The sequence below is a fragment of the Ruegeria sp. CDSA236 genome (assembly GCF_059611285.1).
Genome location: NZ_JBXWPG010000001.1, coordinates 729,022 through 778,843, shown reverse-complemented (window position 1 = coordinate 778,843; position 49,822 = coordinate 729,022). Strand labels below are relative to the sequence as shown.

Here is a 49,822-nt window from a genome sequence, read left to right as displayed (position 1 = left end):
GCCATATTTTCAGCGATATCAACAAATTGACACCCGCCATAGTAACGCCTGCCGGGGTATCCTTCGGCGTATTTGTTAGTCATCACCGAGCCCTGCGCTTCCATCACGGCAGCAGAGACGATGTTCTCGGACGCGATCAATTCGATCTCGTCGCGCTGACGGCCCAGCTCGGACGTGATCGAGCCGAACAGCTCTGGGTCGCGCGCTGAGAGAGACTGGGTGAAAAAACCGGTATCACGTAGATTGGCGTTCATGGGGGCTCCACAATGCTGGGATTTCTTGCGGATTTCCTATCGGAAACGGGACATCGGCAAAAGGCTTAAAGCGACGATTTGGCCAGCGGTGGCGTCAAGTCTGGTCTATAGGGGAAAGGTATGATTGTTTCGGAACCAAATGTGCAGCACTGGAAACCACAATAGATGATTCAAAGAATCGCTTTTCTTGCCAGCGACGCCAAGGTGGCTCAAACCGCACGCGACAAACTGGTCAGGCGCTATGGCAATGCGGCGCCGCGTGATGCCGGTGTAATTGTCGCACTGGGTGGGGACGGCTTTATGCTGCACACTTTGCACAACATGCAGCACCTCGATACGCCCGTATATGGCATGAATCGTGGAACAATCGGGTTCCTGATGAACGAGTTCCACGAAGAAGACCTGATGGACCGTCTTTCCGCCGCCGAAGAAGAGGTCATTAACCCGCTGGCAATGCGCGCGATGGATCAGTCCGGCAAGATTCATGAGGCTCTAGCCATCAATGAGGTCTCTTTGCTAAGGGCAGGCCCTCAGGCGGCGCGGCTGAGGATCAGTGTGGACGGTCGCGTGCGCATGGATGAATTGGTTTGCGATGGCGCTTTGCTGTCAACGCCAGCAGGATCGACGGCTTATAACTATTCCGCGCATGGGCCAATCCTGCCGATTGGATCGGATGTTCTAGCTCTGACAGCGATTGCAGCCTTTCGTCCGCGACGCTGGCGGGGCGCACTGCTGCCCAAAATCGCCCAGGTGCGGTTCGATGTGTTGGATGCGGACAAGCGGCCGGTCATGGCGGATGCGGATTCAAATTCATTTCCGGATATTGATTGGGTCGAAATTCGATCTGAACCGGCGATTCGGCACCGTATCCTGTTCGACCCGGGCCACGGCCTGGAAGAGCGTCTGATTTCGGAACAGTTCACCTAAATGAAAGGCCAGGTACGAATTAATCGCGCTTGTGTGAACCAGTTCACACGAATCCGATTAACATTAAGGTAGTGTGAACTTGCCTGGAGAACACGCCATGGTGGAAGTGAGTGGCCATCAACGGCGGTTTCGAAATGAACGTGCAGTTTATGTGCGGGCGAGGGTAGGTGGTGCTACGCTCGTTATCGGATTTCTAGGCATATTTTAGAAAGCGGACCCCGGGTACAAAACCCCGGGGTCAATTTTTTTTGGACAACGTCTATTTAGAAGGACGTCCCCATTTTCTTCCACAATGGCAGGCACATTTGCCCTACCCGGTCTTCTATCGCCGCGGCGGCGTCTACGGCCATATCCTCGCGCCATCTGCGGGCTGCGATCTGGATGTTGATCGGCTGCGGCCCATGCGGCAGCTCGGCCAGCCGCGCCGGAACACATGCCGCGGGCAGGCCGATGAAGTTCATCGCATAGGAATAGACCGCACAGCCCAGAACTTCATGCACGCCCTCGGCGCCCTCGGTATCTCGGTCCGGTTTGAAGAACGGCTGTGGCAGGAATGGTGACAGGACCAGAGGATAGTTATGCATGAACAGAGACCACTCGCGCGCATAGTGGCTGCGCTTGGCCAGCATTTCGATAAGGTCTGTGCCAACTATGGGTGGGAATTCCTGAAAGTAGACCTCGAATATGTCGCGGATTGTTTTTGATCCCGCAGCCTCGATATCGGCTTTCAACAAGGTCAAAACTTCGCCCATCAGGGCGCGGTACCCGCCACGACCAGCTTCAAAGATATCGGGTGGTGCGACCTCTTCCACTACATAGCCTGCTTCGATCAATGCATCGCGTGCCGTATCCAGAGCCTTGTCGACTTCGGGATGCAAATCGTATCCAAAGGTCTGCTTGGTGAAGGCGACCTTGATCGGGCCGGTTTGGTCCTCACCCCGCCACGGCATCGGCACGTGAAACGGATCGCGCGGATCGGGCGCGATCAAGCTGGGCATGGACAGGTGCAGGTCCGCTGCGGAGCGCGTGATCAGTCCCTGCACCGACATCGATTGTGCCAGTATGCCCCGTTCTGCCGATTGGCTGGGATTCCACGCCGGAACACGACCCAAACCCGGTTTGACGGTGACCGCCCCATTGGCGGCGGCAGGAAATCGCAGACTGCCCCCTATATCGTTGCCATGGGCCAGCGCACCGATCCCAGCCATCACAGCCGCGCCCGCGCCACCAGAAGATCCCCCGGGCGAGATATGACGCCCCCAGGGGTTATACGTGCGGCCGTGCAGTTCGTTGTCTGTGTCAGCACGGAACGAAAACTCGGGCGTGTTGGTGCGACCGATGACGATGGCGCCCGCCTTTTGCAGGTTGGAAACAACCGGCGCATCATCCGGGGCGATCACGTCTTTCAGGGCAACGACCCCATTCGAGGTCGCATGTCCTTTTTGATCGACGTTGATTTTGATGGTGACCGGCACACCATGCAGGGGGCCGGGCTGCTCTCCGCCACCGACCGCCTTGTCCAGATATCGCGCACGGTCCAGCGCCTGCAGGCTCAGATCTTCGACAACCGCATTCAGCGCAGGATTGACCCGTTGCATCCGGTCGATGGAGGCTTTGACGGCCTCTTCCGCGCTGATTTCCCTGTTGCGCGTCAACGCGGTCAGATCTGTGGCGTTCAGACGCCAGATGTCGGTTTCTGTCATGGGGCCTCACTGTCTTGGTCAGACAGTAGAGGCCCGGTGTCAGGTTGCAAGAGGCGGCAGGCGCACCGATTTTCTACTGGGCGTAGCCGATGGATTTCAGCGCCTCGGTGATCTCGTCCAGAATCGCCGGGTCGTCGATGGTGGCGGGCATCTTGTAGTCCTTGCCATCCGCAATCGAGACCATGGTCCCGCGCAAGATCTTGCCCGACCGCGTTTTGGGCAGCCGGTCAACAACCACGGCCAGTTTGAAGGCAGCGACCGGTCCGATCTTTTCGCGCACCAGCTTGACGACATCCTGAACGACGTCACCGTGGTCTCGATCACAGCCCGCGTTCAGACACAGGAAACCAACCGGCATCTGGCCTTTCAACTGGTCCGACACGCCGATCACGGCGCATTCGGCAACGTCAGGGTGCGCGGCCAGAACCTCTTCCATGCCGCCGGTGGACAGACGATGGCCCGCGACGTTGATCACGTCATCGGTGCGCGCCATGATGTAGAGGTACCCGTCCTCATCAACCATGCCCGCATCGCCGGTTTCATAATATCCGGGAAAGTGATTCAGGTACGAGCTTTTGAACCGGTCTTCGGCGTTCCACAGCGTTGGCAGAGTGCCAGGGGGCAGGGGCAGCTTTACCGCAATCGCGCCCAGCTCTCCGGGTTTCATCGGGTGGCCGCCTTCGTCCAGAATCTGCACGTCGTAGCCGGGCATCGGCTTGGCAGGTGAGCCCAGCTTGGTTGGCAGCTCTTCAATCCCCAGCGGATTGCCCGCGATGGTCCAACCGGTTTCGGTTTGCCACCAATGGTCGATGACCGGAACGTTCAGCGCGTCTTTGGCCCATTCGATCGTGTCGGGATCCGCCCGCTCTCCGGCCAGAAACAGGGCTCGCAGGCAGGAGAGGTCGTATTCAGGGATTAATTCCCCCTTGGGATCTTCACGTTTGACCGCGCGGATTGCGGTGGGAGCAGTGAAGAAACTGCGAACATTATGCTCGGATATCACCCGCCAGAAGGTGCCCGCGTCTGGGGTTCCAACCGGCTTGCCCTCGAACACTATCGTGGTGTTGCCGTGGATCAGCGGCGCGTAGCAGATATATGAGTGGCCAACGACCCAGCCGACATCCGAGGCCGCCCAGAACACGTCGCCGGGATCCACGTTATAGATGTTCTTCATCGTCCAGTTCAGGGCGACCAGATGGCCGGCCGTCGGCCGTACGACCCCTTTGGGCGCTCCGGTCGTGCCCGATGTATACAGGATATAAGCTGGATCATTGCCATCGACAGGAACACATTCCGCAGGCTCAACACCGTACTGGAACCCGTGCCAGTTGAAATCACGCCCCTCGATCAAATGCGCAACCTCTTGTTCGCGCTGGAATATCACGCAGAAATCGGGCTTGTGGCTGGCAAGTTCGATGGCACCGTCAAGCAGCGGTTTATAATGCACCACACGGCCCGGCTCCATCCCGCAAGAAGCGGCGATGATTGCTTTTGGTTTGGCGTCATCAATACGGACCGCCAATTCGTTGCTTGCAAAGCCACCAAACACAACCGAGTGCACCGCACCCAGCCGGGCACAGGCCAACATCGCCTCAAGCGCTTCGGGGATCATCGGCATATAGATGATAACCCTGTCGCCCTTTTCGACACCTTTTGCCCGCAATGCCCCGGCCAAAGTAGCGACCCGATTGCGCAGTTCGACATATGAGATCTCGCGCTTGGTGTGGGTGATTGGGCTGTCATAGATGATGGCCGTCTGTTCACCGCGACCATTCTCGACATGGCGATCAACCGCATTCCAGCAGGTGTTGACCCTGGCATCACAGAACCATTCATAAAGAGGAGCATTGTCGTCAAACAAAGCCTTGCTGGGTGGCCGAACCCAATCAATTCCTTTTGCAGCTTCCATCCAGAATGACTCCGGATCGGATTTCCAGCTCTGGTAAACGTCCTGATATGCCACTTTGGTCTCCTCCGAAAAATCCCTGCACCGTGTCTAGGGCGGGGTATAGGGGGCAGACAAGCGGTCGAAGTGACGGGGCGTCACTTTATCGCAAAATATTTGCAGATGTATAAGAATTTCCCTGCAAATTTTTGCAAACCTGTCGGCAATTTATGGATTTTGCGCGCCGAATTCACAGTTTTGCAAAACTGCAAATGTATTGGTGCAAATATGAAGGAATCAGTCCGGGCACCTGTTTCGGTGCCCGGAGGGGATCCGTGACCCTTTACCCGTAATGAGCGACAGGCGTTCCTGCGATCGCCGCCATGTTCAGTAACCCGCGTGCGGTGATCGAGGGGGTCACGATATGTGCCTTGTTGCCCATACCCATCAGGATCGGGCCAACTTCCAGCGCGTTGGCCTTCATCTTCAGGATGTTTCGCACACCGCTGGCGGCATCTGCGTGGGCAAATATCAGGACGTTGGCAACACCTTCTAGACGTGAATGCGGGAAAATGCGCGACCGCAGTTCCGGGTCAAGCGCTACGTCCAGATTCATCTCACCCTCATATGTGAAATCGCGCGGCTCCGAGTCCAGAATCTCCAAAGCGGCCCGCAGGCGCTTGCCCGAGCCTTCGGCCTGATTGCCGAATTGAGATTGCGAACAGAACGCGATTTTTGGCTCCAACCCGAAACGCCGGACATGACGGGCCGCGCCCAGGGTGGTTTCGGCAAGCTCTGCAGGCGTTGGTAATTGCCGCACATGTGTATCGGCAATGAACAAGGGGCCGTCCTCAAGAACCATCAGAGATAAAGCGCCATGCGCGCGCAGGTCGCCATTGGCTAACACCTGTTCGACATAGCTTAGGTGCCAGCGGTATTCGCCAAAGGTTCCGCAGATCAGGCTGTCGGCCTCGCCACGTTGGACCATGATCGCCCCAATGGCTGTGCTGTTGGTGCGCATGATGGCCTTGGCCAGATCAGGGGTGACACCGCGGCGCTGCATGATCTGGTGATATGAGGTCCAGTAATCATAGTAGCGATTGTCATGTTCCGGGTTCACGATCTGAAAATCCTCGCCGGGACGCACGGTCAGGCCCAGGCGCTCGCATCGCGCTTCGATGACTTCGGGACGTCCGATCAGGATCGGTGTTTCCGTGGTTTCTTCCAGAATGGCCTGAGCGGCGCGCAACACACGTTCGTCCTCGCCCTCGGCAAATACAATGCGGCGCGACGCAGCTGCTGCGGCCTCGAAAACCGGGCGCATGATCAGGGCGGATTTGAAAACCGTCTGGTTCAGGCGCTCTTTATAGGCCTCCATATCTGGAATCGGACGCCTGGCAACGCCACTGTCCATAGCCGCCCGGGCCACTGACGAGGACACAACAGCGACGAGGCGCGGGTCAAAAGGTTTTGGGATCAGATAGTCAGGTCCGAATGTCAGTTGCTCGCCCTTATAGGCGGCGGCGGCTTCTGCACTGGTCGTTGCCCGGGCCATATCAGCGATACCGTCTACGCAGGCGATCTGCATAGCGTCGTTAATTTCGGTCGCACCAACATCCAGGGCGCCCCGGAAGATGAAAGGAAAGCACAGAACGTTGTTCACCTGATTGGGAAAATCACTGCGACCCGTTGCGATGATCGCATCGGGGGCCACTTCGCGAGCTGCGTCCGGCAGAATCTCGGGCGTCGGGTTGGCCAGCGCGAAGATGATTGGTCTGTTGGCCATTTTCGCGACCATTTCGGGTTTCAGGACATTCGGTCCGCTAAGCCCCAGAAACAGATCGGCATCCCCGATCACGTCATCCAGCGTGCGCAGATCAGTCTTTTGCGCGAATTGGCTCTTGTGCGGGTTCATGTCCTCGGCTCGCCCTTCATAGACAAGCCCGTGAATGTCACACAGCCAGATGTTTTCGCGTTTCACACCCAGCTTCACCAGCATGTTCAGGCAGGCGATCCCAGCCGCGCCTCCGCCGGTCGAGACGATTTTGATATCCTCGAACTTTTTCCCGGCAACGTACAGCGCGTTCTTGGCAGCGGCGCCCACGACGATTGCGGTGCCGTGCTGGTCATCGTGAAAAACGGGGATGTTCATCCGCTCGCGGCACAGTTTTTCGACAATAAAACAATCGGGTGCCTTGATGTCTTCAAGGTTGATCGCACCGAACGTGGGTTCCAGCGCGCAAACGATATCGGCCAGCTTTTCGGGGTCGGATTGGTCAACCTCGATGTCGAAACAGTCGATCCCTGCGAATTTCTTGAACAGAACCGCTTTGCCTTCCATCACCGGCTTTGAAGCCAGAGCGCCTATATTGCCCAGGCCCAGCACTGCTGTTCCGTTCGAGACCACGCCAACAAGATTGCCCCGCGCAGTGTAAAGCTCGGCGTTGGATGGGTCGGCCTTGATTTCCAGGCTGGCCTCGGCGACGCCAGGCGAGTAGGCGCGCGCCAGATCCCGACCGTTGGCCATGGGTTTCGTAGCCCTGATTTCGAGCTTTCCAGGCTTTGGGTGAGCGTGATAATCAAGCGCGGCCTGTCGCAGGTTGGGAGTGTCAGACATAGGCAATTCATCTCCGTTCCGAATTTGGTTGAAGGGTTAAACTATTTCTGGCGCCTTGGCTACGTGACGTCACTTCATAAATGGATTTTTGCCAAACACGGCCGTAGGTTGAATTTTGTTCCAATATGGTTACGGTCTCGCATCTTCATATTCGGCACCGCTTCCACAGGAGATCGAAGGCCCAAGATGACCCCGGAAAAACAATCTCAGTCGATACCCGTCACAACCGATACCAAGCGGTCCTTTGGGCTGGACCAGCCGCTGTTTCGTGCAGCGATTGGTGTTGCGTTGCTGATCTTGGTGGTCCTCTGTATCTGGCCAGTGCAGGCGATGTCCCTCAGCCATGAGGGCGGCCCGTTCGAATCCATTTCGGCCGCGGCGCTTGTTCTGGCCGGGGGCATTGCGCTTTTCCGGTATCGCGGGATTTCCCGTCTCTATATCGGTCTCGTCTGTTTGCTGCTGGCAGAGCGCGAACTAGCTGCGGATATCTATGCCGTAGATAGCCTGCCATATGGGATTCTGAATGGGCTGGACACGCTGCTTGATATGAACGCGGTTCGCGTCATCCTGGCTGTTTTGGTTCTGGGAGGCTTGCTCTGGCACGGGGTGCCAAACGGGTGGCGTGCGTTCAAGCAACGGGTCCCGTTTCTAATGGTGTTCTTTCTGGCCGGTATGTGTGCGGTGGTTGCACAGGGGTTGGAAGAGGTCAGTGGCGCACTGAAAGACGACCTGTCGGACCAGATGATCATGCGTTTGTTTGTGTTGGAAGAAACGCTTGAGATGTTCTTTTCGATTGGCATTTTGGCTTCTGTTCTGATCGGATGGCCCAAAGCCACGACCGAAGAGAACTTGAATGACCAGCAATCAGACCAAAGCTGAGATTCGTCTGCCGACGCAGGAATTACGTGACGACATCCCGTTTTTTACCAAGGTACTGGGGATGCGGATGGATATGATCTATCCGGCTGATGATCCTCGGGTCGCCGTGTTCTCGGGGCATGGATTGCGATTACGGATCGAACAGGATGCACCCGAGGCGCCCGGAATGTTGCGCATTCTGACCGAAAATCCGGATGAGTTTGCGGCTGGCCAGCGCAGTTTGGTCGCGCCGAACGGGACGCGTGTCGAAATTGATGAGCTGAACCCGCCGATGGTGATGCCGGATACCGTGCATTCCTTTGTCGTGCGCAGACTCAAGGATCAGGCCCCGTGGGTCATCGGGCGCGCCGGAATGCATTATCGCGATCTGGTACCCGATCGCTTGGGCGGGTCGATCATTGCCAGCCATATCCGCATTCCTGATGGCGGTCCGGTTCCAGACATGGTGCATTTCCACAAGGTCGGGTTTCAGTTGATTTTCTGCATCCATGGCTGGGTCGATGTGGTTTACGAGGATCAGGGCGACAAGATGCGCCTGACCGCCGGTGATTGCTTTATCCAGCCGCCCGAAATCCGTCATCGTGTGTTGGAAGCATCGGACAATGTGCAGGTGATCGAAATTGGTGTTCCTGCCGAACATGTCACCGAAATCGACCACGAAATGCAGTTGCCGACCCCGCAATACCGCCCGGATCGCGAATGGCAGGGCCAGCGCTTTGTCTACAACCGGGCCGAGGGGGCAGAATGGGGGCCGTTCCGTTTGCCGGGCTACATCTGTCGCGACACCACGATTGCCCAGAACACGATGGGTGTCGCAGGCGTTCAGGTGGTGCGTCGGGGGCAGGGTGACACCGCCTGGGCTACACATGATACCGATATTCATTTCACCTTCGTTATGAACGGTGAGTTGACGCTCGAAGGCGAGGGGCGCGACCCGTATCGGCTGGAACAAGGTGATGCCTTTGTCATTCCACCGGGCATGCGGACACGCCTGTCTGATCCGACCGATGATGTTGAACTGCTTGAGGTCACGCTGCCTGGCGTGTTCAATACGGTTCTGGATTAAGCATTTTGGCTCAGGAATTCTGCGCTCGGGGCTTCAATTCCCCGGGGGCTTTCATTTAGGGTATGACTTTCTGACCAGATGATCAAAAAATGGGGAATCGCCATGAGCTTGAAAGACGCAGCCTTGTCCGTGCGGGAAAACGCCTATGCGCCTTATTCCAATTTCAAGGTCGGCGCGGCGATCCGGTCCCTGTCGGGGCAGATCTACTCCGGTTGCAATGTGGAAAACGTGGCCTATCCCGAAGGCACTTGCGCCGAGGCCGGAGCCATTGCCGCCATGGTCGCTGCTGGCGAGCAGGAACTGACCGAGGTTTACGTGGTCGCGTCGTCTCCTCAGCCAGTACCGCCGTGCGGGGGGTGCCGCCAGAAACTGGCCGAGTTCGGCAAGCGTGACGTCAAGGTGGTATTGGCCAGCTTGGACGGGGCGGAGTTGAAAACCACTATCGGGGATCTGCTGCCAGGCGCATTTGACGCCTCGCATATGGAGGATGTCTGACCCCATGGACGCCCGCTCGATCATCGCAAAGTTGCGCCGCAAGGATATACCCTCCGCCGAGGAACTGCACTGGTTTGCCCAGAGGCTTGCCGATGGTGGGGTCAGTGACGCGCAGGCAGGGGCCTTTGCGATGGCGGTTTGCATGGGTGGGTTGGGTGCGCAGGGCCGTGCCGATCTGACCATTGCGATGCGCGACAGCGGCGATGTCCTGAACTGGGATGTGGAAGGTCCGGTAATCGACAAACACTCGACCGGGGGTGTGGGCGACAGCGTCAGCCTGGTACTGGCCCCCGCACTGGCCGAGCTTGGGGCCTATGTGCCAATGATTTCTGGCCGGGGACTGGGACATACGGGCGGCACGCTGGACAAGCTCGAATCCATCCCCGGTGTGACCACCCAGATCAGCCAGGACCGGCTGGTGCAGGTGCTGAACGAAACGGGAGCAGCCATCGTCGGGGCCACCGGGCAAATAGCGCCGGCGGACAAACGGCTTTACGCCATTCGGGATGTCACGGCGACAGTTGAAAGCCTCGACCTGATCACCGCGTCGATCCTGTCGAAAAAGCTTGCGGCCAGCCCGGATGCGCTGGTGCTGGACGTTAAGGTTGGCAGTGGGGCCTTTATGAAAACCCTTGATGACGGGCGCAATCTGGCACGGGCGCTGACGGAAACCGCCAACGCTGCAGGGTGTCGGACCTCGGCAGTCATAACCGATATGAACCAGCCGCTTGCCTCTGCGCTGGGCAATGCACTTGAGGTGGATGAGGTCATGAAGGTATTGACCCAAGCGCCTGACGCGCCGTTGGCTGTGATCTCTGCCGAACTGGGTGGGGTTCTGTTGGCTGACGCCGGTATGTTTGCCACTTCGGAAGAAGGCCGGGACAAAATCGCCAAGGTCATCCGCGATGGCCGTGCCGCAGAACGGTTTGGCCGCATGATGGCCGCAGTTGGGGCACCCATTCACTTTGTCGACGATTGGTCGCGCTATTTGCCCGAAGCCAGCGTGATCCTCGAAGTGTCCGCTCCCGCTGCGGGCTATGTAACCACGATAGACGGAGAGGCTCTGGGCCTTGCGGTTGTCGAATTGGGTGGCGGACGTCAGGTTGAAAGCGATGTGATCGACCCTGCGGTCGGGCTGTCAGATCTGGTGCGACTGGGCGACCGGGTCGAAAAAGGCGCGCCATTGGCTGTCGTCCATGCCGCCCGCGAGGATGCCGCGCGACGTGCGGCTGATGCTGTTCAAAAGGCGATCACGCTTGGAACGGGTAAACCAGTGGTGCCATCCCTTGTCCACGAGAGGATCACGCCATGAGCCGCGCCTTCCTTGTGGTGATGGATTCTGTGGGTATCGGCGGTGCGCCCGATGCTGATCAGTTCTTTAATGGCGACATGCCGGATACTGGGGCAAACACTCTGGCCCATATCGCGCAGGCTTGTGCACAAGGTCAGGCGGAAGAGGGGCGATCCGGGCCTTTGCATCTACCGCATTTGGATGCGCTGGGGTTGGGTGCTGCGGCACGACTGGCCTCGGGTGCGGAAACGCCGGGTTTGCTGGCCCAGCCGACAGGTCTGTGGGGCTGCGCCTGTGAGGATTCACCGGGCAAGGACACGCCATCGGGGCATTGGGAGCTAGCAGGGCTGCCTGTGCCGTGGGACTGGCATTACTTTCCAAATACAACACCATCATTTCCGGCTGATCTGAGCAAGGCCGCAGCCGAGGCCGCCGGAACCGAAGGGGTTTTGGGGGATTGCCACGCCTCGGGCACCACGATCATCGCCGAATTGGGGGCCGAGCATATGCGAACCGGTTGGCCGATCTGCTATACCTCGGCCGACAGTGTCTTTCAGATCGCCGCGCATGAAGAAAGTTTCGGCCTAGACCGTCTGCTTGACCTCTGCCGCGCGCTGGCCCCACGTTTGCACCAGATGAAAGTGGGGCGTGTGATCGCACGGCCCTTTGTCGGCTCGCCTGAACAAGGGTTCACCCGCACGACCAACCGCAAGGATTTTGCCATCGTGCCGCCCGCTCCGGTGCTGACGAACTGGTGTCAGGATGCGGGCCGCCGTGTTCATGCAGTGGGCAAGATCGGCGATATCTTTTCCATGCAGGGAATCGACACACTGCGCAAAGGGTCGGATGCTGACTTGATGGGTCATCTGTCCGATCTGGTCGATGAGGCCGAAGAGGGCAGCCTGACATTCGCTAATTTTGTCGAGTTCGACAGTCTCTATGGCCATCGGCGCGACATCAGCGGCTATGCCCGCGCGCTAGAATGGTTTGACCAAGAGATAGGTGCAATTCTGACCCGGTTGCGCCCCGATGACCTGATGTTGTTGACCGCTGATCACGGCAACGACCCAAGCTGGATCGGCACCGACCACACGCGTGAGCAAGTACCTGTCCTGATTGCAGGGCAGGGTGCGGGGCAGATCGGTAAGGTCAAATTCGCCGACATTGCCGCCAGTATCGCAAATCACCTGAATATCCCGGCACAAGGGCCGGGGCGGAGCTTTCTATGACTGTCGCTGACCTACCCAAGATCGAACTGCACTTGCATCACGAAGGTGCCGCGCCGCCTGCCTTCATCCGTCAGCTGGCGCATGAAAAGCGCATCGACCTGAGCGGGATTTTCAAACATGACGGGTCTTATGATTTCCGGGATTTCGCCCATTTCCTCAGCGTATATGAGGCCGCCTGTGAGGTGCTGAAATCGCCCGAGGATTTCCGCCGACTGACGTTGGCTATTCTTGAAGAAAGCGCGGCGAACGGGGTGGTGTATTCGGAAAGCTTTCTGAGCCCCGATTTCTGTGGCGGTGGCGATTTGGTGGCCTGGCGCGACTATCTAAGTGCCATTCAGGATGCCGCTGATGAAGCCGAGCGGAAATACGATATCACTCTGCGCGGCGTGGTGACCTGTGTCCGGCATTTCGGACCCCAACAGGCCAAGCTCAGTGCATATTGTGCCGCTGAAACAGCTGGCGACTGGATTACTGGGTTCGGTATGGGGGGCAATGAATCCGTGGGGGTTCAGGGCGACTATAAGTGGGCGTTTGACTGCGCGCGCGAGGCCGGACTGCGCCTGACCACCCATGCCGGAGAGTTCGGCGGGCCGGATAGTGTCCGCGATGCGATCCGTGATCTGGGAGTTGAACGCATCGGCCATGGCGTGCGTGCGATCGAAGAACCCGACCTTGTGCATGAGATCGTTGATCGTGGTGTGACGCTCGAGGTTTGCCCGGGCTCGAACGTGGTTCTGGGCCTGTTTCCTGACTTTGCCAGCCACCCGATTTCCAAGTTGCGCGAGGCAGGTGTCAAGGTCACCGTGTCCACCGACGATCCGCCGTTTTTCCATACCACAATGCGGCGTGAATATGAGATGTTGGCCAAAGCTTTCGGTTGGGAGGCCGAGGATTTTGCCGCCCTGAATGAAACCGCCCTGAATGCGGCTTTTTGCGATGAAGCGACCCGTGCGCGGGTCAAGAAAAGACTGGAGATATCATGAGCGAACACTTGACCGTCGTCGACCACCCGTTGGTGCAGCACAAACTGACGCTCATGCGGGACAAGGGCACTTCGACCGCCGAATTCCGGCAGTTGCTGCGTGAGATCACCTTGCTGCTGGCCTATGAGATCACGCGGGAAATGCCATTGACCACCCGGCATATTGAAACCCCGATGGAAGAGATGGACGCCCCCATCCTGGCAGGTAAGAAACTGGCGCTGGTTTCTATCCTGCGCGCCGGTAACGGAATGCTGGACGGCGTTTTGGAACTGATCCCCTCGGCCCGTGTTGGCTTTGTTGGCCTGTACCGCGATGAAGAGACTTTGAAGCCCGTCCAATATTACTTCAAAGCGCCCGAGGGGCTGAAGGACCGTTTGGTCATTGCTGTCGACCCGATGCTGGCAACCGGCAACAGTTCGGCCGCTGCGATTGATTTGCTGAAAGAGGCTGGCGCGACGGATATCCGGTTCCTGTGCTTGCTGGCCGCCCCCGAAGGTGTTGCCCGCATGAAAGAGGCACATCCGGATGTTCACATCGTCACCGCCGCACTGGACCGTGAGCTGAACTCAAAAGGCTATATCATGCCGGGTCTGGGCGATGCGGGCGACCGGATGTTCGGGACCAAATAAGCGGGCTTATCCGCCGCATATATTCTGCAGCCGGACCCATTCGCGATCTGGCAGTATCTGTTGCTGGGGCTGGCCCGCCATCGGGTCGGCCTCGATCAAGCCCAGCACGGTTTCACCTGTCACGTCCGTCGCATAGGCAAAGGGGACCGAGGGCAAAGCTGCCTCGGCAAAAATTTCCAGCAGGTTCTCGTCGGGTACAGCAGGACGGGGTTCTGATAGAACTTCTTCGGTATAACTGTCGACAATCTGAGGTGTCAGCTCACCGGTTGTCAGCAGGCGGAACGCAGATCTGATGCCGGTCCGGTCCAGCAGATCATCCAGTGGGTCCTGTGCCTGCACACGTGCACGTTCCGCAAGGATGTACCCGGCCACGACCGAGGGGTCCTCGTGATCTTCGACCAGAGATCGGTTCAACAGGACAATTCCACCCGGCAGGGTCAGGCTGGTCTGTACTCCGGCGGGTAGGATAACGATTGCGCGCACGCCCGTTCTTGCCGCCAGATGATCCAGTGCTTCCTGAGTGCCCTCGGACACGCAGGCGCGGCCCGACACGCGTTCTATGCGCCTCAGGATCGTGTCGCCGATGTCGATACGTTTGATTTCGGGAACGACGGATACGACATGGTTTTGTAACGCTGACGGTAACCACAACAGCATGAGCGCGGCCACAGCAGCCACAACCCCGGCCACGCTGAACCACCGCAAACGCCCGGGGTGGGGGCGTGACCAGTCGATGGCACGCTGCAGACGGTCAATGGCTTCGATCATCGTGGTTTCGGATTGGGCCAGTTCCAACGTCTCTTGTGGGTCGCCATCCGGGTGGTAAATTGCAGGGAAAACACCGGGGTTCTGGCGCTCTAGCGCAGCCAGCGACCAATGAGTCAGGGCCCGGTCGTTGAAATCCGATATCGTCAGCGTCGCTTCACCAATCGACACAACAACCTCGCGCCGCTGAACATCGGGCGAGGGGCGCCACAGACCGGTGGCTTCGATCCGCTGGAACTGTTTCAGTGCCGTCATCGGGGTGATGTCTGCTCGTTCTTAATTGGAGCCAGCTTAACACGCTAAATTCAACCGGCGCAAACCTGTTGCGCGACGTTCAGGAAATGTGCTGGATACCTAGACGAGCGGAATATTCTGTTACCGCTCTCCATCATGCCGCGGGGAAAATGATGCAGGCGGACACCCAGACTTCACCGGTTTTGGCCTCGGTGCTGATGGTCAGTGCTATGGCAATCATCGGCGTGATTGATAATGTGGTCATCTTGGTGGCCGAAACGATCGGTCTGTGGCAGTTCCATTTCAGCCGGGCTCTGCTCATGCTACCGCTGATAATGGGCCTGTCACTGCTTGGGCTGGGCCGCTTGCGCCCGATTAGGCTTGGCCCCGTGATCCTGCGTAGTGTTCTCATCACATTGGCCATGTTGTTCTATTTTGCCTCGCTTGCGCTGATGCCGATTGCTCAGGCGTTGGCGGGTTTGTTCACGTCGCCGATCTTTGTGCTGTTGATTACAACCGTCGCCATGAAGCAACGGATAGGCCCATGGCGTATTCTGGCCGTTGCAGTAGGGTTTGCCGGGATTTTGTGCGTGTTGCAGCCGAATCCCGGCGAGTTTGATGCAAAAACGCTGTTGCCGGTCGCCGGAGGGCTGTTCTACGCGTTCAGTTCAGTCATCACCCGAAGCCACTGCGCGCAGGAAAGCACAACGGCATTGCTGGCGGCTATGGTGACAACCTTGGGAGTGGCCGGAGCGGTAGGGCTGATCGTGTTATCCTTGTTTCCGGGGGTTCCGGTCGCTGGGCCGGAGGGCTTCGTTACCCGTGGCTGGGTCTGGCAAATGGGACCGGCAATTCCTTGGATTATAGTTCAGGCAATAGGGTCGACGATTGCGGTATTCATGCTGATCAAATCCTATCAGATCGGTGAGACCTCTTATGTGGCGGTGTTTGAATATTCGGTGATGATATTTGGACCCTTGTTCGCCTGGAGGGTCTTTGGGCAGAATATCGGTGTTCTGCAGATCCTCGGCATATGCCTGATCGCAACGGCCGGAGTTCTGCTGGCCTGGCGGTCCACGCGTCCCGCCGCTACAGAGGCCGCATCGTGATCATTTCGCGCGGTCGCTCTTATATCTTCGTCCACATTCCCAAAACTGGAGGGACATCTTTGTCGCTGGCTTTGGAACAGCGCGCGATGAAGGATGATATTTTGCTGGGAGATACGCCCAAGGCAAAGAAACGCAATAGGCGGATCAAACAGCTATCGGCGCGTGGCCGCCTTTGGAAACATTCAACCCTCGCCGATATCGAAGGTGTTCTTTCACCGGATGACTTTTCGGGGATGACAGTCTTTACTCTGGTCCGAAATCCCTGGGATCGGCTTGTCAGCTATTATCACTGGCTCAAGGTGCAAGGCTTTGATCACCCCGCAATCGCGCTGGCCCGCGCCCATTCGTTTGAAGGATTTGTCTGCCACCCTGCGACGCAACAATCGCTCCGTCAGCATCCGGCGCGGCACTACGTGACGCGAGCCGATGGTATCGAGCAGTGCCAGTATTTCATCAGACTCGAAGCGTTTGATCAGGACGCAGAGCCTCTGTTCGACCATTTGGGGTTCCGGATCACGCTGCCGCATCTGAATCGATCAGAGCGGGTGAAAGATTACCGCAGCTATTATTCAGCCGCATCACAAGAGGCCGTCGCCGAGGCTTGCGCTGAAGATATAGACAGATTCGGATACTCTTTTGATTAGATGACAGAAATATAGTTTCCCTGCCGGACTTAATACCGGGCGATTACAGATCGTTGTTCCGTTTTTAGCGTTATCCAACGGGGTTTGGGACCCAAATCAGGCTCAAATGTGTCAAAATTTGGACGTGTGATCGGTTTGGATGCTAATGAATATCTACTGTTTTTGGTGCCAGCAGGGGGGGAGGCACGTGTTTGAAGTAGTGAGTGACATGGGTATTTCAGATGTTCCGGAAAGCCGGACACAATTCGAAACCAGAGTAGAACTGAACGCACGCCGTGGCGGCTTGATCCACGGGACCAGGGTTGCAACTGTCGACGGCTGGACGCCGATTGAAGACATTCAGCCTGGTGATCTGATCCGGACAGTCGAGAACGGCTTTAAGGTAGTAAGGCGCATTTCTGTCGATACGATTTCGGTTCCTACTGAAGAAAGTCGGATCGAGTATTTGCCAGTCCGCGTACCCCCAAGTGCCGTCGACAGCCCAGGTACGATTTGGATCATGCCTGAACAGGGTATAGCATTGGAGCATGGCACCGCAGATCTGACTGTTGTGGCAGCACGAAAGTTGAGCGGTTTGTTCCGCATCAAGTCGGACGTCCCGGCATCATCATTCGATGTCAGCGCACTGTTCTTTGACGAGGATGAAGTGGTCTATATGGAAGGCGGCATGCGCGCCTTCTGCCCGTCAGGGCGTTTCGGCGGCCACAGCGGCACAAGTGCGGGCTATCAAATTGCCGAAAGCGAAACAGCGGCGGAATTGGTCGAAGATATACGAACCGAGGGCCGCGTGGCAGCCCTTGCCAACCCGTTGGGTGCGCTGCCTGCACCCATCTCGCTGGAACAAGTTGTCCCTTTGAGACCCAACAGGGGCGCGCGTCGCCCGGGTCGTCCGGGCCGGCCTCTTCCAGTGATCTGAACGGCAGACCAACCAAACACGACAAGCAGGGTGCTGGCGTAAGGTCTCTTACGCCAGCACCAACTGTTTAGGCAGCCTTGGCTTCGGGGTTGAACCGCCCGTAGAAGCTTTGGCCTTTATCTGCCATCTCACGCAGCAGCGGCGGGCAGGTAAACCGTTCCCCATATTGTGCGGTCAACTGATCGCAACGCTCGGCCGCATAAGGGGTGCCGATGATGTCCAGCCAGCTCAGTGGGCCACCTGACCAAGGTGCAAAGCCCCAGCCCAAGATTGCGCCGACGTCACCCTCGCGGATGTCTTCCAGAACGCCTTCTTCCAATGCGCGGACGGCCTCCAGAACCTGAGCGAACATCAGGCGTTCCTGCACTTCGATCAGGTCGGGCTGATCCTCTGCCAGCGGATACTTGTCCTGCAGACCCTTCCAATATTCGACGCGCTTACCTTTTTCGTCATAGTCGAAGAAGCCCGCGTTTGCCTTGCGGCCCAGACGGCCCTGTTCTTCCATCCAGAAGATCAGATCATCGGACGGGCTTTCAGGATATTCGTTGCCCATCGCGGCCTTGGTCGCGCGTGCGATCTTGGCACCCAGATCAATCGAGGTCTCATCAGTCAGCTGGATCGGCCCGACAGGGAAGCCCAACTGGCGTGCCGCGTTGTCGATCAGAACCGGGCTGACGCCTTCGGTCACCATCCGGGCACCTTCATTGATGTAGGGAATGATGCAGCGGTTGGCGTAGAAGAAGCGGGCATCGTTGACCACGATCGGCGTCTTGCGGATCTGGCGCACATAGTCCAGCGCCTTGGCCACTGCGCGATCACCGGTTTCCTTGCCTTTGATGATCTCGACCAAGAACATCTTCTCGACGGGCGAGAAGAAGTGGATGCCGATGAACTGATCCGCACGCACCGAAGCTTTGGCCAGGTCGCTGATCGGCAGGGTCGAGGTGTTCGAGGCAAAGATGCAGTCCTCGGGAATGATTGCCTCGACCTTTTTGGTCATCTCGGCCTTGACGCCCATGTCTTCGAAGACGGCTTCGATGATCAGGTCACAGCCCTTCAGATGATCAAGGTCAGGGGTCGCGGTGATGCGGCCCAGCATGGCCTCTTTCTTTTCAGCCGTAACCTTGCCGCGCTTCATACCTTTGTCCAGGTACGTCTCGGTATAGGCTTTGCCTTTGTCTGCTGCTTCTTGATCGCGGTCGACCAGAACAACTTCCATACCGGCCTGCGCCGATACAAGTGCGATACCCGCACCCATCATGCCAGCGCCCAGAACACCGATCTTCTTGACTGACTGATCCGGTACGCCCGCAGGACGCACGGCGCCTTTTTCCAAGGCTTCCTTGTTCAGGAACAGTGATCGGATCATGGCACCCGAAGACGGGTTCATCAGAACGGAGGTGAACCAGCGTGCTTCGATCTTTAGCGCGGTGTCGAAATCGACCAGTGCACCTTCGTAAACAGCGCTTAGCAACGCCTTGGCGGCAGGGAACGCACCCTGGGTTTTGCTATTCACCATAGCCGAGGCGCCGACGAAGTTCATGAAACCGGCAGGGTGGTAAGGCGCGCCACCGGGCATTTTGTAACCCTTGGCATCCCAAGGCTTCACAATGTCCGCATCTTTGGCGTTCAGCACCCAATCTTTTGCTGCGGCAACTGGATCCTCGGCGATCTCATCGATGTAGCCTGCACTTTTCGCCTTTTTGACGTCCAGCATCTTGCCTTCCAGCAACAGCGGAGCGGCTGCAATCGCACCGACCTTGCGGACCATACGGGTGGTGCCACCAGCGCCGGGGAAGATGCCAACCATGATTTCAGGCAGGCCGTATTTCGCCTTTGGGTTCTCGGCTGCAAAGATGCGGTGCGTCGACAGCGGTAGTTCCATGCCAATGCCTGCGGCTGTACCGGGCAGGGCGGTTGCAATCGGCTTGCCGCCTTTCTTGGTCTTGGGGTCCATGCCCGCCAGCTCGATCTTGCGCAGCACGCCGTGCATATTCATGGTGCCTTCGAACAGGCCCTTGGCGGGGTTGTCACCCGCCTGTTCTTTCATCACCGCAAGCAGGTTCAGGTCCATGCCACCGGCGAACGAACCTTCTTTCCCGCTGGTGATAACGATGCCTTTGATCTCGTCATCGGCAAGTGCCTGATCGATGCAATCGCTCAACTGTGCGAATCCGTCAAAAGACATCACGTTCATGGATTTTCCCAGGACGTCCCAGGTGATAATGGCGACGCCGTCCGCGCCTTTGCTCAGAGTGAAATCAGTCATTGTCATCTCCAATCTGGTCAGCCGTTAGCGGGCTGCCATCTTTCCGGGTGAAGGAGAATCCGTTCTCATCATCCTTCACCATCATGTCTAAGTCGCTGTAATAGCCGGTCTCGTTCGGGGTCCGTGTGCCCACCACCAGAAAGGTCGCAGGCGCATCGGTGTTGTTCACAAGGTGATGGCCGTTGGCTTCACCTGCGGGCCATGCGGCGCAATCGCCGGGCTGCATTTCATGCTCGCCATCGTCGTCGATCAGCGTACAGGTGCCGCTTAGCATGATTGCAAACTCGTCCTGCTCCATATGGTAGTGGCGCAGCGAGGACATGCCTTGCGGTTCAAGCCGTACGATGTTGACCCCGTACTGGGTTAGCCCGCCCGCATCACCGAGGCGCTGAACAAAACGGCCTGCGGTCGCCTCGGCCAGCTTGCCGGGATAGGCCGAGCCGCCCTGAAACGGAATCTGAGAGAGATCCAGCTTGGGCATCAGACGCGCTCGATGATCGTTGCTGCACCCATGCCGGATGCGATGCAAAGCGTGGCTAGCCCGGTTTCCTTGTCCTGACGTTCAAGCTCATCCAGCAGGGTGCCGATGATCATCGCGCCGGTCGCGCCCAGCGGGTGGCCCATTGCGATCGAGCCGCCATTGACGTTGACCAAAGCCGGATCGACATCGAATGCCTGCTGGAAGCGCAGAACAACCGAGGCAAAGGCTTCGTTCACTTCGAACAGGTCGAGATCGCTGATTTTCATGCCGTTGTCGGCGAGGATTTTCTCGGTCACCGGAACAGGACCGGTCAGCATAATGGTGGGGTCGGTGCCGATCTTGGCCGTGGCCTTGATGCGTGCGCGCGGCTTCAGGCCGTATTTCTCGCCGAATTCCTTGTTGCCGATCAGAACTGCCGCCGCACCATCCACGATGCCCGAGCTGTTACCCGCGTGGTGGATATGATTGATCTTTTCCAGATGCGGGTATTTCAGCTTTGCGACGTTGTCGAAGCCGGGCATTTGCTCGCCCATCATCTGGAATGCGGGGTTCAAGCCACCCAGGCTTTGCATGTCCGTGCCGGGGCGCATGTATTCATCATGGTCCAGAATGGTCAGGCCGTTCTGATCCTTAACGGTTATGACCGATTTCGAGAACCGGTTGTCGTCCCACGCAGCTTTTGCACGGCGCTGCGATTCCATCGCCAGCGCATCAGCCTGATCGCGTGTGAACCCGTATTCGGTCGCAATGATATCAGCCGAGATACCCTGCGGAACGAAATAGGTGTTCATCGCCAGTGAAGGGTCAGCCGCAATCGCAGCGCCATCGCTGCCCATCGGAACACGGCCCATCATCTCGACCCCGCCTGCGATATAGGCGTCGCCCGCGCCGCCTTTGACCTGGTTGGCAGCTAGGTTCACAGCTTCCATGCCCGAGGCGCAGAACCGGTTGATCGCCAGCCCGGGGATCGATTCATCCAGATCAGAACCCAGCACTGCGGTTCGTGCCAGACAGCCGCCCTGTTCCATAACCTGGGTTACGTTGCCCCAGATGACGTCCTCCACGGCGTGGCCCTCTAGATTGTTCCGCTCTTTTACGGCGTTCAATGTCAGCGAGGACAGGCGCGCCGAAGTCAGCTCGTGAAGGCTGCCATCCTTGCGGCCTTTGCCGCGCGGGGTACGCAGGGCGTCATAGATATATGCGTCGGTCATAGTTTTCTCCTTAAGCTCGATCCGGCACAGAGCCGGGCATCAGGTCGTAGGGGTGTTTCCAGCCAGGCTGCTGGGACAAGCGTGTCAGCCAGGCGTCGATATTTGGCCATTCGGTGCGGTCAAAGCCGAAGGGTTCAGGATAGTAGAGATAGCCACAGCAGCTGAGATCAGCATTGGTTACGCCGTCCCCAACGATCCAGTCGCGACCGTTCAGATGTGCATCCAGGACTTGATACGCAGCCTTCAGACGACCCTGGTTGAATGCGATCACGTCTGGGTTGCGATGTTCTTCCGGCAGAAAGTTGATCAAAAAACGGGTCAGGCCTGCCATCGAGCTGAGTTTGTGATTGTCCCACAGCACCCAGCGCAGTACCTCGTATTTCTCTTCCTGCGTCTTTCCTCCGAACATACCTGTCTTTTCAGTTATATAAGTCTGAATGGCCCCGGACTGACTGGTGCGAAAGTCGCCATCAATCATGACGGGCGCTTCACCCATTTCGTTGACAGTGGCACGAAATTCGGGAGTGCGCGTCACTCCTTTGAAGAAGTCGACTTCGACGGCTTCCCATTCTAACCCTGATAACTCCAGAGCCAGCGCCGCCTTGTACGAGTTTCCGCTGACGCCGAAACAATGCAGTTTGATGGTCATCATTTGCCTCCCTTGGCACATGAGTCAGTGCGATGTGCTGTATCATGTAGCCCGCCCTTTTTTGGGCGGGTCTGTTTTCTTATCGTTTGCGCTCTTCAAGTTCGGAATTGAAGATACGCAAACGGTGCGTCAGGCTCTCTTCGTCGATGACACTGTTGAAGTTCTCGAACAGGAATGACAGTGCCTCACCTTCGTCCAGACCAGCCTCGCGCGCGAACCCTCTGAGTTTGCGATAGCCGTCTTCGGTCATGGCGACCGGGAAACGGCGTGTTAGGCGAAATCGTTTTGGCATATCGAGCCTTTCGAATGGCCGGCCCCAAGATGGTCTGGGGCCGGTCAGAGATCAGAAGCTTGCCGCGTCCAGGCCCATGACAGTATCCGCACCGCTCTGGATGCGTGTCAGATGAAGACCGGTGGCTGGCAAGCGACGCGCCATGTAGAACTGGCCGGTGGTAATCTTTGTCTCGTAGAACTCGGTGTCCGAAGTCCCGGCTTCAAGTGCGGCATAAGAGGCTTTTGCCATCTGTGCCCACATCAGGCCCAGGCAGACATGACCGAACATGTGCATGAAGTCATTCGACCCAGCCAGCGCATGGTTGGGGTTCTTGGTGCCGCTTTGCATAAAGTACATGGCAGCGGCCTGCAGATCCTTGGAGGCCGCTTTCAGCGGTTCGATAAACGCCGTATCATAGGCTTCGTTCTGACCTGCGTTTTCCTTGCAAAAGTTTTTGACCATTTCGAAAAACGCCATGACGTGTTTGCCGCCATCTTGGGCAAGTTTACGGCCCACAAGGTCAAGCGCCTGAACGCCGTTTGCGCCTTCGTAGATCATCGCGATCCGGGCGTCGCGGGTATATTGCGACATGCCCCATTCTTCGATGTAGCCGTGGCCGCCATAGACTTGCTGGGCCTTGACCGTCATGTCATAGCCTTCGTCGGTCAGGAACCCTTTGAGGACCGGCGTCAGCAGTGAGATCAGGCCATCGGCGGCATCGTCACCAGAGCGGTGGGCCTTGTCGATCATGGTCGCTCCCCACAGAACAAAGGCACGGGCACCCTCGGTAAAGCTTTTCTGATCCATCAGGCTGCGGCGGATGTCGGGATGCACGATCAGCGGATCGGCTGGACCGTCCGGGTTTTTCGCACCGGTCACATCGCGGCCCTGCAGGCGGTCTTTGGCGTATTCCACCGCGTTCTGATAGGCCGCGTCGGCCTGGGACAGACCCTGCATGGCTACACCCATACGGGCTTCGTTCATCATGGTGAACATCGCGCGCATGCCTTTATGCTCTTCGCCCAAAAGATAGCCGGTTGCCTCGTCATAGTTCATGACGCAGGTCGAGTTGCCGTGGATGCCCATCTTTTCTTCGATGTTGCCGACCGATACGCCGTTGCGTTCACCCAGGCTGCCATCTTCGTTCACCATGAATTTAGGAACGATGAACAGGGATACACCCTTGATGCCTTCGGGGCCGCCCACGATCTTGGCCAGCACCAGGTGAATGATGTTGTCGGCCATGTCGTGTTCACCAGCCGAGATAAAGATCTTCTGACCGGAAATCTTGTAGGAGCCATCCGCCTGCGGTTCAGCCTTGGTGCGCATCAGACCCAGGTCGGTGCCGCAATGCGGTTCGGTCAGGTTCATGGTGCCGGTCCAATCGCAGCTAACCATGTTCGGCAGATAGGTTTCTTTCTGCTCTTGGGTGCCGTGCGCCAGAATGGCCGAGGCTGCGCCGTGGGTCAGACCTTGATACATGGTGAACGCCTGGTTCGAGGCGGAAAACATCTCGGCCACGGCAGAGCCGATGACATAAGGCATGTTCTGGCCGCCGAATTCTTCGGGCATGTCCAGGCCGGTCCAGCCGCCTTCCTTCATCTGACCGAATGCGTCTTTAAAGCCAGTAGGGGTATATACCACACCGTTTTCCAAACGACATCCTTCGGTATCACCGATTGTATTCAGCGGGTGCAGAACATTTGTCGCCACCTTACCGGCTTCTTCTAGAACAGCGCCGGTAAAATCAGGTTCAAGCTCGCTATAACCCGGGATGTCCGATCCCGATACATTGAGCACTTCGTGCAATACGAACTGCATGTCTTTGGTTGGTGCATTGTATACGGGCATTGGGAACTTCCTTAGTTTCGCTTGTCCGGTGGGTGGGTGCCGCCGGGGTTATTCTGCGGCCTTTTTGTCGCTCTTGATCGAGGCGATCACTTTCTCGCCCCATCTCAACTGTTCTTTTAGATCGTCAATGGCCTGGGTCAGCTCTTCACGCCGGGATTCCATATCGGCAAGCCGCTCGCACGCGATCTCATAGGTGCGGGTCATCTGTGTAACCTGCTGATCACCTACGTGATACAAATCAAGAAGCTGGCGAATTTCTTCCAGGCTGAAGCCAAAGCGTTTGCCTCGCAGGATCAGCTTGAGACGCGCCCGGTCGCTTTTGGTGAACAGTCGTTTCTGCCCTTCGCGGATCGGAAACAAAAGTTCCTTTGCCTCGTAAAAACGTAATGTGCGCGGCGTGACATCATAGGTCTCGCACATTTCACGAATGGTCATCAGATCTTCGGTCATGGTTTCTGCACTCTTGTAACTGGCCTTCGTTAAGCTGATTTGCGCAGTTGATGCGCGTCTTACAGCACGTAGATGCCGTTCACGTAACGCGAACGCTGCGTCACAAATAAGTTGACGTAACTTCCGTTCGCGTCAAGGTTTCTACTGCAGGGAATTTCAGGACGTCACGTCAGATCACCTTCCAGATGCAATTTTCCAAACACGAGAAAGCATGCTGAAAGGGTAAAAGAGCCCAGGAAGGGTCTGTTTTTGGCTTTGGCAAATCCGATAGTAAACGCGATCAACTGGGCAGCAATGCCTAGTCTAACAATTTCGCGGTCTGGTCACGCATTTGTTCCAAGGCATCTATGGCTTCATCCAACTGTTTTTTCTGATTGTTCAGTTCGACAAGCTGATGTTCGGCCATTTCGATGAAGGCCTTCATCTGTGCCTGATTCCCCTGATCTTCGTAGATCAGCAGCCACTGGCGGATATCTTCCAGTGGAAATCCGTATTTCCGTCCCCGCATGATCAGCGTCATCCGAGCGCATTCCCTAGGCCCGTAAAAGCGAGTTCGGCCTTCGCGGTCAGGCTGCAGAAGTTCGATATATTCATAGTAGCGCAGGGTACGTGGAGTCACGTCAAACTCGGCGCACATCTCTTTGAATGACAAACGGTTGTCGGGCATTCCTGGTCTCCTTCGAAACAGCGTAGGACGTGGCGAGTTCAAGCGCAACAGGCGGGCTTGCTCTTTTGCTAGCCTGACGCTCATAAAGGGAGAAACAGAGAGGACACAAGTAGATGGTCGACAAAGCTGCTATAGCACGACAGTTTATTGAGGCCATTCCGCATGCCAAAGCTTTGGGTTTGACACTCACCAAAATGGGTAATGGCGAGGCCGAGATTTCGATGCCCTACAAGGCCGAACTGATCGGTGATCCACGCACGGGTGTGATCCATGGCGGGGCGGTTTTTGCCCTGCTTGACACCTGCTGCGGTTCCGCGGTCATGTGCCATCCTTCTTCGCCCGGCGCCACCGCGACAATAGATCTGCGGATAGACTACATGCGCCCGGCGACGCCAGGGCAGAGCATTACGACACATGCTGTCTGTTATCACATCACCAGAAACGTGGCCTTTGTCCGCGCAACTGCGATGGATGAGGACAAGGACCTGCCCGTGGCAACCGCCACCGGTTCATTCACAGTGGAGAGCCGATGATGTCACGACCTCGGCCCGAAGCCATGCAGCTTATCGAACAGCGTCGCGATGCAGCACTGAAGGCAATCGTGGATGGTGTTCCATATATTCAGTTTCTCGGAATCGAATTTGACCGGCGGGGAAATGAGTTGACCGGGGTACTGAACTTTGACCAAAAGCTGATCGGAAACCCGATGCTTCCGGCGCTTCATGGTGGTGTGACGGCTGCCTTTCTGGAAGTAACCGCGGTTATCACCCTGAGTTGGGAGTATTTCTTTCCCCGGATCGAAAACGGCGAATTGGATGCCAGCACGGTCTTTCAAGATGAAACCATCATGTTTCCAAAAACAGTCGATTTCACCGTTGATTACCTGCGATCGGGCTTGCCTCGGGATGCCTATGCGCGTGCCTTTGTTCGCCGATTAGGGCGCCGGTATGCGTCGGTTCGTGTCGAAGCGTGGCAGGACAATCATCAGCGTCCTTTCGCACAGGCCAGCGGGCATTTTCTGATGCCGCAGTCCAAATCGAAAGCTGAGTAGATTTCCATGCAAGACGCCTCGGCACCCATCACGCACAGGCGCGTGCTTAAAATTGCAGCGCCCATCGTGCTGTCGAATGCCACGGTTCCGATCCTTGGGGCCGTGGATACTGGCGTAGTCGGGCAGATGGGTCTGGCTGCGCCGATTGGGGCTGTTGGGATGGGGGCCGTGATTCTGGCCTCGATCTACTGGATATTCGGCTTTCTGAGGATGGGGACCACCGGCCTGGCGGCGCAGGCGCGCGGGGCAGGTGACACTGCAGAAACCGGTGCGCTGCTGATGCGGGGCATATTGCTGGGCAGTGCGGCAGGTATGGTTTTCATATTGGCCCAGGTCCTTTTGTTCAAAGGGGCTTTTGCCCTTTCCCCCGCCAGCCCCGAAGTTGAGGCGCTGACCCGCGACTATTTGCGGATACGCATCTGGGGTGCGCCGGCAACGATTGCGCTGTTCGCCATCACTGGCTGGTTGATTGCGATTGAACGTACGCGTGGGGTCTTTGTCCTGCAGGTCTGGATGAACGGGCTGAATATTCTGCTGGATCTGTGGTTTGTGCTTGGTCTGGGTTGGGGCGTCGAGGGGGTGGCCATCGCGACGCTCATCGCCGAGTGGAGCGGGCTGGCACTGGGTCTCTGGCTGTGCCGCAGTGCTTTTACCGGGAATCAATGGCGTGACTGGCCGCGAATTTTTGATCCCACGCGTCTGCGTCGGATGATGCAGGTGAATGGTGACATCATGGTCCGTTCGGTATTGCTGACCGGCGCCTTTACCACATTCCTCTTCGTCGGGTCGGATCTGGGGGATGTTAATCTGGCAGCCAATCAGGTCTTGCTGCAGTTTCTCGAAATTACCGCCTTTGCACTGGATGGGTTCGCCTTTTCCGCCGAAGCACTGGTCGGCGGCGCCATTGGCGCGCGGGATCGGCATCAGGTGCGCCGAGCCGCGGCCATGGCTTCGCAATGGGGGGTAGGGGGTGCATTTGTACTTGGTGCGGTTTTCTATCTGGCCGGGCCAGCGTTGATCGACCTGATGTCAACTGCACCTGAGGTGCGACTAGCCGCACGCGAGTATCTGGTCTGGGCGGCGCTGGCGCCGGTGATCGGTGTGGCAAGCTGGATGTTTGACGGCATCTACATAGGCGCGACCTGGACGCGCGCAATGCGCAATGCGATGATCCATTCGGTTGCGATTTATGTTTTGGCCCTGTTCATATTGGTGCCTGCGCTCGGCAATCACGGCCTTTGGGCCGCGCTGATGATCTTGAACATCGCGCGTGCCTGCACGCTGGGATGGCGATACCCCAAGCTTGAGGCTTTGGTCGCCTAAAGAAGGTCCAGAAGGGATTCCGTAGGGCGACCAATGGCTGCGTTGTCCCCTTTGATTGCAAGCGGACGCTCGATCAAAATCGGATGGGCCGCCATTGCTGTGATCAGGTCATCCTGAGCGGTATTCTTGGTTAGGCCCAGTTCCTTGAACAGCTTTTCGCTAGTCCGCATCAGGTCGATGGCGGGGATATCAAGGCGTGTAAGTACGGCCCGGATTTCGTCTGCCGAGGGCGTATCCTCAAGGTATTTGCGAATTTCGACCTGCGCTCCGTTTTCCTCAAGCAAAGCGAGCCCTGCGCGAGACTTAGAGCATCTGGGATTGTGCCAGTATTCGATCATATCCAGTCCTGTCTTTTGCTTCCAACGGCCTGCGCAACGGTTTCAAACCCGTCGCGCGCCAGCAAGTCATCCAAACCTCGCGCGATTTCCGCCGCAAGTGAGATACCACCGAAAACCATCGCGGTGTAGAATTGCACGGCCGAAGCACCGGCGCATATCTTGGCATAGGCCTGTTCTGCTGTGCTGATGCCACCAACACCGATCAACGGAATCTGACCGTCGGTCAAATGGCTAAACCGGGCAAGAACGCGGGTGGATTTTTCGAACAAAGGTGCGCCGGACAGGCCGCCTGCTTCGTCTCTGTGTGCGCTGCGCAACCCATCGCGCGACAAAGTGGTGTTCGAGGCGATGACCGCATCAACGCCCGATTCATGGGCCACTTCGGCGATATCCCGCAGCTCATCCTCGGTCAGATCGGGGGCGATCTTGAGGAATACTGGTAGAGGGCGCGACAGGGTGTTTCGGGTTTCGATTACGCCGCTCAACAGAGCGCTCAGCGCCGCTTTGCCTTGCAAATCCCGCAGCTTTTCAGTGTTCGGAGATGAAACGTTGACCGTAGCGAAATCCAGATGCGCCCCACAATGGGCCAGTACCTTGGCAAAGTCGCCGGGTCGATCATCGCTGTCTTTGTTCGCACCAAGGTTCAGTCCGATCACCGCATCCCTGGGGCGCGCCGCCAGACGACGGGCCATGGCCTCCATCCCTTCGTTGTTAAAGCCAAAGCGGTTGATGGCAGCCTGGTCTTCGGTCAGGCGGAATAGGCGCGGCCTGGGATTGCCGGGCTGCGGGCGTGGGGTAACGGCACCGACTTCGATGAACCCAAACCCGGCGCGAGACAGGGGGCCAAGAACCTCTCCGTTCTTGTCGAACCCTGCGGCCAGACCAACCGGATTGGGCAGATCCAGCCCGGCGATTTTGGTCCGCAAACGCGGCGAGGTGACCGGCCCCGGCGCAGGCATAAGCCCCGCTTTCAGGGCCTTGATCGACAGGGTATGTGCGGTTTCCGGATCCAGCCGGTGCAGGGCAGCCAGCCCCAGCTTTTCAGTCAGTTTCATCCAAACATTTCTCCGCCTTCGGTCGGCGCGCACCGGATCAGGCGAGAGGTCTTCACCGCAGCCTGACGATGCACGACCGCCTGTTTGTAATCAGGGTCGGATATCATTTCCAGAAAGGCATGGGCCGATGGGTAACGCGCGATAAATACCGCGTCCCATAGCTCATCCTTTGGGCCAATCAACGTAGTCTGAAACGCGCCGCGCCAAATGATCTTTGCCCCAAGGCGGGCAATGATCGGCCCGGTTTCGATCCCATAATTTCGATAAGCCTGAGCGCCCGACAGACCGCTTTTGGCCAGTTCGTGCCCCGATGGATATTCGGCCCGGCTGCGGAACCTCACCAGGTTCAGCATCTCGATCGGGTGGTCACGATCCAGCACCTTGAAGGCTTCGAACTGGGCGCGATCCGGGTCGATATATTCCGTCATTTCATGTCGTCCGGGAAGCGATGCGCGTTGCCGTCAAAGGGCAGGGGGCAGGACCAAGCTATGTCGGTCATGCGGATCTGACGGTAGAGATGCGGAAACAGAGCGCCCCCGCGCGAAACCTCCCACTTCAGTTCCTCGCCCATCGCGTCAGCATCGCAGGCCAACAGCGTCAAACCTTCGGCGCCGGCAAAATGCTTGGCAGCGGTTTCCGCAGCTTGTTCAGCTGTCGAAAAGTGGACAAAACCGTCCGAAACATCAATCGGAGCACCATCCGTGGCGCCATCGGTCTGCAGCGCCGTCCATTCGTTGGCGCGGAAAATCTTGTAAATCAGCATAGAACGGTCATGCCCCGCGCTGCGGCTAGATTCAAGCCGGATTTCCCCCTTTGACTCTTTGCTGAAGGCGGCGCAACATCTTGGCAATTAACAAAGGGAGTTAAAATATGTTCACCCGTTTCCTAGCCTCGGCTGCTGTGCTGGGTTTGACTGCAGGAATGGCCGCCGCCGAATATAAACTGACCATTCTGCACACCAACGACTTTCATTCGCGTATCGAGCCGATCAACAAATATGACAGCGGCTGTAGTTCAGATGACAACGCCGAAGGTAAGTGTTTTGGCGGATCTGCCCGTCTCGTTACAGCAGTGGAAGAAGCCCGCGGACGTGCCGAAAACTCGATCCTGGTAGATGGCGGCGATCAGTTTCAGGGCTCGTTGTTCTATACCTATTACAAGGGCAAGGTCGCGGCCGAGTTCATGAACAAACTGGGCTATAACGCTATGACCGTGGGCAACCACGAATTCGATGATGGCCCGGAAGTCCTGCGCGGCTTTATCGACACGGTTGATTTCCCGGTGCTGATGTCGAACGCGGATTTTTCAGGCGAAGAATTGCTGAGTGGCAAGATCAAAAAGTCTTCAGTGATTGAAGTCGGCGGAGAAAAAGTCGGCCTTGTTGGCCTGACGCCGGAAGACACGCACGAACTGGCCTCTCCTGGCCCGAACATCACATTCTCGGACCCGGTTCCCGCGGTTCAGGCCGAAGTGGACAAGCTAACCGCGGAAGGCGTGAACAAGATCATCGTTCTCAGCCATTCGGGATATTCTGTCGACCAGCGTGTTGCGCAGGAAACGACCGGCGTTGACGTAATCGTAGGTGGGCATTCCAATACATATTTGTCCAACGTTTCTGACAAGGCTGTTGGCCCCTATCCGACGGTGGTCAATGGCGTGCAGATCATTCAGGCCTATGCCTATGGCAAATTCCTGGGCGAGCTGAATGTCACTTTTGATGACGACGGAAATGTTGTCGCGGCGGCTGGTGAGCCGCTAATCATGGACAACAACGTGGCCGAAGATCAGGCCTCGCTGGACCGTATCGCGGAACTGGCCGCTCCTTTGGACGAAATCCGCAATAAGGTCGTGGCCAGCACGTCTGAGGCGATTGAGGGTGACCGTTCGATCTGTCGTGTTCAGGAATGTCAGATGGGCAATTTGGTCGCTGATGCCATGCTTGCGCGGGTTGCTGATCAGGGCGTTCATATCGCGATTGCGAACTCTGGCGGCTTGCGTGCTTCGATTGACCCTGGCGATGTGACCATGGGTGAAGTTCTGACCGTGCTGCCGTTCCAGAATACGCTTTCAACCTTTGAGATCAGCGGACAAGGCATCGTTGACGCGCTTGAAAACGGCGTGAGCCAGGTAGAAGAGGTCAAGGGCCGCTTTCCGCAGGTTGCCGGTCTGACCTTTGTTTGGGACGCATCGGTGGCACCAAACGAAGGGCGCGTATCAGAGGTCATGGTATCCAACGGCGATGGGCTTACCCCGATTGATCCGGCGGCGACTTATCTTGTCGTTACCAATAACTACGTCAGAAATGGCGGTGACGGGTACAGTATGTTCGAAGGCGACGATAAAAATGCCTATGACTTTGGCCCGGATCTGGCGGATGTCACGGCGGAATACCTAGCCGAAAACGCGCCTTACCAGCCTTATCTGGACGGTCGCATCAAGCAAAAGTAAGGCGACCAGAGCGAAACGAAAAGGGCCGCACCTTGGGATGCGGCCCTATTTCATTCAGCTAACCTTCAGCCTTGATCAATGTCGTATTCCGGCCAAAGCCCTGTATCAAAACCCGCAAGCATGGGCTGGATATGTTCCGACACAGATCGCCATCCCCCAATGGATTTGGTTGAGATTTTGTTGCGAACCTGGTCGATACTGGCAGTCCGGACCTGTTTGGTATTCTCTTCCGGATGCATCATCGTCTCGGTCCATTCGAGGTCGCAGAAAGCGGCGACCTGCTTGCTATAGGTTTCGGGGTCCGCGACAAGCTTTTCATATGGAACGGTCAGGATCTTGTCGCCAAAAACAGCATCCCAATGCGCCATATAGCGACGATACAGGTTGGCAGAATGGGCAATGGTCTCAAGATTCGAGGCATAGTTCATGCCACCCGCAGGGAACCGGCGGATCCATTTCGAAAGACCAACATCGCGCGGATCACGCAGCATGTTTATTATCTTGGCGTTTGGGAATGCCGACAACAGGAAGCCGACCCGCTGAAAATTGTGGGGCATCTTGTCAACAAAAGCGGTTGAGCCATCGGGGATCGGCGGCATCAACTCTCGGAACTCTTTGGCATATTTCGCTGCGGCAGTGGAATCGAAGGTCTTGCGATGTTGTGCGTAGTCGCGCGAAAGATCGGCCCCAACCGTCAGTTCGCCGCAGCCAGCAATGTCTGGCGCGGAGCTCAGCATCATTTCCATGAGCGTTGTGCCAGAGCGCGGCTGGCCCAGAACGAAGATCGGAACCGGCTGATCGGTTTGTTCGGACCAAGGAACTCTTCCCCCTACAGGGAACAGGCCAGTGATACGTTCGAACTTCTGTTCTTCCGCCTCTAAATCATAGGGTTTGACATTGTGTTGGATGGCATTGGCACGTGCAAATTGCGGCAGTGCTGCGCCAAGGCTATCGGCTTTTTGGATCAGGTGGGCCTTGGCAAATTCCAGTTCCGACAGCTCGTGTACGCTTTCGGATATCGCTGCTTCTACCGCCTGCATCAGTTTCGGGGCGTCCTCTTTGCTGGACATTGTCGAAAGCTGAAGAAGGGTGGCAACATGGAAAGGTTCTTTGGCGTAGATGCCCTGCAGAATATTGGCGCATCCCTTTTTGTCGCCACTCTGGTGCAGATTTACGGCTTTTTGAAAGGCTATCTTTTCGTTGTCCGGTGCCAATTCATACGCCTTGGTTATATCGCGTGAGTTGTGCTCGATATAACCGATGCGGCCATAGGCGCGGGCACGAGTCGACAACAGGCTGACATTTTCAGGGTCGCTTTGAAGTTTTTTGGTCACGTGATCAATGATCAGGCGCCAATTCTGTCCTTTCAGCGTAATCTCATCAATGACCCGGTTCAGTTCCTTGCTGGCTGGGAATTTTTCGGCCTTGAGTTCGGCATATTCCAAGGCTTTGGCCATCTGGCCGGTTTGCATAAGAGCATTGGCGAGGTTTTCGACGAATTGCGGATCGTCAGGTTTCATCCGCGCGGCTTCGACAAAATGCGGGATCGACCTTTTATACTGTTTCATCTCGGTCAGAACAAAACCGGAAATGGCATGAAAATCCGAGTCGGTCGGAAACTTTTTTACGCCAAGTTGAGCCTTTTTCAGCGCAGCCTGGAATTTGCCTTCTTCCAGCGCTGCGACAGCTTTGACTTTTAAGGTTTTCGCCGTTTGATTTTGCATATGACCCCGTGAGAACCTGTGCCTGTAGAAAACGATTGTTGAAAGTTCATTACCTATGTGCGGACGGTTTGCAATAACCCTTCCAAATGATGCCATGGCCCAGTTGTTTTCTGCGCGCCCGGCCAATGCTCTGCCTGTTGTCCCGAATTTCAACGTTTGCCCGACATGTCAGGTGCATGTGGTCAGGGCAGGCGAAACCGGGCGTCAGTTGGATGCCTTGCGTTGGGGGTTTTTACCACACTGGTACAAGTCCAAAACCGCTGGGCCATTGTTGATCAATGCCCGCGCCGAAACGCTAGCTGAAAAACCGGCTTTCAGGGCGGCCTGCAGGGAACGGAGATGTTTGATTATCGCCAGCGGGTTCTATGAATGGACAAAAACCGAGACCGGCGACCGGCTGCCCTGGTACATATACAGAAATGACGCGGCCCCGATTGCCTTTGGTGGCGTCTGGCAGGAGTGGGGCCCTGAGGGCGACCGGATGGGAACATGCGCGATAGTTACGACACAGGCGAACCGCAACCTGGGACGCATTCACCACCGCATGCCCTTGATTGTCGAACCCGAAAACTGGCCTCTATGGCTGGGTGAAGCGGGTAAGGGGGCTGCGCGGCTGGTGTCTCCGGGACATGAAGATATTCTTGGCTTTCACCGCGTCGATCGGGGCGTCAATTCCAATCGGGCCAGCGGGCCGGCGCTTGTCGATCCCATCGCCGGTTGACGCCGTGGCTTTCCATCCGTTCCCACGCGCGTTAGATCGTTGACATGGTTCTGAAAATCACCAGCCTTCAGCAGTTATACGCGCATGAGTTCGACACAACCATAGACGTGCGCAGCCCGGCTGAATTTGCCGAGGATCATTTGCCCGGATCTATCAACCTGCCAGTTCTGGATAACGACGAACGGGCGCGCGTCGGGACGATTTATGTCCAGGAAAGCCCGTTTCTGGCCCGCAAGCTGGGGGCGGCTCTGGTTTTCAGGAATGCGGCCAACCACATTGAACACAGCCTGTCCCATCACGAAGGGGGGTGGAAACCCCTTGTATATTGCTGGCGCGGTGGGCAGAGATCTGGTTCGTTTACCTGGATGCTACAACAGATTGGCTGGCGGGCCGAAGTTGTCGAGGGCGGCTATCGGGCTTATCGCCGCTTGGTGAGCCGGTATCTGTATGACGATCCGTTGCTGTTTCAATTCGTCCTTCTGGATGGGTATACGGGCACAGCAAAGACCGAACTGCTTACACACATTCAGGAACGTGGTGTCCAGGTTCTGGATCTCGAAGGGCTTGCCAATCACCGGGGGTCGTTGCTGGGGGCAATGCCGGGCGGACAACCCAGTCAAAAGGCATTCGAATCCGCGCTGGCCGCAGAACTTTGTGGTTTTGATCCCACCCGTCCCGTCGTAGTCGAAGCGGAATCGTCCAAAATCGGCTCTTTGATCCTGCCGCCGAGGCTGTGGTCCGCCATGTGTGCGGCCGTGCGTATTCAGATTGATGCCCCGATAGAAGCGCGCGCGGAATATCTGGTCTCGGCATATGACGATGTCCTCAGCGATGCCGAGCGGTTGAAAGATCTCCTGTCGCCGCTGAGGTCTCACCGTGGGCATGAGGTGGTGGATGGGTGGTTTGCGCTGATTGATGGGGATAACAAGTTGGCCCTTACACGGTCACTTATGGAACAGCATTACGACCCGGCTTATGCCAAGTCGGCGCGCGTACACAGCGCCGAAATTGTAGCCTCGATCCAGGTGCCCTCGCTGGCAAGTACCGGTCTGAAAGAGGTCGCTGTGCGGGTCGAACAGGTCCTGGATCAGCTCTGAAGTTTTAAACCCGGCGTATCGTCGATCATGCCGATGATTGCTGCCGGATATCCAGCCGCATGTAGGTCTGCACACAGGCCTGGCGCGTCATCGGCTTGGACAGCGGCCAATAGCCCTCCGGCGGTTTGAGGGTCGAAAAGAAGATCAGCCTTAGGTCCGTTGGCGAGTTCAGGCGCAATGGCGCGGTTGTCTTCGAAGATCGTGGACCGAACACCGCTTGCGCTAAGCTCCACAGCCCCGGCCATCACGGGAACCGCATCCAGAGCAATTACCGCACCGCAGTCCGAGGCACCGCAAATACCTTGCAGATGCCCTGCCAGACCAAACCCGGTCACATCGGTCATCGCATGGGCACTGAACAGAATGCGCGCAGCTTCGCCTTGCGGCTGAACCATGTGGCGGAACGCCTCTGCGACCCAGATGCCATTGGCCAAACCGGCCATTTCGGCGGCCATGATCACGCCGCTGCCAATCGGCTTGGTCAGGATCAAAGCGTCGCCCTTGCGGGCTCCGGACAAGATGATCGGGTCGTTTTCGCACAGGCCGGTCAGAGTGAACCCGATGGTCATCTCATCCCCCATCGAACTGTGGCCTCCGACGATTTCGGCCCCGGTTGCGCGGATGACGTCACTAGCGGTGGCCATGATTTCTGACATGGTACGTTGTTGCAGTGCGGGTGACATCCGAGGCAGAATAATCGTCGCGGTGGCGGCCTGCGGTGCCGCACCCATCGCCCAGATATCACCTAATGCGTGAATGGCCGTGATCCGTGTCATCAAAACCGGATCATTGGTAAAGCTGCGCAAATGGTCCGAGGTCATCACCTGCCGCGCGCCGCCGGTGAGAAGCAAAGCCGCATCGTCACCTGAAAGCGGTATTACGTCTTGCCGATCGGGGGGCGGTAAATCAGACAGAACACTGCGCAAAGCGCGACGCCCAATCTTTGCGCCGCACCCACCGCACATGGGCTTTTCACCCAGGACTTCGGGCACGCCCAAAGCGTGGTCGCGGGGCAACTCTGCTGCTTTCATCTGCGGTAGGTTCCGGAACTTATTCATGAAATTCTGGTCGATATGGTTCTTCCATTTCCACATCAACGGACCACTGAGCGAGGTTCCCAATCGCTCGGCCAATGCGGATTTCCCACCCAGCGATATCAGCTTGAGGTAATCTTTTTGCGGATGATAGGGGCGCATCTTTCCGACACCCAGTGAGGCCCGAAGATTGTCATAAAGAATCGGGGCTTCTCGGACGGCATAAACACCTGCTTTTGGTCTGGGGTTTTCTGACAGATGGGCACAATCGCCGGCTGCGAACACAAAAGGATTGCTGGACTGCAGCCTGCTATTCACCGTGATATATCCATCGTGAAGATCCAGCCCGGACTGCGCCATCCAACCATAGGGTTTGGCCCCCGCCGCCCCCGTCACGAATTCAGCCGCAATCTGGCGCCCGTCCTCCAACCGGATGTGATCCGCATGAATTTCAACGATGGCGGCCTGTTCGATCACGTCGATGCCAAGGTCAGCCATCGCATTGCGAATGACCGAGGCCGCCTTTGCGCCAATCGCGGTCAGGGCCCGAGTATTGTCGATCAGGGTCAACCGGGCGCTGCGGTTTGCGGAACGCAGAGCGTGGGCCATCGCCATGATCAACTCGACCCCGGCAACACCACCACCGATCACGGCAACCGAGGCGGCGCCTGCGCCAGATTGGTACTCGGCCCATTTGGTGGCAAAAGACCCTAACGGTTTTGCGGGGACCGCATGGTCGGAAAATCCAGGCAGGGCCGGCATGTCGGATGTAATGCCAACATTAACCGAGGTTACATCATAGGCGACGGGCGGTCGGCCGGGCACATGTACCTCTTGCCGGTCAGGGTCTAACCCTTCGACGGCACCCAATATCACCCGTGCCCCGGCAAAGCGAGCCAGGCGCACCAGATCAATATCCAGATCACCCCGGCGATAATGACCGGCAACGAAACCGGGCAGCATCCCTGAATAGGGGGCTGAAGGCGCGGGGTTGATGACCGTCAGGCGCGCGCCAGGCAGAGGGTTCATCCCCCATTTTCGCAACACCAGCGCGTGCGTATGACCGCCGCCGATAAGAACCAGATCGCGGGTCAGGGGCAGCGGAGGTCTATACATAGGTATCAGGTGTTTCTGTGATCAGGAACGTCTTCGACCTGTTCGACCGCATGTGTGGCCCAGATTCTGTCCTCACCCGCGTCCGGCAGATCCTGGGGCTTTTCATGGCGGTGAATATGCCATTTGGCAATAAACAGGGCCGTGATCGGAGCAGTCAGGAACAGAAACAGCGTGATCAGCAGCTCGTGCAGAGACAGGTGATGTTCGATCAATACGGAATGGATGATTGAGGCGATCAGAACGCCACCCACCCCAAGCGTTGTCGCTTTGGTGGGGGCATGGAGCCTGGACATCGGGTCCTTTAGCTTGATCATTCCGTACGATCCGACAAAACCAAATATGCCTGAAACAACCAGGAAGAAGGCGACCAGAAACTCAAAAATTACCGACATGTCGCCCTCACTCGATGATATTGCCGCGCAGCATAAAGCGCGCGTAGGCAACGGTTGAGACAAAGCCGAGCATTGCGATGATCATGGCGGCCTCGAAGAAAATCTCGGTCCCCAGAAATAGCCCGTAAAGCACCATAAGGGCGATTGTGTTGATCACCATCGTGTCCAGCGCCAGAACCCGGGTGCCCACTCCATCGGCCGTAATGATCCGCCACAGGCACATCATGATGGCTGCGCCGAAACAGGCAAAGGCAAAGTAGATTGCTAGCTCGATCATTCGAAAATCTCCTTTAGCCTGCGCTCGTATCGTTGCTTGATTTGATCGCGTACTTCGTCCGGGTTTGGCGCATCGAGGCAGTGTACCAGTAAGTTGTGACCCTGCGCTGACAGATCGCAACTGACGGTGCCGGGGGTCATGGTGATTGTCCCGGCCAGAACCGTAATCGCTTCGGGTGTGCGCAGTTCCAGCGGAATGCAGACCCAGTTCGGTTCACGGTCGGAATCCCGTTTGAACAGGATGATCCTGGCAACTGTCATATTGGCGACAACAATGTCCCATAGAACCACCAATATGTATTCGGTGATCATCGGCCAATTCCGAAGAACGGGCCGGTCTGGCCAATACGGCTGTGTGACGAAGGGGATGATAATCCCCAGCACAAGGCCAAACACCAGTGAATTCAGCGATGGTGTGTTTGCCAGCAAAATCCACACAACCGTCAGCAGGAAAGTCAGATGCGGGTGCGGGAATATCCGGTGAAGCAGTTTTTTCATTCTTCCACCCCTAACACGGCCGAGATGTAATTTTCGGGTGCAAACAACTGTTCCGCTGTGCTGGTAGCGTAGTTCATTGCAGGCCCGGCAAACAATGTCAGCATGACCAGACCGATGATCAAAGCAAATACCGACGTAAAGGCCAACCCGGGCGAAGGTTCCGGGGCTGCCTGAAAGGCGGTCTCGCCGTCAGTTGTATCGGCTTGGTCGGTGGTCAAGCTGGCGTCATGGCTTTTCCAAAAGATCAAAGTTCCGGCGCGGGCCAACCCTACTATGGTTACGAATGAGCCGATCAATACCACAGCCCAGACCGTATTTGCGTCTGGTGCATCTCGCGCGGCGTCCAGGACCAGCAGTTTGCCAATGAACCCGGAAAGGGGCGGCATCCCGGCCAAAGCAATCGCACCAATAAAGAACAGTGCGGAAATCAGTCCGGTCTGTGCCATTGGGTGCTTTGGGGCAATTGCGCCTCCGCGCCGCTCGATCACCAGATCAGCAATCAGGAACAACAGTGCCGTCGCCAGTGTCGAATGATAAATATAGAACAAAGCGGCAGCAGTGGCCGTTTCGGTGAACAGGGAAATTGCGATCAGCAGGGTACCCATTGACGCGATGGCGCAAAAAGCCACAAGGCGCGCGATGTGTCGTGAGCCCAATATGCCGATTGTACCAACCGCCAAAGTTACCAAAGCGGCAGGTTGCAGCCAGTTGATCACAAGATCATGCGCAACCAAAACCTCGGGGCCAAAGCCAAGCGTGTACATGCGCAAGATCGAGTACGCCCCGACCTTTGTCATGATCGCAAACAGCGCGGCAACTGGCATAGGAGCATTCGCATAGCTGGCCGGTAGCCAGAAATGCAGCGGCAGAACTGCAGCCTTAATGCAGAATACCAGCAGCAACAGGGCAGCACCCACTCTTATCAGAGCGGTGTCTTCGAGCGGAAGCTCGGCAATCCGTACAGCCATATCCGCCATGTTCAGCGTGCCGGTCACTGAATAGAGCGTGCCAAGGGCAAACAAAAACAGCGTTGAGCCCAAAAGGTTGTAGGCGACATATTGCACGCCTGCCTTGAGCCGAACGGCTCCACCGCCGTGCGTCATCAAACCGTAGGACGCGATCAGCAATACCTCGAAGAACACGAACAGGTTAAAGGCGTCACCTGTCAGAAAGGCACCGCATACGCCCATAAGCTGAAAGTGGAATAAGGGATGAAAGTGCTTGCCGCGTGCATCCCATCCGGAGGCAATCGAATAAAGCACTATCGGAAGGGCTAAAAGCGCGGTCAGCAAGACCATCATGGCAGATAACCGATCCAGCACCAGCACGATTCCAAAGGGCGCTGGCCAGTTGCCCAACTCATAGACCAGAATGTCTCCACCTGCGGCCTGTGCGGTGATTGTCAGGGCGATGCCAAGCAGTGCCACGACACCGGCGACCGAGAATATGCGCTGCAAATCAAGGTGGTATCGCAGGACCATGATGATGAACGGAGCCAGAATCGCGGGCAGGACGACTGGCGCAACGATCCAATGGTTCATGCGTCTTCTCCCGGCGCGTCCGTATTGTCATGCGCGGCCATGTCGATGTGGTCATCCTTGGCCGACAGGTAAGCCGAAAGCGAGATCATCACGATCACCGCAGTCATCCCGAATGAAATCACGATGGCGGTCAGCACCAGGGCCTGCGGCAAGGGATCGGTATAGGCGACCTCTTCATATTTGTTCAGAACAGGCGGCGCGTCCAAAGCCAGCCGCCCGGTGGCAAACAAAAAGACGTTCACCGCATAGGTCAGCAGCGACAGGCCCAGAATGACCGGAAAAGTCCGGCGACGCAGGATCAGGAAAATCCCGGCGGCGGTCATCACGCCAACCGCAGAGGCTACGAGCGCTTCCATCAGACCTGCTCCTTTTCTTCTTGTTCTTCTTCAGGCGGATCGTCCCGCAGCGGGTTGATATCCATCGGGAATTCCTGCGCCATGCCGGGCTGCCAGGCCAAGCGGGACAGGCTATCCAGTGCCAGCATCACCGCGCCCAAAACCGCAAGGAACACGCCGGTATCGAACAGCATGGCGGTTGCCCATTCGAACTCTTCCAGCGGCGGCCAGTTCAGATATCCGAAATCGCTGGTCAGGAAGGGACGTTCATTGAACCATGCGCCAATTCCAGTTGCTGCGGCGATCAGAACGCCCCAGCCGATTGTGCCGTGATAATAGAACCGTTGCCGTTCGATGGCCCAGGTATAGCCGCTGGCCATATATTGCATCAGATAGGCGATGGCGACGACCAGGCCGGCGATGAACCCTCCTCCTGGTTGGTTATGGCCGCGGAAAAAGATATAGGCCCCGACCATCAGCGCGATCGGCATCATCACTCTTGTCGCCACGACCATCATCAACGGATGAGAGTCACCCGATTGCGGCCAGTGCGGTTTACGGTTCAGCAAATACCCCCGGACATTGGTTTCCAGAACCGCCTCGGTCAGGGCAAAGATGATCAGGGCGGCAATGCCCAGAACGATGATTTCGCCGAAGGTATCAAAGCCACGGAAATCCACCAGGATCACGTTGACCACATTGGTGCCTCCGCCGCCCTTATACGAGTTGGCCAGATGGAATTCGGAAATGCTCGGGAAACCGAAATCCCGCAGCATCAACGCGTAGATCAACGCACCTGATCCGATGCCTGCCACGACCGAAATTGCCGCATCCCGCCAACGCCGCGCCGCGCTGCTGTCCCAGGGTGTGTCCGTGGGCAGGAAGTTAAGTGACAACAACAGCAGGATCATCGTCACTACCTCGACAGAAATCTGTGTCAGGGCAAGGTCGGGTGCGGACAGATAGTTGAAGGCCATCGAGACGATCAGGCCCACGACCCCGATCAGCACCAAGGATAACAGCCGGTTGCGGTGAAACCACATGATGGCCAGCGTCGCGGCGATCAGGCAGATCCAGCCAATGAACGGAATGATCTGAACGGGTAGGGGCGCGCGTGTTTCAACGCCAATAGATCCAGTGGCGAATGCATAATATCCCAGCCCAACCGTAAAGACGATCAGGATGGCCGCATACCGGCTGAGGACCCCGTTATGCAGAGTATCTGTGACCCAGCGGCTGGTTGTCGTAAGCGCAGCGATCACTGCGTCAAAAATGGTCTTCGCCTCGGGTCTGGGCAGCGCATTCCAGATAAACTCACCGCGCCGATGCTGTGTCAGCAAGGCCAGGCCACCCAGTGTCGCGAACGCGGACATATACAGGGCAGGCGTAAACCCGTGCCAGAGTTTCAGCGAATAATAGGGCAGCTTCTCGCCCCCGATTACCGCACTTGAAACAACTGCCACCAGCGGACCTACGATGGCGTTGGAATAAAGACCGATCAGGACGACAAGCACGACCAGGAAAGCGGGTGCAAGCCAAAGCCCGGCCGGTGGGTCATGTGGATGGGTTGGGTAATCGTCGCGTACTGGACCAAGGAACACGTGACCAACAAAGCGGAACGAATAGGCTGCAGAGAACAAGGCCGCCAGCAGCGCCAGTCCGGGCACAAGATAATGCGAATGCAGCCAGGTTGTGTGGACCGTTTCCTCCAGCATCATCTCCTTGGACAGAAACCCGTTCAGCGGAGGTAGACCGGCCATGGAAAGTGCGGCAATCGTCCCGATGGTGAAGGTGATTGGCATCAAATGGCGCAATCCGCCCAGTCGCTTGATGTCGCGGGTCCCGGCCTCGTGATCCACGATCCCGGCGGTCATGAACAGGGCTGCTTTGAACGTCGCATGGTTGATGATGTGGAAGATGGCAGCAACAGCGGCGATCTTGGTTCCAAACCCCAGCAGCATGGTTATCAGACCCAGATGCGACACGGTCGAAAACGCCAGCAGCGCCTTGAGATCATCTTTGAACAGGGCGATGCAGGCCCCGATCAGCATGGTTACCAGGCCGGTTGTGGCCACAATGTAGAACCACGCATCAGTACCCGCCAGAACGGGCCACATGCGGGCCATCAGGAACAACCCTGCCTTTACCATCGTGGCCGAGTGCAGATAGGCCGATACTGGCGTAGGGGCGGCCATCGCGTGTGGCAGCCAGAAATGGAAGGGGAACTGTGCCGATTTGGTGAAACACCCCAGCAAAATCAGGATCAGCGCTGGCATGTAATAGGGTGAAGACTGGATCAGCTCTTTGTTCTGGAGAATGACGCTTAGGTCATAAGAGCCAACGATATTGCCCAGGATTAGCATCCCCGCAATCATCGCCAAGCCGCCAGAGCCGGTCACAGCCAGCGCCATACGTGCGCCCTGTCGTCCCTCGGGGAGGTGTTTCCAATATCCGATCAAAAGGAATGAACTAAGCGAGGTAAGTTCCCAGAATATCAGCAAAAGCAGGATATTGTTCGACAGAACGATTCCTACCATTGCGCCCTGAAACAGCAGCAAATAGGTGTAAAACTGCCCCATCGGGTCTTCGCGCGAGAGATAGAACCGGGCGTAGAGGATGATCAGCAAACCGATGCCAAGGATCAGCAGCGCGAACAGAAACCCAAGGCCGTCCAACATGAAATTGGCGTTTAGGCCCAGTGCCGGAATCCAGTCGAACCGGGCGGTAACGACCCCGCCGCGCATCACGGTTGGGATGTGAATCAACAGCCCCATCAGCGCCAGGAAAGTGGTCAAACCAGCGGCCGAGGCTGCTGCATTTCGTCCAGCCCGGATCAAAAGGGCTGGGAATACAGCTCCGAGGAAGGGAAGGGCCGCGATGAGGAATAGGGACAACTGCGATACTCCGGTCTGGGCGGTCAAAAGTGCTATTGATTTTGTAAGGATAATTCGCGGAGTGTCCAGCGATTGCAAGCCATTCTGCCTGTTCAGGGGCCCCAAGGCAGAGGATGGTACAGGTAAAGCGGCGATGACACGAACTTGAACAGGCAGGTTAATTTCGACACGGAATTGGATAAGCTGCTGTGATACATAGGACCGCATCGGATCAGGAGGGATTACAGTGGCTGCTGGGGCAAACCGGACACGGCGAAAGGTTCTGCTGTTTGGTGCGGCTGCTGTTCTGGGCGGTTTTGCAATCCGTGAATACCGCCTGATCCCGCAGAGCTATGCGGGCGGTCGGATCAGTGTCGGGGATGCGCATCAGCAAGCTAGGCTGGGAGAAATATTTTTGGTGGACATCCGTACCCCACGCGAATGGGATGCCTCAGGCGTGGGCGAAGGCGCGCATCCCCTAGACATGCGTCGCGATGATTTTGATGAGGCGCTGCTGCAGATTGTCGGCGGAGACCTCGATGCCCCAATCGCCCTGATCTGCGCGCGCGGTGTGCGCTCGGCCCGGCTGAGCAACCGGCTGTCCGAGGCGGGGTTCGCAAATATCATCGACGTGCCCGAGGGTATGTTAGGCTCAGCAGCAGGGCCGGGCTGGGTCCGGGCAGGCCTGCCGGTTCAACACTATGATGGGAAAGCAGAATGATCCGAAGCTTGTTTCTGTCGGTCGGGATGGCCGTGATCTGTAAGGCAGGAATGGCCGCCTGTGTCGATCAGGAAGACATGTGCGAAACGCCGTCGGGTGGGTACCATATCGAACTTCCCGAAACCGAAAACCCACCGCTGGTGGTGTTTCTGCACGGTTATGGCGGGACTGCGACCAGAACGCTGAAGAACCGCAGCTTGGTTGATCCTCTGCTTGCGCGCGGATATGCGGTTATGGCACCGGAGGGGTCCGAGCGTAACGGCCGCCAAAGCTGGAATTTCTTCCCGGGTTGGGAAGGGCGTGACGAAACGGCTTTTCTGCGCGAGGTGGTTCAGGATGCGTCGGACCGGTTCGGGGTCGATGATGACCGCGTCGTGTTGGGCGGGTTTTCTGCGGGGGCCTTCATGGTCTACTACCTCGCCTGCGCGGCGCCGGATACGTTTTCGGCCTATGCTCCGGTTTCAGGTGGGTTTTGGCGACCGCATCCCGAGGCCTGCGATGGCCCGGTGCGCATGTTTCACACCCATGGCTGGATCGACAATGTAGTCCCGCTGGAAGGGCGTCTTTTGGGCGGTGGTCGATTCCATCAGGGCGATATCTTTGCCGGTCTGGAAATTTGGCGGGTCGCAAACGAATGCGCCGATACCAAACCCAGCGGATTTTCCACGACCGGGCAATTCATGCGCCGCAGATGGACCGGATGCGCCGATGGCGCGATGTTGGAATTCGCACTTTTCCCAGGTGGTCACAACGTGCCGCAGGGATGGTCGGATATGATGGTAGAGTGGTACGAGGGCCTGCCGGGTGGTTGATCACTCGGCAGGAGTCATGACGGTTTTGCCTTCGACCAGGCGCTTCAATTCATCCCTGTGGAGACGGGCGGACCGGGTGATTGCCGGTTCCAGAACATCTTCTTTCATTCCGACCATGCGCCGCGCCGGTGAGGTTGAAACGCCGCTGAGTGCGGAAAGCGGGATGGCAAAGGCCAGGCTTATGGCAATCGGAGCCAGCCAGATTGACACCAGACCCGATAGGATGCCGGCGCCCAAGGCTATACCGCTGATGGTTTCCAGCGTGTGACATAAGATCAGCGTCCGCAGTCCATAGCTGCCACCATCCCGCGCCTGAGGAGACCAGCCTTTTTGAATACCAAGAATTGTCCGGAAGACGGCGATCATCTGTTGCACCATAAGGATCGGCGCATAGAGGATCGACAGGATGACTTCCGAGATGAATGAGGTCATGAATTTACCTGCGCCACCGAAATCCGTATAGCGCACACCGCTAAGTGGCAGGGCAAGCACGCCAAGTACCTTGGGGGCCAGCAACATGGCATACATGACCAGAATGATCAGCACGTGGCGGGTTTCCGACATCTCGGGCCATTGCGGGAACAGCGGATTGTCGGGGTTGAAATAATGCAGGACCGAGGCATCCTCGCCCTGACCGATCAGCGCCCACATCACCAGCAAGGCAAACCACAGCGGCGACATCAGATATCCGACTGCTCCATGGAACATGTGGAACCTCGACACAGCGCGGAATCCGGTTGAGCCCAGCAACTTCAGGTGTTGCAAATTGCCCTGACACCAGCGCCGGTCACGCAACGCGTGGTCGATCAGCGTGGGCGGGGTTTCCTCGTAAGAGCCCCGGATACGCGGCAGGAACCGCACGCCCCATCCGGCGCGCCGCATGAGGCCGGCCTCGACGAAATCATGGCTCATGATCAGCTTTTCCTGACCATTCATCGCGCGCAGTTTCGGCAGCCCGGCGCAGTTGGCAAACGCTTTGGTGCGGATAATCGCGTTATGGCCCCAATAGTTGCCTTCCTGACCGCACCAGCGGGCCAGACCTTCAGCAAAAGCGATGCCATAGACGCCATTGGCAAACTGCTGCATCCGGGCAAAGACTGACTGCGCGCCGATCAACTGAGGGTAGCTCTGAATCAGGCCTGCGCCCGGGTCACGTGCCAAGGAATCCGTCAGGCGCAGGATGGCGCGGCCGGTCATTAGGCTGTCGGCATCCAGCACCAGCATCGCATCCCAATCCGCGCCCCAGCGGCTGACCCAATCGGCGATATTGCCGACCTTGCGGTCTGTGTTCTGTTCGCGGCGGCGGTAGTACAGCTCAAGCCCAGGGGCGAGGGTGGTGCGCAACGCCTCGACACTTGCCTGCTCTTGCGCCGCGATCTCGGGGTTGCGCGTGTCCGAGAGGATGAACATCGCATAGTGGTGCTGGCCATCCCGCGCACGCAAGTCTTCCAGCATAGTGCGGGCGTTGCCCAGCACGTTCCAGGGAACCTCGTTATAGACCGGCATAAGAAGCGCGACGCGCAATGGCTGAGGGCGGCCCTGACGTTTGGGCTGTTCCTGACGTGACAGCGAAACCATGCCCAGCAACACGGTGCAGACCGTGAAGGATATCCAGAAGAAGTTGAATGAGATCAGCGTCAGCAGAATGGCTTCGATCAGGTTGATCCCTTCGGCACCGAACCAGTCGGTCATGACCCAAAGCATGCCCAGCGTAGCCGCCATCGCAGGCGAGAACGCCAGCGCACGCCAGAATCCCGCAGATGCCTGCCTGCTGCCGGGCGCCTGAGCGTCACGGAACCCAGCGCTGAAGTTCTGCTCCGGCATCGCCAGGGGTGCCTCAGGCGGCATGATATGCAGATCGTTGCTCATGATGTCCAACGATACAGCCAGACTTCGGAGGCAGGCTGCTTGTCTTTCAGCAACTGCGCACGCAGTTCCACATGGTTCCGGTCTCCCGGCTCGAAGGAAAAGGCCAACCGCAGGCCGCCAGTATCGGGGTTGCGCTGCAGGACGCCTACCGAGGTCTCTGCATGGGGCGAGTCCACAAAGATCGTCATCGCCTCAGGTTCGTCGAATAGCTCGCTGGCCTCAAAGTCGATCACAGCCAGACGGCCCTCGCCAAATGTATTGTCACCCATCGCGGTGTTGATCACACGCGGCATCGGGGTGCGCTGTGGTTCTTCACCCCAGATCAGGCGGTAGGACAGGTCCACCTGGCTCCCGGCCGCATAGGGCTCCATCGGACGCCAATAGGCGACGATATTGTCGTAGATTTCCTGATCGGCAGGGATCTCGACCAGAGTGACCGCGCCTTTGCCCCAATCGCCAGTTGGCTCGACCCAGAGGCCGGGGCGTTTGTGGTAACTCGCCTCAAGATCGGCATAATCCGAGAACGCCCGTTTGCGCTGCATCAGGCCAAACCCGCGCGGGTTCATGTCGACAAAGGACGAGAACTGCAGGCGGGTCGGGTTTGCCAGAGGCCGCCACAGGACCTCGCCAGCGCCGTTGCGGATCAGCAGCCCGTCGCTGTCATGCACAGCAGGGCGGAAATCGTCGAAACGGCTGTGATTGGTCTGATCGAACAGGAACATCGACGTGCCGGGCGCAATGCCGACATGGGTCAACTCGGTGCGCGGGAAGAGCGTCGCCTCGACCTCCATCACGCAATCAGCGCCTGCCGTGACATTGAACCGATAGGCCCCTGTCACGCTCGGGCTGTCCATCAGGGCGTGAACCACCATATTGCGCTGACCGGGCTTGGGACGTTCCAGCCAGAAACGAATGAATTCGGGAAATTCTTCGCCATCCGGATCGCCGGTTTTCAGCGCCAGCCCCCGGGCCGACAGGCCGTAGACCTCGTGAAGGCCGATCGCCCGGAAGTAACTGGCGCCCTGAAACACACAGAACTCATCGGTTTTTCCGGGGCGGTGCATTTCAGTCCGCAGGCGCAGGCCCGAAAAACCCAGCGTGTCGTCGACGGGCAACTGAGGAACCTCGGTCGACTTGTCAAACATCGACAGATCGAAGGCTACGGGTTTAGCCATGCCGTCTTCTACAGTCGACACCTGAACCGTGCGGGGGAAATAAAGCCCAGGGGTGAAGAAATCTACGTTGAAAGGCGTCTCAGATTCGAACCAAAGCGCACGATCCAGGCGGAACCGGATCGAGCGGTATTGCTCATAGGTCAGGTCCTGCCATTCCTGCGGGACCATCTCGCGCTCGGCAAAGGGCTTTGCGGCCAACTCGCGGGCCAGCGAGATCACGTCACTGCGGTCAAACGGGACCTCTCCGCCCACGGCAAAGGTGGCCGGGGCGAAGGCAAGCGCCGAAGTCGTGGCCAGAAATGCGCGACGTGTGAATTTCATTTCTTTGATTTCCAGGGTTGTGACTTAAACCACGCGGCCAAATAGGCCACGCTGATGATCATGGCAAAGCCAATCATATTAGCGACAAAGACAGTGGCAAAATCCCGCCCAAACAAATCGAGCCCAACGCCGATAAGTCGTGCTGCTGCCATGGAAAATACGAATACGGCAAGTGATTGCTGACCCACTTTGGTGACCAGGGTCAGTACGAATTGCCAGGCTTTGGCACCTGCGCTCTGACCGGTTGCGATCAGGCGATGTCCATGCTCGCCAGCAGCGACCCAGCCCAGATAGGCCAGCGACAGGAAATGCATGTAGCGAAACAGACCGAAATCGGTCTTGTCGCGGAATTCCTTCGTGATGGGCCAGACTTTGCGGATTTCATCGGCCAAGTCCGGGGCTGCGGCATTCACCCATGTGAACACTTTCCACGACCCGAAGGGCATTGAAAAGATCAGGAACAGCGCCGCTGCCCAGATCAGCGTTTTTGACACCGGAGGGGCTGGGATCCAGCCGCGCATGAATGCAAAGCCAGTAAAGAACAGCAACTGCCAGCCAAAAGGGTTAAAGAACCACTGACGATCCGACCAGGGCTCGGCAGGCAGGTCCAGAATGTCGGTCTGCGCCACGAGCCAGATAGCAACGGATGTGGCTGCAACTGCCCAGAATCCGATGCGGGACAGGCCCATGAACAGCGGCATCATTGCAAGAACCACCAGATACATGGGTAGAATGTCGAAATAATTCGGCACGTAGGTCAGGGTGAACAGGCCGACGATCTGCGGCGCAGGATCATTGAAGAAATGCTGCAGGTTCAGGGACGAGATGTAGTTCTTCTCAAACAGGCCTGTTTGATTCAGCGCAGCCATCGTCATCGCGACAAAGAAGAACAGGCCGATATGCGCCCAGTAAACCTGCCAGATCCGGTATGATACCCGCGCAGTGCCCATCCACCAGCCCTTGCGCAGGAACGCGCCGCCAAAGGCGATGGCCGAGGCCATGCCCGAACAAAAAACAAAAATCTCGGTTGCATCCGAAAAACCAAACCGGGCAGGGATCCACTTGGCCCAGGGGTCGTTGGGAATATGCGCAATCAGGATGATGAACATCGCAATTCCGCGATAGAAATCCAGACGCGGGTCGCGCGTACTAACAGGGGCGGCCGAGGTGGCTGCCACAGGTGCAAAATCAGAAGCGGGCGATAGAGTCGCCATACGAGTTCTGTCCTTCTTCAGTCTTTTTGTTTTGTTATTCTGCCGGAACGCTTTGTGCGTCTTGGTTATCGCGGGCCGCATCGATCAATGCGCGGCGCGCCATAGCATAATTGTCCTCACCCCCGGCCCGCTTGGCACGGCGGTCGTCTAGAATGCGCTCGACAGCATCCAAACGGCCGGCACGCAGGCCGGAATCAATAGTGATGCGCTCGAATACATCACGTTGGGCGTGGCTACCACCGGCCAGTTGCATTCCGTCCCGTGCATTCGACAGGAAATCAAATGCTTCGCCGTAAAGGCCGTCGCCAAAAGCTTCAAGCCCTTTGGCTGCGGCAATACCGGGATCCGACATCCGGATCGGAGTGTCGCCCTGATTGCGCTGGGCATCTTTCTGGATGCGCTGCAGCATT

Annotated in this window: 47 protein-coding genes and 1 pseudogene (1 of these 48 cut by a window edge); 19 read left to right on the top strand and 29 right to left on the bottom strand. The window is 57.3% G+C overall.

The annotated features are described in order from the left end of the window. A pseudogene (glyA, locus tag AC2FLB_RS03950) lies at positions 1-254 on the bottom strand (serine hydroxymethyltransferase); the annotation flags it as partial. Between the two features lie 165 nt (positions 255-419). Between glyA and AC2FLB_RS03945 the strand changes: the two are divergent. Further along, positions 420-1,181, top strand: coding sequence for an NAD kinase (locus AC2FLB_RS03945; RefSeq protein ID WP_142632779.1), 762 nt, complete (start codon positions 420-422; stop codon positions 1,179-1,181). Between the two features lie 263 nt (positions 1,182-1,444). Here AC2FLB_RS03945 and AC2FLB_RS03940 read toward each other — a convergent pair whose 3' ends face one another. From AC2FLB_RS03940 to AC2FLB_RS03930, 3 genes are all read right to left on the bottom strand, one after another. After that, positions 1,445-2,884: an amidase family protein gene (locus tag AC2FLB_RS03940; RefSeq protein ID WP_282027865.1), complete on the bottom strand. Its 1,440-nt coding sequence runs from the start codon at positions 2,882-2,884 to the stop codon at positions 1,445-1,447. Positions 2,885-2,957: 73 nt separating this feature from the next. Next, positions 2,958-4,847 carry a propionate-CoA ligase PrpE gene (gene prpE / locus AC2FLB_RS03935; RefSeq protein WP_496708666.1) on the bottom strand — a complete coding sequence of 630 codons (1,890 nt, stop codon included), beginning with the start codon at positions 4,845-4,847 and terminating at the stop codon, positions 2,958-2,960. A 265-nt stretch (positions 4,848-5,112) separates the two neighbouring features. Further along, entirely contained in the window at positions 5,113-7,386 is a 2,274-nt protein-coding gene (locus tag AC2FLB_RS03930) for an NADP-dependent malic enzyme (protein ID WP_142632785.1), read from the bottom strand. A 186-nt stretch (positions 7,387-7,572) separates the two neighbouring features. On the opposite strand from AC2FLB_RS03930, the gene AC2FLB_RS03925 reads away from it, so the two are divergent. The 7 genes from AC2FLB_RS03925 (at position 7,573) to upp (ending at position 13,958) form a co-directional block, all read left to right on the top strand. Next, the gene (locus tag AC2FLB_RS03925; RefSeq protein ID WP_496692455.1) at positions 7,573-8,265 is read left to right on the top strand and encodes a hypothetical protein; all 693 of its coding nucleotides are present in this window, start codon (positions 7,573-7,575) and stop codon (positions 8,263-8,265) included. Next, entirely contained in the window at positions 8,240-9,331 is a 1,092-nt protein-coding gene (locus tag AC2FLB_RS03920) for a cupin domain-containing protein (RefSeq protein ID WP_142632789.1), read from the top strand. Before AC2FLB_RS03925 ends, AC2FLB_RS03920 begins: the two co-directional genes overlap by 26 nt. Positions 9,332-9,433: 102 nt before the next feature. Then, positions 9,434-9,826 (top strand): cytidine deaminase, encoded by a 393-nt coding sequence (locus tag AC2FLB_RS03915; RefSeq protein ID WP_142632791.1) that lies wholly within the window; start codon positions 9,434-9,436, stop codon positions 9,824-9,826. 4 nt (positions 9,827-9,830) lie between these two features. Next, on the top strand, positions 9,831-11,138 hold the full coding sequence (locus AC2FLB_RS03910) for a thymidine phosphorylase (RefSeq protein WP_496708678.1): 1,308 nt from the start codon (positions 9,831-9,833) through the stop codon (positions 11,136-11,138). Further along, complete coding sequence (locus AC2FLB_RS03905) at positions 11,135-12,346, top strand: phosphopentomutase (RefSeq protein ID WP_271948024.1); 1,212 nt, start codon at positions 11,135-11,137, stop codon at positions 12,344-12,346. The genes AC2FLB_RS03910 and AC2FLB_RS03905 overlap by 4 nt, the downstream gene beginning before the upstream one ends. After that, entirely contained in the window at positions 12,343-13,329 is a 987-nt protein-coding gene (locus AC2FLB_RS03900; RefSeq protein ID WP_496708665.1) for an adenosine deaminase, read from the top strand. The genes AC2FLB_RS03905 and AC2FLB_RS03900 overlap by 4 nt, the downstream gene beginning before the upstream one ends. Next, the gene (upp, locus tag AC2FLB_RS03895; RefSeq protein ID WP_142632797.1) at positions 13,326-13,958 is read left to right on the top strand and encodes a uracil phosphoribosyltransferase; all 633 of its coding nucleotides are present in this window, start codon (positions 13,326-13,328) and stop codon (positions 13,956-13,958) included. Before AC2FLB_RS03900 ends, upp begins: the two co-directional genes overlap by 4 nt. Positions 13,959-13,964: 6 nt before the next feature. Here the strand turns inward: upp and AC2FLB_RS03890 are convergent, their stop codons facing one another. Continuing rightward, positions 13,965-14,978 (bottom strand): hypothetical protein, encoded by a 1,014-nt coding sequence (locus AC2FLB_RS03890; protein ID WP_496700627.1) that lies wholly within the window; start codon positions 14,976-14,978, stop codon positions 13,965-13,967. 152 nt (positions 14,979-15,130) lie between these two features. Here AC2FLB_RS03890 and AC2FLB_RS03885 point away from each other — a divergent pair, with 152 nt between their 5' ends. The 3 genes from AC2FLB_RS03885 (at position 15,131) to AC2FLB_RS03875 (ending at position 17,626) form a co-directional block, all read left to right on the top strand. Next, entirely contained in the window at positions 15,131-16,066 is a 936-nt protein-coding gene (locus AC2FLB_RS03885) for a DMT family transporter (RefSeq protein WP_142632801.1), read from the top strand. Beyond that, complete coding sequence (locus AC2FLB_RS03880) at positions 16,063-16,710, top strand: sulfotransferase family 2 domain-containing protein (RefSeq protein ID WP_496708664.1); 648 nt, start codon at positions 16,063-16,065, stop codon at positions 16,708-16,710. Before AC2FLB_RS03885 ends, AC2FLB_RS03880 begins: the two co-directional genes overlap by 4 nt. A 208-nt stretch (positions 16,711-16,918) precedes the next feature. After that, entirely contained in the window at positions 16,919-17,626 is a 708-nt protein-coding gene (locus tag AC2FLB_RS03875; protein WP_496708663.1) for a Hint domain-containing protein, read from the top strand. A 67-nt stretch (positions 17,627-17,693) separates the two neighbouring features. On the opposite strand, the gene AC2FLB_RS03870 is transcribed toward AC2FLB_RS03875, so the two are convergent. From AC2FLB_RS03870 to AC2FLB_RS03835, 8 genes are all read right to left on the bottom strand, one after another. Next, entirely contained in the window at positions 17,694-19,895 is a 2,202-nt protein-coding gene (locus AC2FLB_RS03870) for a 3-hydroxyacyl-CoA dehydrogenase NAD-binding domain-containing protein (RefSeq protein ID WP_496708662.1), read from the bottom strand. Further along, entirely contained in the window at positions 19,888-20,376 is a 489-nt protein-coding gene (locus AC2FLB_RS03865; protein WP_142632807.1) for a cupin domain-containing protein, read from the bottom strand. The genes AC2FLB_RS03870 and AC2FLB_RS03865 overlap by 8 nt, the downstream gene beginning before the upstream one ends. Beyond that, entirely contained in the window at positions 20,376-21,587 is a 1,212-nt protein-coding gene (locus tag AC2FLB_RS03860) for an acetyl-CoA C-acetyltransferase (RefSeq protein WP_142632809.1), read from the bottom strand. The genes AC2FLB_RS03865 and AC2FLB_RS03860 overlap by 1 nt, the downstream gene beginning before the upstream one ends. Before the next feature lie 10 nt (positions 21,588-21,597). Beyond that, positions 21,598-22,236 (bottom strand): glutathione S-transferase family protein, encoded by a 639-nt coding sequence (locus tag AC2FLB_RS03855; protein ID WP_142632811.1) that lies wholly within the window; start codon positions 22,234-22,236, stop codon positions 21,598-21,600. A 79-nt stretch (positions 22,237-22,315) separates the two neighbouring features. Continuing rightward, entirely contained in the window at positions 22,316-22,528 is a 213-nt protein-coding gene (locus AC2FLB_RS03850; protein WP_142632813.1) for a hypothetical protein, read from the bottom strand. A 51-nt stretch (positions 22,529-22,579) separates the two neighbouring features. After that, positions 22,580-24,361 carry an acyl-CoA dehydrogenase C-terminal domain-containing protein gene (locus AC2FLB_RS03845; protein ID WP_496705794.1) on the bottom strand — a complete coding sequence of 594 codons (1,782 nt, stop codon included), beginning with the start codon at positions 24,359-24,361 and terminating at the stop codon, positions 22,580-22,582. A 48-nt stretch (positions 24,362-24,409) separates the two neighbouring features. Then, entirely contained in the window at positions 24,410-24,811 is a 402-nt protein-coding gene (locus AC2FLB_RS03840) for a MerR family transcriptional regulator (protein ID WP_142632817.1), read from the bottom strand. 298 nt (positions 24,812-25,109) lie between these two features. Further along, complete coding sequence (locus AC2FLB_RS03835) at positions 25,110-25,478, bottom strand: MerR family transcriptional regulator (protein WP_142632819.1); 369 nt, start codon at positions 25,476-25,478, stop codon at positions 25,110-25,112. A 113-nt stretch (positions 25,479-25,591) separates the two neighbouring features. Here AC2FLB_RS03835 and AC2FLB_RS03830 point away from each other — a divergent pair, with 113 nt between their 5' ends. Genes AC2FLB_RS03830 through AC2FLB_RS03820 form a run of 3 tightly spaced genes read left to right on the top strand, consistent with a single transcriptional unit; the run spans position 25,592 to position 27,852 of the window. Continuing rightward, positions 25,592-26,011 (top strand): PaaI family thioesterase, encoded by a 420-nt coding sequence (locus AC2FLB_RS03830; RefSeq protein WP_142632821.1) that lies wholly within the window; start codon positions 25,592-25,594, stop codon positions 26,009-26,011. After that, on the top strand, positions 26,011-26,529 hold the full coding sequence (locus AC2FLB_RS03825; protein WP_271948008.1) for a PaaI family thioesterase: 519 nt from the start codon (positions 26,011-26,013) through the stop codon (positions 26,527-26,529). The genes AC2FLB_RS03830 and AC2FLB_RS03825 overlap by 1 nt, the downstream gene beginning before the upstream one ends. 6 nt (positions 26,530-26,535) lie before the next feature. Further along, positions 26,536-27,852, top strand: a complete 1,317-nt coding sequence (locus tag AC2FLB_RS03820; RefSeq protein WP_142632825.1) for an MATE family efflux transporter — start codon at positions 26,536-26,538, stop codon at positions 27,850-27,852. On the opposite strand, the gene arsC is transcribed toward AC2FLB_RS03820, so the two are convergent. From arsC to AC2FLB_RS03800, 4 genes are read right to left on the bottom strand one after another with little or no spacing between them, the layout of a single operon-like run. Continuing rightward, positions 27,849-28,190, bottom strand: coding sequence for an arsenate reductase (glutaredoxin) (arsC, locus tag AC2FLB_RS03815; RefSeq protein WP_142632827.1), 342 nt, complete (start codon positions 28,188-28,190; stop codon positions 27,849-27,851). The genes AC2FLB_RS03820 and arsC overlap by 4 nt on opposite strands. Beyond that, entirely contained in the window at positions 28,187-29,245 is a 1,059-nt protein-coding gene (locus tag AC2FLB_RS03810; protein ID WP_496708661.1) for a quinone-dependent dihydroorotate dehydrogenase, read from the bottom strand. Before AC2FLB_RS03810 ends, arsC begins: the two co-directional genes overlap by 4 nt. Then, entirely contained in the window at positions 29,242-29,673 is a 432-nt protein-coding gene (locus AC2FLB_RS03805) for a DUF1330 domain-containing protein (protein WP_496692442.1), read from the bottom strand. The genes AC2FLB_RS03810 and AC2FLB_RS03805 overlap by 4 nt, the downstream gene beginning before the upstream one ends. Then, positions 29,670-30,008: a DUF952 domain-containing protein gene (locus AC2FLB_RS03800; RefSeq protein WP_496692441.1), complete on the bottom strand. Its 339-nt coding sequence runs from the start codon at positions 30,006-30,008 to the stop codon at positions 29,670-29,672. Before AC2FLB_RS03800 ends, AC2FLB_RS03805 begins: the two co-directional genes overlap by 4 nt. Positions 30,009-30,115: 107 nt before the next feature. On the opposite strand from AC2FLB_RS03800, the gene AC2FLB_RS03795 reads away from it, so the two are divergent. Then, on the top strand, positions 30,116-31,693 hold the full coding sequence (locus tag AC2FLB_RS03795) for a bifunctional metallophosphatase/5'-nucleotidase (protein WP_496692440.1): 1,578 nt from the start codon (positions 30,116-30,118) through the stop codon (positions 31,691-31,693). Between the two features lie 65 nt (positions 31,694-31,758). Here AC2FLB_RS03795 and AC2FLB_RS03790 read toward each other — a convergent pair whose 3' ends face one another. Continuing rightward, positions 31,759-33,417 carry a tetratricopeptide repeat-containing sulfotransferase family protein gene (locus tag AC2FLB_RS03790; protein ID WP_496708660.1) on the bottom strand — a complete coding sequence of 553 codons (1,659 nt, stop codon included), beginning with the start codon at positions 33,415-33,417 and terminating at the stop codon, positions 31,759-31,761. A 55-nt stretch (positions 33,418-33,472) separates the two neighbouring features. On the opposite strand from AC2FLB_RS03790, the gene AC2FLB_RS03785 reads away from it, so the two are divergent. Together AC2FLB_RS03785 and mnmH are read left to right on the top strand one after the other, a co-directional pair. Then, positions 33,473-34,138 (top strand): SOS response-associated peptidase, encoded by a 666-nt coding sequence (locus AC2FLB_RS03785; RefSeq protein ID WP_496692438.1) that lies wholly within the window; start codon positions 33,473-33,475, stop codon positions 34,136-34,138. 44 nt (positions 34,139-34,182) lie between these two features. Beyond that, positions 34,183-35,235, top strand: coding sequence for a tRNA 2-selenouridine(34) synthase MnmH (gene mnmH / locus AC2FLB_RS03780; protein ID WP_142632840.1), 1,053 nt, complete (start codon positions 34,183-34,185; stop codon positions 35,233-35,235). Here the strand turns inward: mnmH and selD are convergent. From selD to AC2FLB_RS03745, 7 genes are read right to left on the bottom strand one after another with little or no spacing between them, the layout of a single operon-like run. Beyond that, on the bottom strand, positions 35,226-37,385 hold the full coding sequence (gene selD / locus AC2FLB_RS03775; RefSeq protein ID WP_496708659.1) for a selenide, water dikinase SelD: 2,160 nt from the start codon (positions 37,383-37,385) through the stop codon (positions 35,226-35,228). The genes mnmH and selD overlap by 10 nt on opposite strands. A 5-nt stretch (positions 37,386-37,390) precedes the next feature. Beyond that, positions 37,391-37,777, bottom strand: coding sequence for a Na+/H+ antiporter subunit G (locus tag AC2FLB_RS03770; RefSeq protein WP_496692435.1), 387 nt, complete (start codon positions 37,775-37,777; stop codon positions 37,391-37,393). A gap of 7 nt (positions 37,778-37,784) precedes the next feature. Next, entirely contained in the window at positions 37,785-38,054 is a 270-nt protein-coding gene (locus AC2FLB_RS03765; RefSeq protein ID WP_142632846.1) for a K+/H+ antiporter subunit F, read from the bottom strand. After that, positions 38,051-38,551: a Na+/H+ antiporter subunit E gene (locus tag AC2FLB_RS03760; protein ID WP_496692434.1), complete on the bottom strand. Its 501-nt coding sequence runs from the start codon at positions 38,549-38,551 to the stop codon at positions 38,051-38,053. The genes AC2FLB_RS03765 and AC2FLB_RS03760 overlap by 4 nt, the downstream gene beginning before the upstream one ends. Then, positions 38,548-40,092 carry a monovalent cation/H+ antiporter subunit D gene (locus AC2FLB_RS03755; RefSeq protein WP_496692433.1) on the bottom strand — a complete coding sequence of 515 codons (1,545 nt, stop codon included), beginning with the start codon at positions 40,090-40,092 and terminating at the stop codon, positions 38,548-38,550. Before AC2FLB_RS03755 ends, AC2FLB_RS03760 begins: the two co-directional genes overlap by 4 nt. Further along, the gene (locus tag AC2FLB_RS03750; RefSeq protein ID WP_142632852.1) at positions 40,089-40,448 is read right to left on the bottom strand and encodes a Na+/H+ antiporter subunit C; all 360 of its coding nucleotides are present in this window, start codon (positions 40,446-40,448) and stop codon (positions 40,089-40,091) included. Before AC2FLB_RS03750 ends, AC2FLB_RS03755 begins: the two co-directional genes overlap by 4 nt. Further along, entirely contained in the window at positions 40,448-43,321 is a 2,874-nt protein-coding gene (locus tag AC2FLB_RS03745) for a monovalent cation/H+ antiporter subunit A (protein WP_496708677.1), read from the bottom strand. The genes AC2FLB_RS03750 and AC2FLB_RS03745 overlap by 1 nt, the downstream gene beginning before the upstream one ends. Positions 43,322-43,547: 226 nt before the next feature. Between AC2FLB_RS03745 and AC2FLB_RS03740 the strand changes: the two genes are divergently transcribed. Both AC2FLB_RS03740 and AC2FLB_RS03735 read left to right on the top strand, forming a co-directional pair. Further along, the gene (locus AC2FLB_RS03740; RefSeq protein WP_496708658.1) at positions 43,548-44,021 is read left to right on the top strand and encodes a rhodanese-like domain-containing protein; all 474 of its coding nucleotides are present in this window, start codon (positions 43,548-43,550) and stop codon (positions 44,019-44,021) included. Next, the gene (locus AC2FLB_RS03735) at positions 44,018-44,833 is read left to right on the top strand and encodes a CE1 family esterase (RefSeq protein WP_496705807.1); all 816 of its coding nucleotides are present in this window, start codon (positions 44,018-44,020) and stop codon (positions 44,831-44,833) included. The genes AC2FLB_RS03740 and AC2FLB_RS03735 overlap by 4 nt, the downstream gene beginning before the upstream one ends. Here AC2FLB_RS03735 and mdoH read toward each other — a convergent pair whose 3' ends face one another. The 4 genes in view from mdoH to AC2FLB_RS03715 are tightly spaced (at most 34 nt apart) and all read right to left on the bottom strand, a layout consistent with a single transcriptional unit that may run on beyond the window. After that, the gene (gene mdoH, locus AC2FLB_RS03730) at positions 44,834-46,702 is read right to left on the bottom strand and encodes a glucans biosynthesis glucosyltransferase MdoH (RefSeq protein WP_496708657.1); all 1,869 of its coding nucleotides are present in this window, start codon (positions 46,700-46,702) and stop codon (positions 44,834-44,836) included. Beyond that, positions 46,699-48,198 carry an OpgD/OpgG family glucan biosynthesis protein gene (locus AC2FLB_RS03725; protein ID WP_496708656.1) on the bottom strand — a complete coding sequence of 500 codons (1,500 nt, stop codon included), beginning with the start codon at positions 48,196-48,198 and terminating at the stop codon, positions 46,699-46,701. Before AC2FLB_RS03725 ends, mdoH begins: the two co-directional genes overlap by 4 nt. Next, on the bottom strand, positions 48,195-49,412 hold the full coding sequence (locus AC2FLB_RS03720) for an OpgC family protein (protein WP_496708655.1): 1,218 nt from the start codon (positions 49,410-49,412) through the stop codon (positions 48,195-48,197). Before AC2FLB_RS03720 ends, AC2FLB_RS03725 begins: the two co-directional genes overlap by 4 nt. A gap of 34 nt (positions 49,413-49,446) precedes the next feature. Further along, positions 49,447-49,822: the end of a tetratricopeptide repeat protein gene (locus AC2FLB_RS03715; protein WP_271947985.1), read on the bottom strand. 995 nt of this gene lie beyond the right edge of the window; 376 of the gene's 1,371 nt are visible here — the last part of the coding sequence; the start codon falls outside the window, past its right edge — the gene reads right to left on this strand; the stop codon is at positions 49,447-49,449.

What these genes read in the sequence shown, in the direction of transcription:
- AC2FLB_RS03945 (WP_142632779.1), top strand. Translation starts at nt 420, where the DNA reads ATGATTCAAAGAATCGCTTTTCTTGCCAGCGACGCCAAGGTGGCTCAA.
- AC2FLB_RS03940 (WP_282027865.1), bottom strand. Translation starts at nt 2,884, where the DNA reads ATGACAGAAACCGACATCTGGCGTCTGAACGCCACAGATCTGACCGCG.
- AC2FLB_RS03930 (WP_142632785.1), bottom strand. Translation starts at nt 7,386, where the DNA reads ATGTCTGACACTCCCAACCTGCGACAGGCCGCGCTTGATTATCACGCT.
- AC2FLB_RS03925 (WP_496692455.1), top strand. Translation starts at nt 7,573, where the DNA reads ATGACCCCGGAAAAACAATCTCAGTCGATACCCGTCACAACCGATACC.
- AC2FLB_RS03920 (WP_142632789.1), top strand. Translation starts at nt 8,240, where the DNA reads ATGACCAGCAATCAGACCAAAGCTGAGATTCGTCTGCCGACGCAGGAA.
- AC2FLB_RS03915 (WP_142632791.1), top strand. Translation starts at nt 9,434, where the DNA reads ATGAGCTTGAAAGACGCAGCCTTGTCCGTGCGGGAAAACGCCTATGCG.
- AC2FLB_RS03910 (WP_496708678.1), top strand. Translation starts at nt 9,831, where the DNA reads ATGGACGCCCGCTCGATCATCGCAAAGTTGCGCCGCAAGGATATACCC.
- AC2FLB_RS03905 (WP_271948024.1), top strand. Translation starts at nt 11,135, where the DNA reads ATGAGCCGCGCCTTCCTTGTGGTGATGGATTCTGTGGGTATCGGCGGT.
- AC2FLB_RS03900 (WP_496708665.1), top strand. Translation starts at nt 12,343, where the DNA reads ATGACTGTCGCTGACCTACCCAAGATCGAACTGCACTTGCATCACGAA.
- upp (WP_142632797.1), top strand. Translation starts at nt 13,326, where the DNA reads ATGAGCGAACACTTGACCGTCGTCGACCACCCGTTGGTGCAGCACAAA.
- AC2FLB_RS03890 (WP_496700627.1), bottom strand. Translation starts at nt 14,978, where the DNA reads ATGACGGCACTGAAACAGTTCCAGCGGATCGAAGCCACCGGTCTGTGG.
- AC2FLB_RS03885 (WP_142632801.1), top strand. Translation starts at nt 15,131, where the DNA reads ATGCAGGCGGACACCCAGACTTCACCGGTTTTGGCCTCGGTGCTGATG.
- AC2FLB_RS03875 (WP_496708663.1), top strand. Translation starts at nt 16,919, where the DNA reads ATGGGTATTTCAGATGTTCCGGAAAGCCGGACACAATTCGAAACCAGA.
- AC2FLB_RS03870 (WP_496708662.1), bottom strand. Translation starts at nt 19,895, where the DNA reads ATGACTGATTTCACTCTGAGCAAAGGCGCGGACGGCGTCGCCATTATC.
- AC2FLB_RS03865 (WP_142632807.1), bottom strand. Translation starts at nt 20,376, where the DNA reads ATGCCCAAGCTGGATCTCTCTCAGATTCCGTTTCAGGGCGGCTCGGCC.
- AC2FLB_RS03860 (WP_142632809.1), bottom strand. Translation starts at nt 21,587, where the DNA reads ATGACCGACGCATATATCTATGACGCCCTGCGTACCCCGCGCGGCAAA.
- AC2FLB_RS03855 (WP_142632811.1), bottom strand. Translation starts at nt 22,236, where the DNA reads ATGACCATCAAACTGCATTGTTTCGGCGTCAGCGGAAACTCGTACAAG.
- AC2FLB_RS03850 (WP_142632813.1), bottom strand. Translation starts at nt 22,528, where the DNA reads ATGCCAAAACGATTTCGCCTAACACGCCGTTTCCCGGTCGCCATGACC.
- AC2FLB_RS03845 (WP_496705794.1), bottom strand. Translation starts at nt 24,361, where the DNA reads ATGCCCGTATACAATGCACCAACCAAAGACATGCAGTTCGTATTGCAC.
- AC2FLB_RS03840 (WP_142632817.1), bottom strand. Translation starts at nt 24,811, where the DNA reads ATGACCGAAGATCTGATGACCATTCGTGAAATGTGCGAGACCTATGAT.
- AC2FLB_RS03835 (WP_142632819.1), bottom strand. Translation starts at nt 25,478, where the DNA reads ATGCCCGACAACCGTTTGTCATTCAAAGAGATGTGCGCCGAGTTTGAC.
- AC2FLB_RS03830 (WP_142632821.1), top strand. Translation starts at nt 25,592, where the DNA reads ATGGTCGACAAAGCTGCTATAGCACGACAGTTTATTGAGGCCATTCCG.
- AC2FLB_RS03825 (WP_271948008.1), top strand. Translation starts at nt 26,011, where the DNA reads ATGTCACGACCTCGGCCCGAAGCCATGCAGCTTATCGAACAGCGTCGC.
- AC2FLB_RS03820 (WP_142632825.1), top strand. Translation starts at nt 26,536, where the DNA reads ATGCAAGACGCCTCGGCACCCATCACGCACAGGCGCGTGCTTAAAATT.
- arsC (WP_142632827.1), bottom strand. Translation starts at nt 28,190, where the DNA reads ATGATCGAATACTGGCACAATCCCAGATGCTCTAAGTCTCGCGCAGGG.
- AC2FLB_RS03810 (WP_496708661.1), bottom strand. Translation starts at nt 29,245, where the DNA reads ATGAAACTGACTGAAAAGCTGGGGCTGGCTGCCCTGCACCGGCTGGAT.
- AC2FLB_RS03805 (WP_496692442.1), bottom strand. Translation starts at nt 29,673, where the DNA reads ATGACGGAATATATCGACCCGGATCGCGCCCAGTTCGAAGCCTTCAAG.
- AC2FLB_RS03800 (WP_496692441.1), bottom strand. Translation starts at nt 30,008, where the DNA reads ATGCTGATTTACAAGATTTTCCGCGCCAACGAATGGACGGCGCTGCAG.
- AC2FLB_RS03795 (WP_496692440.1), top strand. Translation starts at nt 30,116, where the DNA reads ATGTTCACCCGTTTCCTAGCCTCGGCTGCTGTGCTGGGTTTGACTGCA.
- AC2FLB_RS03790 (WP_496708660.1), bottom strand. Translation starts at nt 33,417, where the DNA reads ATGCAAAATCAAACGGCGAAAACCTTAAAAGTCAAAGCTGTCGCAGCG.
- AC2FLB_RS03785 (WP_496692438.1), top strand. Translation starts at nt 33,473, where the DNA reads ATGTGCGGACGGTTTGCAATAACCCTTCCAAATGATGCCATGGCCCAG.
- mnmH (WP_142632840.1), top strand. Translation starts at nt 34,183, where the DNA reads ATGGTTCTGAAAATCACCAGCCTTCAGCAGTTATACGCGCATGAGTTC.
- selD (WP_496708659.1), bottom strand. Translation starts at nt 37,385, where the DNA reads ATGTATAGACCTCCGCTGCCCCTGACCCGCGATCTGGTTCTTATCGGC.
- AC2FLB_RS03770 (WP_496692435.1), bottom strand. Translation starts at nt 37,777, where the DNA reads ATGTCGGTAATTTTTGAGTTTCTGGTCGCCTTCTTCCTGGTTGTTTCA.
- AC2FLB_RS03765 (WP_142632846.1), bottom strand. Translation starts at nt 38,054, where the DNA reads ATGATCGAGCTAGCAATCTACTTTGCCTTTGCCTGTTTCGGCGCAGCC.
- AC2FLB_RS03760 (WP_496692434.1), bottom strand. Translation starts at nt 38,551, where the DNA reads ATGAAAAAACTGCTTCACCGGATATTCCCGCACCCGCATCTGACTTTC.
- AC2FLB_RS03755 (WP_496692433.1), bottom strand. Translation starts at nt 40,092, where the DNA reads ATGAACCATTGGATCGTTGCGCCAGTCGTCCTGCCCGCGATTCTGGCT.
- AC2FLB_RS03750 (WP_142632852.1), bottom strand. Translation starts at nt 40,448, where the DNA reads ATGGAAGCGCTCGTAGCCTCTGCGGTTGGCGTGATGACCGCCGCCGGG.
- AC2FLB_RS03735 (WP_496705807.1), top strand. Translation starts at nt 44,018, where the DNA reads ATGATCCGAAGCTTGTTTCTGTCGGTCGGGATGGCCGTGATCTGTAAG.
- mdoH (WP_496708657.1), bottom strand. Translation starts at nt 46,702, where the DNA reads ATGAGCAACGATCTGCATATCATGCCGCCTGAGGCACCCCTGGCGATG.
- AC2FLB_RS03725 (WP_496708656.1), bottom strand. Translation starts at nt 48,198, where the DNA reads ATGAAATTCACACGTCGCGCATTTCTGGCCACGACTTCGGCGCTTGCC.
- AC2FLB_RS03720 (WP_496708655.1), bottom strand. Translation starts at nt 49,412, where the DNA reads ATGGCGACTCTATCGCCCGCTTCTGATTTTGCACCTGTGGCAGCCACC.